General features: G+C 60.9%; 45 protein-coding genes and 2 pseudogenes (2 of these 47 only partly in view). 30 read left to right on the top strand and 17 right to left on the bottom strand.

What is annotated here, in order from left to right:
* The 3 genes from LAQ73_RS17305 to LAQ73_RS17295 all read right to left on the bottom strand — a co-directional run.
* Window positions 1–1738, bottom strand: partial view of an NADP-dependent malic enzyme gene (locus LAQ73_RS17305; protein WP_224270941.1) — the 5' portion only. Its footprint begins 515 nt before the window's first position; 1738 of the gene's 2253 nt are visible here — the first part of the coding sequence; it begins with the start codon at window positions 1736–1738; its stop codon lies beyond the left edge, outside the window.
* 488 nt (window positions 1739–2226) lie between these two features.
* Window positions 2227–2517, bottom strand: a complete 291-nt coding sequence (ddfA, locus tag LAQ73_RS17300; RefSeq protein ID WP_224270940.1) for a DdfA family disk-determining factor — start codon at window positions 2515–2517, stop codon at window positions 2227–2229.
* A gap of 305 nt (window positions 2518–2822) precedes the next feature.
* A complete protein-coding gene (locus LAQ73_RS17295; protein ID WP_224271104.1) occupies window positions 2823–3488 on the bottom strand; it encodes a helix-turn-helix domain-containing protein in 666 nt (221 codons plus the stop codon).
* A gap of 216 nt (window positions 3489–3704) precedes the next feature.
* Between LAQ73_RS17295 and rdfA (LAQ73_RS17290) the strand changes: the two genes are divergently transcribed.
* Entirely contained in the window at window positions 3705–4301 is a 597-nt protein-coding gene (rdfA, locus tag LAQ73_RS17290) for a rod-determining factor RdfA (RefSeq protein ID WP_224270939.1), read from the top strand.
* A 113-nt stretch (window positions 4302–4414) separates the two neighbouring features.
* Window positions 4415–6352 carry an archaea-specific SMC-related protein gene (locus LAQ73_RS17285; RefSeq protein WP_224270938.1) on the top strand — a complete coding sequence of 646 codons (1938 nt, stop codon included), beginning with the start codon at window positions 4415–4417 and terminating at the stop codon, window positions 6350–6352.
* Between the two features lie 59 nt (window positions 6353–6411).
* Here the strand turns inward: LAQ73_RS17285 and folP are convergent, their stop codons facing one another.
* The gene (gene folP, locus LAQ73_RS17280; RefSeq protein WP_224270937.1) at window positions 6412–8829 is read right to left on the bottom strand and encodes a dihydropteroate synthase; all 2418 of its coding nucleotides are present in this window, start codon (window positions 8827–8829) and stop codon (window positions 6412–6414) included.
* A gap of 327 nt (window positions 8830–9156) precedes the next feature.
* Here folP and LAQ73_RS17275 point away from each other — a divergent pair, with 327 nt between their 5' ends.
* On the top strand, window positions 9157–10134 hold the full coding sequence (locus tag LAQ73_RS17275; protein ID WP_224271103.1) for a formyltetrahydrofolate deformylase: 978 nt from the start codon (window positions 9157–9159) through the stop codon (window positions 10132–10134).
* A 205-nt stretch (window positions 10135–10339) separates the two neighbouring features.
* Here the strand turns inward: LAQ73_RS17275 and LAQ73_RS17270 are convergent, their stop codons facing one another.
* Window positions 10340–10717, bottom strand: coding sequence for a Rid family detoxifying hydrolase (locus tag LAQ73_RS17270; RefSeq protein ID WP_224270936.1), 378 nt, complete (start codon window positions 10715–10717; stop codon window positions 10340–10342).
* A gap of 137 nt (window positions 10718–10854) precedes the next feature.
* Between LAQ73_RS17270 and LAQ73_RS17265 the strand changes: the two genes are divergently transcribed.
* Window positions 10855–12105 carry a serine hydroxymethyltransferase gene (locus tag LAQ73_RS17265; protein ID WP_224270935.1) on the top strand — a complete coding sequence of 417 codons (1251 nt, stop codon included), beginning with the start codon at window positions 10855–10857 and terminating at the stop codon, window positions 12103–12105.
* 196 nt (window positions 12106–12301) lie between these two features.
* Here LAQ73_RS17265 and LAQ73_RS17260 read toward each other — a convergent pair whose 3' ends face one another.
* From LAQ73_RS17260 to LAQ73_RS17240, 5 genes are all read right to left on the bottom strand, one after another.
* Window positions 12302–13936 (bottom strand): BCCT family transporter, encoded by a 1635-nt coding sequence (locus LAQ73_RS17260; RefSeq protein WP_224270934.1) that lies wholly within the window; start codon window positions 13934–13936, stop codon window positions 12302–12304.
* Window positions 13937–14200: 264 nt separating this feature from the next.
* Complete coding sequence (gene ilvA / locus LAQ73_RS17255) at window positions 14201–15457, bottom strand: threonine ammonia-lyase (RefSeq protein ID WP_224271102.1); 1257 nt, start codon at window positions 15455–15457, stop codon at window positions 14201–14203.
* Window positions 15458–15491: 34 nt separating this feature from the next.
* Window positions 15492–18041, bottom strand: a complete 2550-nt coding sequence (locus tag LAQ73_RS17250; protein ID WP_224270933.1) for a GcvT family protein — start codon at window positions 18039–18041, stop codon at window positions 15492–15494.
* Between the two features lie 175 nt (window positions 18042–18216).
* The gene (locus tag LAQ73_RS17245; RefSeq protein ID WP_224270932.1) at window positions 18217–19113 is read right to left on the bottom strand and encodes a tetrahydrofolate dehydrogenase/cyclohydrolase catalytic domain-containing protein; all 897 of its coding nucleotides are present in this window, start codon (window positions 19111–19113) and stop codon (window positions 18217–18219) included.
* A gap of 212 nt (window positions 19114–19325) precedes the next feature.
* Window positions 19326–21923 (bottom strand): GcvT family protein, encoded by a 2598-nt coding sequence (locus LAQ73_RS17240; protein ID WP_224270931.1) that lies wholly within the window; start codon window positions 21921–21923, stop codon window positions 19326–19328.
* Window positions 21924–22308: 385 nt separating this feature from the next.
* Between LAQ73_RS17240 and LAQ73_RS17235 the strand changes: the two genes are divergently transcribed.
* From LAQ73_RS17235 to LAQ73_RS17195, 9 genes and pseudogenes are all read left to right on the top strand, one after another.
* Entirely contained in the window at window positions 22309–23406 is a 1098-nt protein-coding gene (locus LAQ73_RS17235; protein ID WP_224270930.1) for a DUF8073 domain-containing protein, read from the top strand.
* Between the two features lie 156 nt (window positions 23407–23562).
* A complete protein-coding gene (locus LAQ73_RS17230) occupies window positions 23563–24696 on the top strand; it encodes an aromatic ring-hydroxylating oxygenase subunit alpha (protein ID WP_224270929.1) in 1134 nt (377 codons plus the stop codon).
* A gap of 103 nt (window positions 24697–24799) precedes the next feature.
* On the top strand, window positions 24800–25159 hold the full coding sequence (locus tag LAQ73_RS17225) for a hypothetical protein (RefSeq protein ID WP_224270928.1): 360 nt from the start codon (window positions 24800–24802) through the stop codon (window positions 25157–25159).
* 204 nt (window positions 25160–25363) lie between these two features.
* Entirely contained in the window at window positions 25364–26374 is a 1011-nt protein-coding gene (locus tag LAQ73_RS17220; RefSeq protein WP_224270927.1) for an aromatic ring-hydroxylating oxygenase subunit alpha, read from the top strand.
* 492 nt (window positions 26375–26866) lie between these two features.
* On the top strand, window positions 26867–27979 hold the full coding sequence (locus LAQ73_RS17215; RefSeq protein ID WP_224270926.1) for a BMP family lipoprotein: 1113 nt from the start codon (window positions 26867–26869) through the stop codon (window positions 27977–27979).
* A gap of 41 nt (window positions 27980–28020) precedes the next feature.
* Window positions 28021–29616, top strand: a complete 1596-nt coding sequence (locus LAQ73_RS17210; protein WP_224270925.1) for an ABC transporter ATP-binding protein — start codon at window positions 28021–28023, stop codon at window positions 29614–29616.
* A gap of 50 nt (window positions 29617–29666) precedes the next feature.
* Window positions 29667–30742: pseudogene (locus LAQ73_RS17205) on the top strand (ABC transporter permease).
* A complete protein-coding gene (locus LAQ73_RS17200; RefSeq protein ID WP_224270924.1) occupies window positions 30739–31794 on the top strand; it encodes an ABC transporter permease in 1056 nt (351 codons plus the stop codon). The pseudogene LAQ73_RS17205 and the gene LAQ73_RS17200 overlap by 4 nt, the downstream one beginning before the upstream one ends.
* Window positions 31795–31809: 15 nt before the next feature.
* Window positions 31810–32019: pseudogene (locus tag LAQ73_RS17195) on the top strand (mannonate dehydratase); the annotation flags it as partial.
* Window positions 32020–32352: 333 nt separating this feature from the next.
* On the opposite strand, the gene LAQ73_RS17190 reads toward LAQ73_RS17195, so the two are convergent.
* The gene (locus LAQ73_RS17190) at window positions 32353–32961 is read right to left on the bottom strand and encodes a DJ-1/PfpI family protein (RefSeq protein WP_224270923.1); all 609 of its coding nucleotides are present in this window, start codon (window positions 32959–32961) and stop codon (window positions 32353–32355) included.
* Between the two features lie 446 nt (window positions 32962–33407).
* On the opposite strand from LAQ73_RS17190, the gene LAQ73_RS17185 reads away from it, so the two are divergent.
* Window positions 33408–34139, top strand: a complete 732-nt coding sequence (locus LAQ73_RS17185; RefSeq protein ID WP_224270922.1) for a sugar phosphate isomerase/epimerase family protein — start codon at window positions 33408–33410, stop codon at window positions 34137–34139.
* 123 nt (window positions 34140–34262) lie between these two features.
* Window positions 34263–35015: a ThuA domain-containing protein gene (locus LAQ73_RS17180; protein ID WP_224270921.1), complete on the top strand. Its 753-nt coding sequence runs from the start codon at window positions 34263–34265 to the stop codon at window positions 35013–35015.
* Window positions 35016–35033: 18 nt separating this feature from the next.
* On the opposite strand, the gene LAQ73_RS17175 is transcribed toward LAQ73_RS17180, so the two are convergent.
* Window positions 35034–36014: a C-terminal binding protein gene (locus tag LAQ73_RS17175; protein ID WP_224270920.1), complete on the bottom strand. Its 981-nt coding sequence runs from the start codon at window positions 36012–36014 to the stop codon at window positions 35034–35036.
* A 164-nt stretch (window positions 36015–36178) separates the two neighbouring features.
* Here LAQ73_RS17175 and LAQ73_RS17170 point away from each other — a divergent pair, with 164 nt between their 5' ends.
* Window positions 36179–38119 carry an archaea-specific SMC-related protein gene (locus LAQ73_RS17170; protein WP_224270919.1) on the top strand — a complete coding sequence of 647 codons (1941 nt, stop codon included), beginning with the start codon at window positions 36179–36181 and terminating at the stop codon, window positions 38117–38119.
* Window positions 38120–38178: 59 nt separating this feature from the next.
* Here the strand turns inward: LAQ73_RS17170 and rdfA (LAQ73_RS17165) are convergent, their stop codons facing one another.
* From rdfA (LAQ73_RS17165) to dgoD, 4 genes are all read right to left on the bottom strand, one after another.
* Window positions 38179–38841, bottom strand: coding sequence for a rod-determining factor RdfA (gene rdfA, locus LAQ73_RS17165; protein WP_224270918.1), 663 nt, complete (start codon window positions 38839–38841; stop codon window positions 38179–38181).
* A 344-nt stretch (window positions 38842–39185) separates the two neighbouring features.
* Window positions 39186–39950, bottom strand: coding sequence for an IclR family transcriptional regulator (locus LAQ73_RS17160; protein WP_224270917.1), 765 nt, complete (start codon window positions 39948–39950; stop codon window positions 39186–39188).
* A gap of 205 nt (window positions 39951–40155) precedes the next feature.
* Complete coding sequence (locus LAQ73_RS17155) at window positions 40156–40998, bottom strand: SDR family NAD(P)-dependent oxidoreductase (RefSeq protein WP_224270916.1); 843 nt, start codon at window positions 40996–40998, stop codon at window positions 40156–40158.
* Window positions 40992–42146 carry a galactonate dehydratase gene (gene dgoD / locus LAQ73_RS17150; protein ID WP_224270915.1) on the bottom strand — a complete coding sequence of 385 codons (1155 nt, stop codon included), beginning with the start codon at window positions 42144–42146 and terminating at the stop codon, window positions 40992–40994. Before dgoD ends, LAQ73_RS17155 begins: the two co-directional genes overlap by 7 nt.
* A gap of 377 nt (window positions 42147–42523) precedes the next feature.
* Between dgoD and LAQ73_RS17145 the strand changes: the two genes are divergently transcribed.
* From LAQ73_RS17145 to gfo6, 9 genes are all read left to right on the top strand, one after another.
* Window positions 42524–43627, top strand: a complete 1104-nt coding sequence (locus LAQ73_RS17145; RefSeq protein WP_224270914.1) for a Gfo/Idh/MocA family protein — start codon at window positions 42524–42526, stop codon at window positions 43625–43627.
* On the top strand, window positions 43627–44379 hold the full coding sequence (locus LAQ73_RS17140; protein WP_224270913.1) for a hydroxypyruvate isomerase family protein: 753 nt from the start codon (window positions 43627–43629) through the stop codon (window positions 44377–44379). Before LAQ73_RS17145 ends, LAQ73_RS17140 begins: the two co-directional genes overlap by 1 nt.
* 239 nt (window positions 44380–44618) lie before the next feature.
* A complete protein-coding gene (locus LAQ73_RS17135) occupies window positions 44619–45926 on the top strand; it encodes an extracellular solute-binding protein (RefSeq protein WP_224270912.1) in 1308 nt (435 codons plus the stop codon).
* A 251-nt stretch (window positions 45927–46177) separates the two neighbouring features.
* Window positions 46178–47197 carry a carbohydrate ABC transporter permease gene (locus LAQ73_RS17130; protein WP_224270911.1) on the top strand — a complete coding sequence of 340 codons (1020 nt, stop codon included), beginning with the start codon at window positions 46178–46180 and terminating at the stop codon, window positions 47195–47197.
* A complete protein-coding gene (locus LAQ73_RS17125) occupies window positions 47197–48033 on the top strand; it encodes a carbohydrate ABC transporter permease (protein ID WP_224270910.1) in 837 nt (278 codons plus the stop codon). Before LAQ73_RS17130 ends, LAQ73_RS17125 begins: the two co-directional genes overlap by 1 nt.
* A gap of 10 nt (window positions 48034–48043) precedes the next feature.
* Window positions 48044–49174 (top strand): ABC transporter ATP-binding protein, encoded by a 1131-nt coding sequence (locus LAQ73_RS17120; RefSeq protein WP_224270909.1) that lies wholly within the window; start codon window positions 48044–48046, stop codon window positions 49172–49174.
* A 56-nt stretch (window positions 49175–49230) separates the two neighbouring features.
* A complete protein-coding gene (locus LAQ73_RS17115; RefSeq protein WP_224270908.1) occupies window positions 49231–51276 on the top strand; it encodes a beta-galactosidase in 2046 nt (681 codons plus the stop codon).
* Between the two features lie 5 nt (window positions 51277–51281).
* Window positions 51282–51950, top strand: coding sequence for a bifunctional 4-hydroxy-2-oxoglutarate aldolase/2-dehydro-3-deoxy-phosphogluconate aldolase (locus tag LAQ73_RS17110; RefSeq protein WP_224270907.1), 669 nt, complete (start codon window positions 51282–51284; stop codon window positions 51948–51950).
* Window positions 51951–52015: 65 nt separating this feature from the next.
* Entirely contained in the window at window positions 52016–53095 is a 1080-nt protein-coding gene (gene gfo6 / locus LAQ73_RS17105) for a D-xylose 1-dehydrogenase Gfo6 (RefSeq protein ID WP_224270906.1), read from the top strand.
* Window positions 53096–53195: 100 nt separating this feature from the next.
* Here the strand turns inward: gfo6 and LAQ73_RS17100 are convergent, their stop codons facing one another.
* Window positions 53196–53612 carry a helix-turn-helix domain-containing protein gene (locus tag LAQ73_RS17100; RefSeq protein ID WP_224270905.1) on the bottom strand — a complete coding sequence of 139 codons (417 nt, stop codon included), beginning with the start codon at window positions 53610–53612 and terminating at the stop codon, window positions 53196–53198.
* A gap of 310 nt (window positions 53613–53922) precedes the next feature.
* Here LAQ73_RS17100 and LAQ73_RS17095 point away from each other — a divergent pair, with 310 nt between their 5' ends.
* The 5 genes from LAQ73_RS17095 to LAQ73_RS17075 form a co-directional block, all read left to right on the top strand.
* The gene (locus LAQ73_RS17095) at window positions 53923–54504 is read left to right on the top strand and encodes a PAS domain-containing protein (RefSeq protein ID WP_224270904.1); all 582 of its coding nucleotides are present in this window, start codon (window positions 53923–53925) and stop codon (window positions 54502–54504) included.
* Window positions 54497–54949, top strand: a complete 453-nt coding sequence (locus tag LAQ73_RS17090) for a response regulator (RefSeq protein ID WP_224270903.1) — start codon at window positions 54497–54499, stop codon at window positions 54947–54949. The genes LAQ73_RS17095 and LAQ73_RS17090 overlap by 8 nt, the downstream gene beginning before the upstream one ends.
* Before the next feature lie 2 nt (window positions 54950–54951).
* Window positions 54952–57111 carry a bacterio-opsin activator domain-containing protein gene (locus LAQ73_RS17085; protein WP_224270902.1) on the top strand — a complete coding sequence of 720 codons (2160 nt, stop codon included), beginning with the start codon at window positions 54952–54954 and terminating at the stop codon, window positions 57109–57111.
* A 69-nt stretch (window positions 57112–57180) separates the two neighbouring features.
* Window positions 57181–57489, top strand: a complete 309-nt coding sequence (gene ddfA, locus LAQ73_RS17080; RefSeq protein ID WP_224270901.1) for a DdfA family disk-determining factor — start codon at window positions 57181–57183, stop codon at window positions 57487–57489.
* 1 nt (window position 57490) lies between these two features.
* Window positions 57491–57671, top strand: partial view of a DUF7576 family protein gene (locus LAQ73_RS17075; RefSeq protein ID WP_224270900.1) — the 5' portion only. It continues 107 nt past the right edge of the window; the window shows 181 of its 288 coding nt (coding positions 1–181); it begins with the start codon at window positions 57491–57493; its stop codon lies beyond the right edge, outside the window.

The following is a 57671-nucleotide window of genomic DNA, read 5'->3' as shown; positions in this document are numbered from 1 at the left end:
GCATGTAGACGCCGGCCGCGTAGTTCGTGTCCTCGGCCGTGCCGATGACCTGCAGCAGCGGGCGGAGCGCCGACGGGTAGTGGTTCGTCAGTCCAGTGAGCATCGCGTCGGCGTCGTCCATCTCCACCATCACGCTGGCGAAGTAGTTCGAGTCCTGCCGGATGAGTTCGCTCGCCTCCGTCCGTGTGAGCCCTTTGCGCTGTCGGCGGTCGTACAGGCAGTCGACGTAGTGGGTCCACTCCCCCTCGCGCGGATTCACAATACTCGGATCGAAGTCCAACCCAAGCTCTTCGGTCTTCTGCAGGATGCGGTCAGGCCGGCCAACGAGGACGGGTTCGGCGATGTCCTCTTCGACGAGTTGGTTCGCCGCGCGAATTATCTTCTCGTTTTCCCCCTCGGCGAGCGCGACGCGCTTCGAACTCGACTTCGCCTTGTTCATGACAACGCGCATCATCTCGCGGGACTTGCCGAGGCGCGCTTCGAGTTCTTCCCGATACTCGTTGAGGTCGAGTTTACTTCTGGCTGCGCCGCTCTTCATCGCCGCCTGCGCGACGGCGGGTGTCACTTCGTAGAGGACGCGTTGATCCAGCGGTTTCGGGATGAGATAATCGGGACCGAACTGGAGCGGTTCGTCGCCGTAGGCCTTGACGACGGCGTCGGGAACGTCCTTGCGGGCGAGTTCGGCGAGCGCGTCGGCGGCGGCGACTTTCATCTCTTCGTTGATCTCGGTCGCGCGCACGTCGAGCGCACCGCGGAAGATGAACGGGAAGCCGAGGACGTTGTTTACCTGGTTCGGGTAGTCAGAGCGCCCCGTCGCCATGATGACAGTATCCTCGCGGGCGTTCTTGGCGTCCTCGTAGGTAATTTCGGGATCGGGGTTCGCCATCGCGAAGATGATGGGGCTGTCGGCCATCGACCGAACCATCTCCTGACTGACGATGCCGCCGACAGAGAGGCCGACGAACACGTCTGCGCCTTCCATCGCGTCTTCGAGTTCGCCGCCGTCCTTCCCGCGGGCGAACGGTTCCGTGAACTCGTTGAGATCACCGGCTTCGGCGCGAGCCTCCGAGAGAATCCCGTTGATATCACACATCGTGATGTTCTCCCGAGGAATACCGAGCGAGACGTAGAACCGTGCGGTTGCCGTTGCCGCCGCGCCCGCGCCCGCGAAGGTGACGTGGAGGTCTGAGAGTTCCTTGCCCACGATGTCGACGGCGTTCTGCAGTGCAGCCCCGGAGATGATGGCAGTACCGTGCTGGTCGTCGTGGAACACGGGGATATCCATCTGTTCCGACAGTTCCGACTCGATCGCGAAACACTCCGGTGCTTTGATGTCTTCGAGGTTGATGCCACCGAATGTCGGTTCCATCGCCGCGAGGGCCTGCGTGAACGCGTCGGGGTCATCAAGGTCGAGTTCGACGTCGAACACGTCGATGTCGGCGAAGCGCTTGAACAAGACGCCTTTCCCCTCCATCACTGGTTTTGAGGCTTGTGCACCGATGTTACCGAGGCCGAGAACGGCCGAGCCGTTCGAGACGACACCGACGAGGTTGCCCTTCACGGTGTAGTCGTACGCCTGCTCGGGATTCTCGGCGATGTCGCGACACGGTGCTGCGACCCCCGGTGAGTACGCAAGCGAGAGGTCGCGCTGGGTGTTCGTCGACTTCGTCGTCGATATCTCTACCTTGCCCGGCGGGGAACGCCGGTGATACTCTCGTGCATCGTCTTCCAGTGTCATGATTTTCGATTTGTTGTTGCGGTTATTCATCTCTTCGTTAGGTAGCCAGGCTCGCACTGGCTGTCTCGCTACGTTGGTTCGTTTCCGGAACTGGCGTCGTAATAACGCGGATGATGAAGCCCACCGAGAGAAGCGTTAGTCCCGCAAGTAGCGCCAACTCTCTCGAAATATGACTGCTTCATAATGTGCACCAAGTATGATCCGTTTGTCCGACCACAGGGCCACTGTACTACCAGAGGAGATGTGACGAGACGAAATGGAACAATCCCAAGATTAGAACTGGAGGTACTGTACTACGCTGTGGACCTATTTGTTGTCTAAACCAGGGAAAAGAGCATGATAATTCGTTTGTTCTGTAGCTTAGAGGCGACTTTGTCGGTGCGAACAGAGACACGGATCGATAAACAAATCCATCAATTTGGTGGATTTCGGGTTTTCAAGAGGAGACGAAGTATGGTCAATGTGTCAGGACACGATTGATGGTTCCGTTAGTTCTTCTTGATGAGAATATGGCCGGTGCTCTGGACGAGGACGGTGTATCCGTAGTACGAGAACGTGATGCAACCTGCTGTGCAACCGCTGCTTTCTTCGGTTTCGAAGGCAGTGTTGAGCGCTTCAGGGTTAATGCGCGTCTCCAGACCTGGAAGGTCCTCTGGTCGGTTGTCTTCGTACTCCGCGATAGCTCGGATGATTCTATCGCTAATTTGCCCGTCTACGCCCCATTCGTGGCGTAGATGATGGGTTCGGCGTTCAGACGGTGAATTAACCGTGCTACTCATAATCTATCATGGTAAAACATCACCATGACGATTTGGGGGGAATATGCCAGATGTATAAATAATCGAGTCGAAACAACATCCTCGATTCTGATAATTTCGGAGAATCAGACCTAACCATACGATAACGCGAAACCGCGCACGAAACAGTACTACCGTTGTAGTTATTCTGACCAAAAACCATCGCGGCGCTAAATAACCCATTTTAACGCTGTAGTGAATATCAAAATAGAAATAGAAATTCTGAAATTGTTTATAATATCGAGGCGGAGAGGTTAGGATGAGTTTCGACCCGTCGGCACCGCCCGCTATCGGGATTCGATCTCATCGTCGTCCATGAGCGCAGCAGATATTAGGTTCCGCATCCCTCGCCGCAGCCGGCCGCTCATCGCAGTCGAGGAGACCCCGACTTCGTCGGCGACTTCACTGAGCGTCATTTCACGCGGTTCACTGAAGTAGCCGCACTTGAACGCGACCTTCAGCGCCTCTGTCTGTTCGTCCGTCAGTCCGTACGAGACGTTCGACTCACCACCGCTGTTACTGTATACTTCAGTGATGTCGAAGTAGATATTGTTCTCCTCGGTGTACTTCCAGACCGTGTTGAGCGCTTCTCGATCCGGGAGCTGGAGTTTGACGAGCCAACCGTCGGATTTCGTCTCCGCGTGTAGCATGAACCCGTTGGCGGTCATCACGATTGGACTTAGGAGCTCTGTATCCGGTGTGTGCTTGATGTAATAGGTGTGTATGCCGTCACCTTCGTCGACAAGTTCGTAATCCTCGACGGTAGGGTCCGACTCGAGACATGATTCAAGCTCGTGGCGGTCGTCGTGTCTGATGAGAAAGGGAAAAACGTTGGAGTCCGGGTCGGTGTTCGCCTGCATTAGCACTTCGATGGACACGTCTTCGGACTGTCGAAGCGTCGGAACGAGTGCGAGATCGTCGTGTCTGATGTAGGCTTTGACCGTTATGGTCATTTGCTCGGTGAAATCTGCAGCGGTTTCTCGGTCGGCTGTCTCGAAGCTGTTGACCGGTCCGCCCCCGAAGCCGCCCATTTCTGCAACTGATTGAACATATCTCTATACCAGCTACGGGTACCGCCATAAATATATGGTTTCGATGCCATAAACTAGTAGCTAGCGATGGTCCAATACGGGAGGAATTGGGAGTGAGCACAGCTCGTGGCGGAGTCAATGTCGGACAAGACTGAATCGACCTGCAAGGTCGGCACGGGAATTCAGAAGTGGGGCCTCGATTCGCTCGACGATGCGCTTCTTGAGCAGCGAAAAGCAGGGACGAGTCTCCGCAATCTCGAGTCGTACTACAATCAACAGGTGCTCGAGGCAGCGATGCGGGAAGCCGGAATCGATCCACTCGACGGAGAGGTTGAAAACATCTACCGGCTCTACACCGATGATGATGTGAGCGCCGGGACAAAAGTCGATGTCCGTTCACGCCTCGAACGGAACGGGGTCGACCCCAAGTCAGTCGAGGATGATTTCGTGAGCTATCAGACGATCCGGACGCACCTTAACCAGTGTCTGGGCGTCAAGACGGCCCGCAAGACTCGTATCGAGCGCTCCGAAGCGAAGAACACGGTGTTCAAACTCCTCTCCCGAACGGAAGCGATAACTGGACGAACTATCGAACGACTCTCTAACGCCGGAGAACTGACGATCGGTGACCCTGACGTGACGCTGAGTCTGCGGGTCGGTTGCTCAGAGTGCGGAGAGGAGTACACGTTTGCTCGGCTGGTAGACCGTGGCCGCTGCTCGTGCCAAGAACGGTGAGTCTGCCGCACCGTCGGTACCGTCGAGAGCCGACAACCGAGTGGAAGTGATACAAGTTAAATACTGTCGAGACAAACCCACGATGAATCGCCCGCGAAGGCGTCCTCGATACCATGTCACTGAATAACGCTAATTCCGACATCGAGCGCTCGCTCGGGGAGTTATACGTCACCATTCAGAACCTCGGCGGAATCTCTCAAGGAGAGCTGTCTCTCTCACCGGGTGTGACGCTGCTCTCTGGGTCGAACGCATCGAATAAATCGTCGTTCCTCCGCGGAGTCGTCGGCGTACTCGGTGGTCCGACACCCCCTGTCAAGAGTGACGCCGAGCGCGGGACCGTCACTCTCCGCAGCGGCGATGAAGAGTACTATCTGGAGGTCGAAAACCGAGATGGAAGAAACGTGGTTACGGACGCGAAGCGCCTGTCAGAGCGCTCGAATCTCTGCGAATTATTTGTTGCGTTGGGTGAAACGAACCCGATTCGGCGAAGTATCCTTGCAGACGGTGACCTCTACGAACTGCTGATGCGTCCGGTCGACACCGCAGAAATCGAGGCGAATATCGAACGTCTCAGCGAGCGAAAACGCGAACTTGACGGACAGCTCACCGAGTTCGACAAGATGGAGGATCGGCTTCCGGGGATCCGGGCGCGCGCGGAGAACGTACGAGCCGAACTAGAGGACGTCGAGGCGTCGCTACGGCAAGTACGGTCGGAGATCGAATCACAGGAGCCGGCGTCCGGCGAAGACGACGTGTTCGATGAACTCAACGAAACCCGCGCGAAGCGGGAGAAAGTACGAGACCAGATACGAACACAACGGGAAGCAATTCGATCGCTCGAGACCGAACTGGAGGAGGTGATCGACCAGCGAGCGCACCTCGACCCGGCCAACTCGGAAGCAGACGTCGACTCGCTCGGCACCGAAATAGAGCAGTTACACCACCAGAAACAGCAGCTGACGACCACCATCAACGCGTTGAGTCCAATCGTCGAGATGAACGCGCAATTGTTGGATGACGGGGAGGAAATCCCCAGAGAGATGAAGTCTGACGAGATCGTCGCTGAACTCGACCCAACCTCACGGACTGTGACCTGCTGGACGTGCGGTACCGCCGTCGAACGGGGGGAAATCGCCAAACAGGTTAGTACTGTCCGTGACATACTGCAAGAGAAGCGCGATCAGCGGGAGGTAATCTCCGAGCAAATTCGGGCCCTCGAAGAGCAGAAACAGGAGGTCGAGGAGCGACAGGCGGAGCGAGATCAGCTCGCGGCCGACGAACAGTCCCTCGAAGTTGAGATCGAACGTCGAGAGGGACGGCTGTCGGAGCTTCGCCAGCGGAAGGCGGCCCTCGACGACGAAGTTGACCGCCTCACGGAGGAGGCGAAGACGGTCGACGGGCGTGACGATGCACTGCTCGACCGATACGACGACGTCGCCGACCTCGAGTACGAGCGAGGACAGCGAGAGAACGAACTCGCAGACATCGAGGCGGAGATCGAACGCCTCCGGTCGAATCTCGAACGGCGGGACGACGTCGAAACCGAGCGAGACTCCGTTGCGTCCCGACTTCGGGAGCAGCGAGAGCGAATAGAGTCACTCGAACGCGAGCTGGTCACGACGTTCAACGAAGCGATGCAACGAGTACTCGACAGGCTGGAGTACGAGAACGTCGAACGCGTCTGGATTGAGCGACTCACAGGGAGCGACGAGACACCATCGGAGACAGAGTTCGAACTCCACGTCGTCCGGACTAGCGGGGACGGCACTGCCTATGAGGACACACTCGAGAGTCTGAGCAAAAGTGAACGGGAGGTCATCGGTCTCGTCGTCGCCTTCGCGGGCTATCTCGCCCACGACGTCGCGAGCGAACTCCCAATCGTCGTCGTCGACGCCGTCGAGATGCTTGATGCCGAGCGAATTCAGGGGCTGGTGGACTACTTCGAGATGCACGCCACGTACGTCGTCGCCGCCGTCCTCCCCGAGGAGGCAACGGAACTCGCTGAGACCTATCCGACAATTTCGACGGCGACGTTTACCGCCGAATCGTAGCAGTTGACTACCGACGTGTAGTGTGCGACCCGTTCTCTCGTTCTCGAAACCGATGTAGATTACGTCGATGTCCCCCGGCCGAGCGTCGCGCGGACCGTCCGAAGCGCAGCAGCGTTCTCGGCGACGTCGTGGACTCTGACCACGTCCACACCGCGTTCGGCCGCCATCGTGGTCACCGCCAACGTCGGCGGCAGGCGGTCGCCGGGGGCAGAACCGACACGTTCGAACATCGATTTCCGCGAGTGACCGACCAGTATCGGGCAGTCAAGCGCCCGGAACTCATCCACTCTGTCCAGTAGTTCGAAACACTCGTCAGGACGCTTTCCAAACCCGAGTCCGGGGTCAACGATGAGCTGGCTGCGGTCGAGACCCGCTCGTTCGGCGAGCAGCAGCGTCTCCTGGAGCTCCGAACGCACATCCTCGACGACGTCGTCGTACTCGACGCGGCGGTCGGGTGCGACAGGTGCGTCAAGGCTGTGCGTAATGACGAGCGACGCGTCGTGGTCGGCCGCGACGAACCGCATCTCGGGGTCGTCGAGTCCGGAAACGTCGTTGACGATATTCGCACCTGCCTCGAGGGCCGCGTCAGCGACCGCCGCCTTCCTCGTATCGACCGAGATGGGGACGTTAAGGTCTGTGAGGCGTTCGACGACCGGCACGACGCGGTCGATCTCCTCCGCGGCCGTAATTGGCTCGGCCCCGGGGCGCGTGCTCTCGCCGCCGACGTCGACGATATCTGCGCCCGCGGCGACCATCTCGTTGGCTCGTTCGACGGCCGCCGAAACTTGGTCGTAGACGCCCCCATCGTAGAAACTGTCCGGAGTGACGTTCAGAACGCCCATCACCGCTGTCCCATCGCTCCACCGCTGTCGGTTCCGACTGCCGCCGTCGACGGCGCGAGCGAGCTGAGTCGAGACGGTCGCTAACCCGAGCTTGCCGTCCGGCAATGCGTCGGCGAGAGCGCGAAACTGAGAGACTGTCCCGGAGAGGACGGCCGTAACGCGTCGACCGGACCGTCCCTGTGTCGAGAGCAGACACGAGCCGCCGATCGATTCGAATATGTGCTTGACGTGCTCGGCCTGCGGTTCGCGCAGCGGTACTTTCATCGTCCGACTATCCGCCGATTCGGCGATGACCGCTGCGGTACTGTCACTGACGTCGCTACCTATCTGTCTCGAATCGAGATATCTATATGGGCGAGTTCCCATCGGAATCGGACGGCTAATCCACCGGTCGCGCGCTTCGGCCACGACGTACAGCGACCCGGTGACGAGCACGCAGTCGTCGGGGTCGGCCCTCGACAGTGCTCGATGAACCGCCTCGTGGACGGAGTCGATGCGGTCGACGCGCCGAGCGCGGCCGTCGAACACCGTCGCGAGTGCATCGACGTCCTCGGCTCGGTCGACGGCTGGCTCGCAGAGGAGCACCGTCTCAGCGGGCGTCAGCGCCTCCGCCATGGTCTCGTGGTCCTTCTCTCGCATCGCGCCAAAGACGAGGTGAAGGTCGTCGAACTCGTAGCGGTCGACGAGCGTCGCAATCGTCTCGCAGGCACCTGGGTTGTGCGCGCCGTCAAGGACGACGAGCGGCTCCGTCGACATGATCTCGAAGCGGCCGGGCCAGTGCGCACTCCGGAGGCCGCGCGCGAGCGTCTCCGGTTCGACGCTCGCCACCTGCTCGGCCAACGCTGCCGCGATACCGGCGTTCGTCGCCTGGTGCTGGCCGGGGAGTGGTACCCTTGTCTCGACCGACCACCTTGGCGTCGAGATGGAGACGGCGCTCTCGATTTCGGAGACAAGACCCTCCTCGCGGGCGACGACGTCCGTGCCGTCGGCACCAACGGTGACGACGTCCGTCTCCGCTCGAATGGTCTCGAGCGCTGTCCCGTTCGCACCAGTAACTAGCGGTGCCTCCGATGGTGCGACCTGCGCTTTATCGCGAGCGATCGCTTCAACGGTGTCGCCGAGGATATCCGTATGTTCGAGCGTGACGTTCGTGACGGCGCCGGCTACGGGGTCGATGACGCTCGTTGCGTCGTACCGCCCCCCGATTCCGACCTCGAGGACGGCGACGTCGACGGCCTCCGAATTGAAGTGAGAGAACGCGAGGGCGGTGAGCACTTCGAAGTAGGTCGGCGCATCGTTCTCAGCACGGAGCTGCTCGATAGAGCCAGTCACCTCTTTGACAAATTCGCTGACACGCGCTCTCGGAATCGTACGACCGTTCACCCGAATACGCTCGCGCAGATCGTTCAAGTCCGGCGATGTGTAGAGGCCAACGTCGAGTCCTGCCTCGCGGAGAACCCGTTCGAGCATGCATGCGGTGCTTCCCTTGCCGTTCGACCCCGCAATCTGGACGCAGTCGATGTCGCGGTGAGGGGACCCGAGCTCCGAGAGAAGCCTTCTAGTCGTCTCCGTTCCGAGCTTGGGTCGAGACCGCTGTAACGATTCTAGGTACTCGACTGACTCGTGGTACTCCATATCACCCGTCCCTCTTGGCGGCGACATTAAATTGTCGACGGCGGCGCTCAGTCGACTCAACGGCGCCGGAGACGGCGTCTGGCGATGTCGGTAGATCGCTTTTCATAGTGACAGAGAGAATACACAATGTGCGGCGGAAACACATCGTGTCCGCTTGGTTCTACGAGAACGAACGTTCATTACCGGTGGACTGGAACGTATCGATTGGATGCTACCTCAAGAGAGTGGGCCGCCACTACGGCGGCAGCGACAGGAACGCGTATGTCGAACTGCCACCCGGCGACGGGCGACGAACGGTTCCGTAAACGAATCGACGCGGTGGGGACGATGACCCGCGAGTCGACCGAGATAACGGTCGTCGGCGACGACGATTCGGGACTCATCGCCGACATCACCGCACTCCTGTTCGACCACAGCGTCAACATCACCGACCTCGACCAGGCGGTTCGAGATGGGACCTTCCGGATGACGATGCGTGTCGATATTTCCGAGATGACGGTCGACCGGGAGACGTTCCGGGGAAAACTGCACGACCTGGGTGACGAGTTCGACGTCGACGTGCGGGTCCGGTTCCCGTCGAACTGCGAGAACCAGTCTATCGCCGTCCTCGTGACGAAAGAGAGCCACTGCCTCGAAGCGCTTCTCGAACGGTGGCACGACGGCGAACTCGGTGCCGACATCGATGTCGTTATCGGGAACCACGACGCGCTGGAGCCGCTGGCGGCCGAATACGACGTCCCGTTCCACGACGTCGGCGACGAGAACGGAGCGCCAGACGAAGAGGAGCTACTCGACCACCTCGCCGAGTACGACGTTGACCTCATTGCGCTGGCCCGCTACATCCGGATTCTCTCCCCCGAAGTCGTCTTCCGGTACGAACAGCGCATCATCAACGTTCACCCGAGTCTGCTCCCGTCGTTCCCCGGTGCGGCCGCCTACCGGCAGGCACTGGAGGAGGGCGTTCGCGTCGCCGGCGTTACTGCCCACTACGTGACGACGGACCTCGATCAGGGACCGATTATCTCTCAACGAGCGTTCAACGTCCCCGCTGACGCAACGGAGGCAGAGCTCAAGGCTCGTGGACAGCCGCTCGAGGCCGAGGCGCTGATCGAGGCGGTACAGCTCCACCTCGATGACCAGCTCACGGTTCAGCAGGGTCGAACGGAAGTCGAAGAGCCCGACCGTGTCGACGTACAGCTCGGGGCTCCCGAGGAACTGGACCTTGCAAACCCCGACGCTCCCAGGGATAGACACGAGGAAAGCGCCGTCAGTGACGGTGAGACGACGGCCGTAGCTGACGACTGACGGCGTTCCCGCTGTTCGACGGTCCTTAATCGAAGACTGATACGAGCACTCTCCGAGGCATCTTTCTCCCTGCGAATAACAATGATATCATTGTGAATTTCGGTCCCTTCAATTCTCATCGGCATGTCGATACATCTCGAATCTGCGCCGGATAAACGTCACCCGCGACCGGATGTCGGCCACAGGCGAACGCAGCAGAACCGCGTCAGTCGGCGACGGCGACCGCTTCGATCTCGATCGCTGCACCCTTTGGGACGTTTGCGACTTCGACGGCGCTACGAGCGGGCGGTTCGACACCGAAGAACTCGCTGTAGGCCTCATTGAACGCATCGAAATCGTCGATATCGTTGAGGAAGACTGTTGTCTTGAGTACGTCGTCTATCGACCGCCCCTCGGCTTCGAGAATCGCCTCGACGTTCTTTAGACACTGTCTCGTCTGCTCGCCGACGGTGGCGTCGTCCAGCAGTTCCCCGTCAGCCGTCATCGGGAGCTGTCCTGCGGTGAAGAGGATGTCGCCGTTTGTCGTCGCCTGACTGTATGCCCCGACAGCTGTCGGCGCGTCATCGGTACTAATAGTTCGCATCGGACGAGAGTACCCTCTCACTCGCCATAAATCCCTGCTCCTGACACACGCGGTCCACAGCCTTCCTCTCTCGTTACAGGTTGTGTTCAACCCAGAGGTCTCGCAAGATACTTACACACATCCGTTCGAGGTTGACTATGGCGTTCGAACAGTCACTCAGCCAGATAGCTCCGAGCGTGTCCGAGGCCGTTACTCGCGAACGCGACCGGCAGGAGTCGACACTCGGAATGATTGCTTCGGAGAACCACGTCTCGAAAGCCGTTCTTGAAGCGCAGGGAAGCGTCCTGACGAACAAGTATGCCGAGGGCTACCCCGGAAACCGCTACTACGGAGGATGCCAGCACGTCGACACCGTCGAGCAACTCGCCATCGACCGTGCAACGGAACTTTTCGACGCAGAGCACGTCAACGTCCAGCCACATAGCGGAACGCAGGCTAACATGGGCGTCTACTTCGCCGCCCTAGAGCCCGGCGACACTATCCTCTCGCTGGCACTCTCGCACGGCGGACACCTCTCGCACGGACACACAGTCAACTTCTCAGGACAACTCTACGACGTCGAACAGTACGAGGTCGACCCTGAGACGGGATACATCGATTACGACGAACTGGCGGCGCACGCACGCGACGTCGACCCCGACATCATCGTCAGCGGCTCGTCGGCATACCCCCGTGAGTTCGACTACGAACGCATGGGGGAGATCGCCCACGAAGTCGACGCCTACCATCTCGCCGACATTGCTCATGTCACTGGACTCATCGCGGCCGGCATCCACGCATCACCGGTCGACCACGCGGAGTTCGTCACCGGAAGTACGCACAAGACAATTCGCGCGGGCCGGGGCGGGCTCATAATCTGTGATGAGGAATTTGCAGACGACGTCGACTCGGCCATCTTCCCCGGCGCGCAGGGAGGACCGCTGATGCACAACGTCGCCGGTAAGGCGGCTGGATTCGCGGAGGCGCAGACGGACGAGTTCGAGGCGTACGCAGAACAGGTTGTCTCGAACGCGAAGCGACTTGCGTCACGATTGAAAGCAGAGGGGCTCTCGCTAGTCAGTGGTGGCACCGACAAACATCTCATGCTCGTCGACCTCCGTGACTCACACCCCGAACTGACGGGGAAAGCGGCCGAATCGGCGTTGAGCGACGTCGGTATCATCGTCAACAAGAACACCGTACCTGGGGAAACACGATCACCGATGGTAACGAGTGGTATCCGCATCGGCACACCCGCGCTTACGACCCGCGGATTTGGAGGTACGGAGATGGAGACCGTCGCCGACCTCATCGTTGACGTGCTCGAGTCCCCCGACGACGACCGCGTCCGCAACCGCGTCACGAGCACTGTCGACGAGCTCTGCGAGGAGTTCCCGGTTTACGAGTAATAAGGGGATTCACTCCCCGAACACGACGTCGGAATCGATTTTGAACGTACTTCTGAAGTGGGTGCTCGATTATCGATGCTTCCCAGCGTAGGCCGACTGGAACGCGGGCAAAGCTGACTCCAATGACGGTCCGGTGAGAACGGATAGCAGTCGCACGGCACCCGAAGGAGGAGGCGAGGAGCAGGCGAATCGCAGCTCAGTCGTCGGAGGGGTCGGCCGCCTCCGGTTCGGACGATTCACTTCTGACCGACGGGAACGAGACTTCGTCCTCCTCGCGGAGGAATAGTGGCCTGTGATCGCCGAAGGAGACGACCATCGCCACGACCGCGAGGACAGTGATGATAGAGAACGGTCCCCCGGTGATGATGGCAGCCTGCTGCAGAGCGTCAACGCCGCCGGTTACCATCAGCAACGACGCGAGAGAGCCGATTAGGAAACCCCAGACAACACGGTTGATAGTCGACGGTCTCTCGGTGCCGCCAGTAGTGAGCATTCCCAGCGCGAGCGTTGAAGAGTCAGCGGAGGTGACGAGGAATGTCGTCACGAGAACCAGGAAGAGGACAGTCAGTAGGCCGCCAAGCGGCAGAGCTTCGAAGAGTGGGTAGCCCGACCCGGCCTCGCCGAGTTCGCCGACGACAGCGAGGATGTCGGCCCGACCAGTCTCTTGAAGCAAGATGGCAGTACCACCCATAGTGGCGAACCAGGGGATCGTGATGCCGGTCGAGGCGATGACGCCCGTGACGGCGACCTGTCTGACCGTTCGACCGCGTGAAATACGCGCGATAAATAAGCCGACGAAGGGCGTCCAAGAGAACCACCACGCCCAGTAGAAGATGGTCCAGCCGCCGACCCACGCGCTGACACCGCCGCCGATGCTCTCCGTGGCACCGGTGTAGAAACTCATCGTGATGAAATCATTGATGTAGGCGCCAAGCGCCTCAGTCCCGACGGAGACGATGTACGTCGTCGGTCCGAAAACGAACGTCGCGACGGTCACGATAGCGAACAGCACCATGTTGAAGTACGAGATTCGCCTGATTCCCCTCTCGACGCCGAGCGCGACTGAGAGTGTGAACGCGACGGTCAGCCCGGTAATCACAAGGACGGTCCCGGTATCGCCGACGCTTACGCCGGAGATCCACTCGACACCGACCAAGAACTGACGGCCGACAAGACCGAGCGTCGTCGCAACACCGCCAATCGTCGCGAAGACGGCGAGGATGTCGATGAGTTTCGCTATCGGTCTGTCGAGGTTCTCGATTCCGATCCACGGTGCAATGACCGTCGAGATGCGTAACGGCGCGTCGTGCCGATAGGCGAAATAGGCGATGGGGAGAGCCATCACCACGTACGCCGTCCACGCCGAAAGACCCCAATGGAAGAACGTGTACTGGATAGCGCCGACGGCCGCCCCTGCCGATTGTGCCTCCGCGCCGACGAACGGCGAGACGGAGTCGTAGTGGAAAATCGCTTCCGCCGGCCCCCAAAAGACGATGCCGGCGGCGATGCCGGCCGAATACAGCATCGCGAAGTACGCGAGGAAGGAGAACTCAGGTTCGTCTTCCTTCGCTCCGAGCTTGATATTCCCCCATGGGGAAAATATCAGGAATGCGACGAAGGCGACGAGGAAGAACATGGCGATCAAGTACCACCAGCCGACGTCCGTCCATAGGAAGTTGTTCACGCCGGTCATGTACTCTGACATCGCCTCTGGTCTGAAGACGAACGCGATCACCGCGGCCGCGGCCACGACGAATCCGACTGTGAACACTACTACGTCGAGTTCCTCGGTGAACCGACCGACAGGACCGTTTGATTTCGACTTAGCCATATTTACTCCCTCCGTTGAAACCTCCGACGGCAAACGGTGTGTAACCGCCGCCTGACGGACTGATTCGACGTGCTGTCTCTCGTTCGAGCGATGCACTGCGTCTCTGTCTGCTCGTTAGTTCGCCTGGACATCGGTAGTCACTATCTCTCATGGTCAGACTCATTTCTCGCATATAAATATACCTGCTCCTGGGACTGTTTCACCGAACGATGGCGCAAAAACCGAAAGGCTCCGTCGGGGTCGACCGCAAACAGTCATCGGGTATCAATTATTTGTCGTTTTTTGGTTGACGTCCTCGACAGCATAGCCCTCCGACTCGAGTGCCTCGATTATTGAGGCTGCGTGTTCGGCCCCACTCGTCTCTATCTGGAAGACGAGATACGCTTCACCGACCTCGAGTTCCTCGACGGCGCGGTCGTGTCTGACGGTTTGGATGTTGGCGCCGTGCTCAGCGATGATGCCGGAGATGACGTTCATCTTCCCCGGAATGTCATTAATCTTCACACGCAGGCGGAGAATCTGTCCCCGCTCCGTAAGCGCGTGAATTAGAACTGTTTGAAGCATTGTCATGTCGAGGTTCCCACCACAGAGTAGCGGCATGACTGTCTCACCGTGAACGTCGAGTTCTTCGCTTAGGAGCGCCGCGACCGACGCCGCAGCCGCGCCTTCGACGACCTGCTTCGCCCGTTCGAGCAGCAACAGAATGGCGTTGGCTATCTGGGTGTCGGTAACGGTGACAACTTCGTCGACGTGTGTCTCGATGAGGTTCAGCGTCAGTTCCGATATGCCGCCGGTCGCGATGCCGTCGGCGATTGTATCCACCTCGTCAAGTGTAACCGGAAGTCCCTTGTCAAGGCTCTCGTGGACGGTCGCTGCACCCTCGGCCTGTACGCCTACGACCCGCGTCTCCGGAGAGAGGTGGTTGAGTGCAGTGGCGATACCGCTTATCAGTCCGCCCCCGCCGATAGGGACGATGACTGTGTCCACATCGGGACAATCTTCGTACATCTCGATTCCGAGTGTCCCCTGTCCGGCGACGATGTGTGGGTCATCGTACGCATGGACGAATTCGACATCCTGCTCGGCGGCGTACGACTGGGCGTACTCCATCGCCTCCTGAAAGTCCTGTCCGACGAGTTCAACCGTCGCTCCGTACCCACGTGTCGCGTCGATCTTCGCCTGCGGAGCGTGTTTCGGCATGACGATAGTCGAATCCGCACCACACCGAGTCGCCGCCAGCGCCACCCCCTGAGCGTGGTTTCCCGCACTCGCGGCGACGAACTCGTCAGCTCCGGCGTCAACGGCACGGCTAATCTTGTTATAAGCGCCACGCGTCTTGAACGAGCCCGTCCACTGGAGATGCTCCATCTTGAGATACACCTCCGCGTCGACCAACTCCCCGAGCGACGTGCTTCGCTCGACTGGCGTCCGTTTGACCACCGTCTCGTCGGTCAACTGTTCGGCTGCCTCTTCAACGTCTGCGTACCGTATCAACGGTTCGTCGTCCCGTAATTCGCTCATGAGTTTGGATAGTGTGTTCGCTCGTCGCCGCTGTTCATCGGATAATTTTCTCGCGGCCGGGATCGAAGAGCGGTTCATCGCGAACGGTCGCATCGTACGTCTCGCCCTCGCACGTTATCTGAACGGCGGTCCCTGGTTCGGCGTGTTCGCTCGGTAAGTAGGTGTACGCTATCGACTCTCCGACGCTGTAGCCGTAGTCGGCGGCCTGTACGTATCCGCCGACCTCCTCGTTTACGCGGACTGGGCGACCGCTCGAAAGGACGTCCGTCGATTCGTCGAGTGTCAGGGGAACGATGCGGTTGTCGACGCCATTCTCCTTGATCTCGACGAGCGCCTCTTTGCCGACGAACTCTGTGTCGAAGTCGACCGCAAACGGAAGTCCAGCGCTGAGGGGGTCGACGTCCGTGTCGATGTCCGTCCCCCAGAGTCGGAACCCCTTCTCCAAGCGCATCGACTCGAGCGCGCCCGCGCCCATGGGCCTGACGTCGAGGTCGCGGCCAGCCTCCCAGAGTGTGCGCCAGAGCTTCTGGCCGTACTCCGACGGAGCCCACAGTTCCCAGCCGAGTTCACCGACGTACGAGACCCGAAGCGCGACAACCGGTACGTCTCCGACGTAGATTCGCTTGCAGCTGAAGTACGGGAACCCGGCGTTGGAGACGTCCGCGTCGGTGACGCGCTGGAGCAGGAGCCGCGAGTTCGGGCCCCAGAGGCCGACGGTACACTTCGCGGACTCTTCGACTGTCACAGAGACGGTCTCTGGGGCGTGTTTTTTGAGCCACGACCCGTGGATCCCCGGCGAGTTACCACCGCCGGTCGTCACCATGTACTCGTCCTCGTCGAGACGGGCGACGGTGAGGTCGGCGAGAATCGCCCCGCCGTGGTTCAGCATCGTCGTGTACCGCACCTGACCGACGTCAAGTTCCATGTCGTTGGTACAGTACTGCTGGAGGAACTCGCCGGCGTTCGCGCCCGCAACCCGTATCGAGCTGAACGTGGTCATATCGAACATGGAGACGTTATCCCGGGTATGTAGGTGTTCGGCGCCCGTTATCGGCGAGCGGTTGACGGCCTGCCAACCCTCTTGTTCTGGAATCTGTTCACCGTACTTTGAGAGGAGATCCGTGTTGTGTTCGTACCACTGCGGTACCTCCCAACCGCCGCTTTGGAAGAACTCAGCTCCGAGTTCCCGCTGGTGGTGGTAGAACGGACTCACCCGTAGGCCGCGGTGGTCGTCGGGTTGCCACCGCGGTTCGACGATACTGTACACTTGCTGGTACCGCAGGCCGCCGCGGTCTGTGAAGTAGTCCTTGCCCCCCGCGTGCGGTTCGAACCGATTGACGTGGATTCCGCTCGTGTCGACCGGTCCCGAGGGGAGTCGCGGAACACCGTTCTCCATCCACTCAGCCAGAATCCGGCCGTAACCACCGGAGTGAGTCCACCAGATGGCCAGACCGGTCCAGAGACCGTCGACCGCGGCCGTCTCGCCGAGCACTGGCATCCCGTCCGGCGTGTAGACGAAGATGCCGTTTTCGGTCACGCGGAACTCCTTTCCCTGAGTCACCGGGAGGAGCTCGTCGAACGCTTGCTGGGCCGATTTCTCTCGGTTCGGATGCGTCGGCTCCGTCCAGTGCTTCTCTGTGAAGCTGTGGACCGACGCCTGACTCTCCTCGTCGTTCTTCCCCATCTCCTCTGGGTCGACGACCAGCGGTTCGTGGTTGTACGACCCGAGTCCGTAGCCGTCACCGTGGGTGCGGAAGTACAGCGAGTTATCTTGGTCGCGCCCGACCGGCCGGTCCGGGGGCTGAGCCATGAGCTCGGTGAGACGGCGGTCGCCGGGCACCTCAAGATCATTAGTGGCGGAGCCGACGGCTCCCCCGTCTCGGAGTACGTCGAGTGGTTCGGTAACGACGTACTGGTGCTCGACGGGCGTTATCGGTAACTCGAGGCCGGCCAACTGACCGGTTTGGTACGCCCAGTTGTTCGTTGCGAGGACGCACCGGTTACACTCGATGCGGCCCCGGTCGGTGACAACGGCTTGAACTTCGCCACCGTCGACCTCGATGTCCGTCAGTTCCGTGTGGCCGAAGAACCGGGCTGGCGAAGACTCAATGTACCACTGGAGCGCGTCGGTACCCGCGACCTGTCCATCGGTCGGTGAGTAGTAACCACCCAGAATCCGGTCTTCGTCGACCAAGGGAAGCCTCTCGGCGACTTCCGCCGGTTCGAGGAGTTGTGGTTCCGGCAAGCCGTATGACGTCGCCCACTCGACGCGTCGCTGGAGGAAGTCCATCCGGGCTTCCGACCGCGCGAGTTCGATGCCGCCGACCTCCGTGTAGACGCCCGCGTCGTCGAGCAGTCGACTCGTGTAGTGAGCGGTCTTGGTCTGAATCTTCGAAGGAGACGTCTGAAACATAATTCCCGGCGCGTGCGTCGACGAACCGCCCGTGACCGGGAGCGGTCCTTGGTCAACGACGATCACGTCGTCGGCGCCGAGTTCGGTCAGGTGGTACGCGACGCTGCACCCGACGGCCCCGGCGCCGACGATCACCGTGTCGGCTCGCGACGGGAGAGTCTCTGTGCTCATGTGACACATACCTGTGACACAGTCTGTCGCATAAGTCCACCGGTCATTTAAGTCGACGTACGGGGTGAACGTCTGTCGACACGAGATGGACGGCGTTGAATCCACAACGTGATAGGATGCCGAGTGTTTCTGTGAGTGGGTGATATGCTACCCGAGTATACCGTCGGCGCGTCGACTACTCAGGGAGCGAGACCGGGACGTTCTCCTGGAGGCTCGCCGCTTTGACCGTATTGTAGAGGAGCATCGTAATCGTGAGAGGTCCGACACCTCCCGGAACTGGGGTTATCGCGTCGGCTCTCGATTTGGCGGATTCAAACTCGACATCGCCGACGAGTTCGTACCCTTTCTCGGTGTCCGCCTCAACGCGGTTCACGCCGACATCGATGACCGTCGTTCCATCGGTGAGCATCGAACCGTCTATCAGTTCGGGAACGCCGGCCGCCGCGACGACGACATCGGCGCCGCGCGTCTTTTCAGCGAGATCGTTCGTCCGCGAGTGGCAGACCGTCACCGTCGCGTTCCCTAACTTCGAACGCTGGAGGAGCAGGTTCGCCATCGGTTTGCCGACGATGTTCGACCGGCCGACCACGACGACGTCCTTGCCTTCGGTGTCGACGTCTGCGGCGGCGAGCAGGCGCTGAACGCCGTGCGGCGTACAAGGCTTGAATCGGGGAGTGCCGGTGACCAGTCGTCCGACGTTTTCTGGGTGAAACCCGTCGACGTCCTTCAGCGGGTCGAGGCGTTCGAGTACGCGCTGTTCCTCAACGTGGTCCGGAAGTGGTAACTGGACGAGAACGCCATTGATGGCAGAATCAGAGTTCAGTTCGTCGAGCCGTTCGAGAAGTACGTCGGCTGGGGCGCCTGGGTCAACGTCGTAGTGGAAGCTCTCAATGCCGAGCTCGTCACAGGCTCGGCGCTTCATCGATACGTACGTCTCGCTTGCCCCGTCATCGCTCATCAGGACCGTCGCTAGCCCCGGAACGACGCCGTTGCGTTCGAGTGTGTCGAGACACGTCTCCAGTTCAGACCTGATGCGACCTGCGACCTCGTTACCGTCGATTATCTGTATCATGGTATGCTCGTCCTCTCCGTCGTCAGACCCCAATTCGTGCGTTGAAGTGATCACGGGCCGACAGGGACGGTTCAGACGGCGGTTTGAGCCGTCACTGTAGAACTTTCCAACTTTGATAATGAAACCTCGGGCTAAGCTCAATTCGACAATTCGCTATGACGACGAGCGAGAACACGGTTTGCGAACTTGGGAGCAAAAAGAGGTTTGGCAGGTTACGAGCGTACGCGTTCGCGTTCAGGGTCGAAGAGCGGCTCCTCGCGAACCGTCGCGCTGTAGCGCTCGCCCTCATGGAGAATTTCCACGTCGGTTCCCGGTTCGGCGTACTCGGGCGGGAGATACGCATAGGCGATACAAGCACCGACCGTGTAGCCGTACTCTGCGCTGTGGACGTAGCCGAGCGTCTCATCTCCGTCGAGAACGGGACGGTCGGAGAAGACAACTGCCTCCTCGTCGTCGAGCGTCAAGCAGGTGACCTCGTGGCGGATTCGGTCGCCGTCGGCGGCCTCGACGACGGCCTCCTTGCCGATGAACTCGGTCTCTAGGTCGACGGCGAAGCCGAGTCCGGCCTCGTACGGGTTGTGCTCGGTGTGGAGGTCCTCACCCCACAGGCGGAACCCTTTCTCGATACGCAGAGAGTCGAGAGCTCCGTTACCATACGGCCTAAGGTCGTACTCCTGTCCAGCCTCCCAGAGAATCTCCCAGAGCTGTTCGCCGTATTCGGCGGGGGTGTACAACTCCCAGCCGAGTTCACCGGCGTAGGAGACGCGCAATGCGGTGACCGGGACGTTTTCGACGAACAGCTGCTGCGACGAGAAGTAGGGGAACGCGTCGTTCGTGAGGTCTGCTCGGGTAACCTTCCGGAGTACCTTTCGAGCGTTCGGACCCGTGAGGACGAACGACGAGAGCGTTGATGTCACATCGCGGACGACGACGCCGTCGGGTGCGTGCTGGCGAATCCACGCCAGGTGGTTCTGCCCGACTTCACGTCCGGTTGTGAGCACTAGGTACCGGTCGTCGTCAACGCGCGTGACGGTGATATCCGCACGTACGCCGCCCTCTTCGTTACACATGAGCGTGTATCGGACCTGTCCGACGTCGATGTCCATGTCGTTCGTACAGAGGTACTGGACGAACTCGCCGGCCCCCGTCCCGCTAATCTCCATCTTGTTGAAGGAGGTCATGTCGTGGAGCCCGACCGCATTGCGCACGTGCAGGGCCTCTGCGCCCTCGATGGGCGACCAGTACTTCGCCTCCCAGTTGTCCCGGTCAGGGACTTGGTCGCCATACTGCGCTAGCAGGTCGGCGTTAGAGTCGAACCAGTGAGCCTCCTCCCAGCCCGCCTCCGCCCAGAGTTCGGCGTCGAGTTCCTGGAGCTTGTGGTAGACCGAGCTACGGCGGATGTCACGCTGGTGGTCGGTCCAGGTCCACTTCGGGTGGACGATATTGTAGACGATACGGTACTCCTCGCCACCGATGTCCCGGGCGAAGTCCCAGCTCCCCTCATGGGGCTGGAAGCGGTTGACATCGCAGTGACGCAGGTCGATTGGCCCTTCGGGAAGGCGCGGGACACCGTTCTCCATCCACTCGGCGAGCGCTTTCCCCGCACCGCCGGCGTGAGTTACCCAGATCGCAGCCGCAGACCAGAGCCCGTCGTACTCCTCTACCGGCCCCATCACGGGGAGTCCGTTCGGCGACTCCGCGAACATTCCGTTGTACTTGTGTTCGAGCGCCTTCCCCTCTGTCGCGGGCAGCAGTTCGTCACTCGCCTGCCGGGGAGCTTTGTCCGGGCGGTCAGGGTGAGTCGGGTTATTCATGTGGTACTCGGAGAACTCGTGGATCGACCCCTGCTCGCCGCCTTCGTCGTTGCCGCCGAGTTCCTGTGGGTCCGGGACGAGGGGCTCGTGGTTGTACGACCCAAGTCCGTAGGCGTCCCCGTGCGTCCGGAAGTACATCGCGTTGTCCTGGTCGCGGAGAATGGGTCGGTCGGGACCGACGAGAAGTCTGTCGGCTTTCTCCCCGGAGACGTCTCGGTAGTTTTCGTAGACCGGGTGGTCGCTGACGTCTTCCCGACTCTCCGCGAGCTCTTCGAGCGACTCGGTTATCGTGTATTGGTGTTCGACCGGCGTCACCGGCAGGTGAACGCCTAGTTTCTCTCCGAGCTGACGTGCCCAGATGTTCGTCGCGATGACGACTTCGTTGCACTCGATCTCGCCGTTCTCGGTGACGACCGAGCGTACCTCGCCGCCCTCGACGGACACATTCTTGGTCCTCGTATGAGGAACGAACGTCGCTCCCTGTTCCATCGCTGCTTCTGCGAGCGCAGCACACGCCTTTACTCCTGAGACCTGCCCGTCGGTGGGCGAGTAGTACCCTCCTTTTATCACGTCGCTGTCGACGAGCGGGAGTTTCTCCTCCACCTCTTCGGGCGAGAGGAGCTGAGGGTTCGGGAGCCCCCACGATTTCCCCCACTCCACGCGGCGCTGCAGGAAGTCCATCCGTTCGTCCGAACGCGCAACCTCGATTCCGCCAACTTCGTTGTACAGCGGCTTCCCGTCATCATCCTCGAACTGTGAGTAGAGTTCACGACTGTACATTGCGAACTTGGTAAGGACCTTCTCCTCGGTCGTCTGAAACATGATACCGGGGGCGTGGCTGGACGAGCCGCCGGTCGTCGGGAGAGGACCCTGGTCAACGACGACCACGTCGTCGCGACCCAGCTCGGTAAGGTGATACGCCGTACTACACCCGACGATACCAGCACCGACGACAACGGTATCCGCTTCGGTCGGCAAGCTGTCGTGCGTGTTCATAACTGACATTGTCCTATCCCCAGGACGGACAGATATAGTTATCGTTCAGCGAGAAATCGCCAACAACTATCCAATATGCTGATGAGTAGAGTTTCGGGAGAATAACAGTGATATCATTGTTATTCGAACGTGGAACGGAACCTTCCTCGGCGATGCGGCGCATTGCTTCGTCAGTCGCCCCCTCGAAGGAGACGATCCCCCGATCCGTATACATGCTGGTCTGCTCCGAAGAGATACTCTCGTGACAGCTGGTGATAAGTACCTTTGTGGTCAAATTTAATGGAGCGTGAGAGTTCCCGCCCGAATCGGGGTTGTGGTAGCTTCCTTATGAATAGGTGAACTATTCCTCACGTATTCTTATGCCGTCTGGTGGCCGGGTAGTGATATGGGAGTAAGTGACACGATTGATAACCTCTCGCAAATCATCGAACGGTACGAGGCGGCAGGGGGGTCGGTCCACCGCGTCGACGTGGAAGTCAGAGACTCCCTGAATGACCAGGCGGTTGCCTCCGTCGAGGTAGATGTCGAGTTACCATTGGCCGGCTCTTCGACCAATCGGAGGAACGACGATACCGCACCGGAGGCGGCGACGCTTCGTGATGACGGCGGCGTTCAGGTCGAGTTTTCGCCGGCAGTAGTTCCGGCGCTGGAGGAGCACACGCCGGAAAACGTGTTAGTGGACCGAACAGAGGCTGTCGTGACGGCGAACGGTACCGTACTTATCGGATTCACTCTCGGCTTCAACGTCGAGGCATCCCCCAGTTCATCGTCCGAAGACAAGAGTAAGGTCGGCGGAGACGACTCGAATGCGACGAGTCCGGGGTCGAACACCGAATCAGAGTCTGCTCCGGCGACCGATATCGAACATATACTCGCGGACACGCGGAACGAAGACGTTCCTCCGTATGAGGACACCGAGTACTTACAGTGTCTTTACGACTCGTTCGACACATTCACCGCGATGGCGGACGCCCTCGAGATGGACGTCGCGTCCGAAACTGTCCGTCGGTACATGATAGACGCCGGTGTCCATCAGCCGACCACGTACGACACCAGCGACAAATTCGAGAGTCGGTCTGAAGACGACCGATCGTCGACCGAGAGCAGCGAGACGTCCACAACGAGGGGCGAGCATCAGTACGTTGAAGCACCGACTGTCGAGAAAGAACCCTCACTTGAGTCGATAGGACCCGACGAGACAGACGAAGGAGAACTTCAAAAGCCACTCATCGCCGACGGGATTGGACTGCCGAATGATGTTGAACTCGAGGAGTTAATAGACGCGGTTCAGTCATCGATGACACTCTACGACGTGCAACGACAACTGGGACTCGACCAGGGTCAAACCCGCGAGCTTCTGGAGAAATTGAACCTCCTCGACCTAGTCGTGAAGCGAGTCTACGGAGCCGAAAAGCCTGAACATCCCCCCAGCCGCGACGAAATTGCCAATCGGGTTCGAGGGAGCGTTGCGCCGATGCACTGATGATTAGCTCCGGTCGGTTTGTTCTTGATCGAGAGCCACCCCCTCGGTTGACGGACTGTGAATTCTCGCGAATTGACACAAATGACGGGGTGTATATATCTATGTGGAATATCACTGGTGAACGGCTTTGAGGGACGGTTGTATTGATGTTATCGTATGACACAGTGGAACGACTCACAAACTCAGGAAGTGAGTGCTGACATCACGGATAGATCGAACGCACTACCTGCGAAATACTTCACCGACCCCGAAGTTTTCGAGATGGAGAAGGAGAAGGTGTTCAGCCAGTACTGGATCTACGCAGGTCACGCAAATAGCATCTCCGAGCCAGGACAGTTCTTCACTAGGAATGTCGGCAACCGCCAACTGATTATCGTCCGAGGCCACGACGGTGAGATCAAAGCATTCGACAACGTCTGCGCTCACCGGGGGTCGAAGATGGTGGAAGATACGCCAATGACCAAGCCGGAGGAGGCGAATCGAATCCGGTGTCCGTACCACCTTTGGACCTACGACCTGGAGGGCAAACTCCAGAGTACCCCTAAGAGCTTCGAGGAGGCGAGCCTGAATCCAGACCTTGACGATGAAGACGTACAAGAGTTCGATTGTACGGAGAACGGATTGAACGACGTCCACGTGGACAGCATCGGACCGCTCGTCTTCGTGAATCTGGCCGACGACCCGATGCCGTTGTCCGAACAGGCCGGCGTGATGAAAGACCGACTGGAGGCGCTTCCGCTCGGCGAGTACGAACACGCTTGTCGCATCGTCTCGGAGGTCGAGTGTAATTGGAAGGTGTTTGCAAGCAACTACTCCGAGTGCGACCACTGCCAAGCGAACCATCAAGACTGGATCAAAGGCATCTCGTTGGACGAGTCGGAACTTGAAGTCAACGACTACCATTGGGTACTTCACTACACTCACGAAGAGGACGTCGAAGACGAGATGCGTATCCACGACGAGCACGAGGCACAGTTCCACTACCTCTGGCCGAATTTCACAGTGAACATGTACGGCACCGCTGACGGCTACGGTACTTACATCATCGACCCCATCGATACTGACCGCTTCCAGCTTATCGCTGATTACTACTTCCGCGACAGCGACCTCTCCGAAGAGGAACGTGAGTTCATCCGGACGAGTCGCCAACTCCAAGAAGAGGACTTCGAACTGGTCGAGCGGCAGTGGGATGGGTTGAAGACGGGTGCGCTCGCGCAAGCGCAGCTCGGCCCTAACGAACATACCGTCCACAAATTCCATCGCCTCGCACAGGACGCTTACGACTCGTAATGCCCTCGAGTGATGCAACGCCTCCGACCTGCGGTTGGCCGGCCTTGGGCCCGAGACCCTCGAAGAACTGACCGAACCCCGACCAAGACACAGAAACCGAACCATGAGTACACAAGAACAGGCGTCGTACGTCGCGGTCTGCTCCGAATGCGACGTCGACCTGCAGACAGACGAACCGAACGAAATTGCCGCGTTCCAACGGCGACACTACCGCGTCACCGGTCACGACGTGAAACTGGAACGTGCAGAGCTAAATCTGGAGGAAGAGGTCACCGGCAGTGATCTCAAAGGTGTCGTTCGCCAACTTGAAGAGCAGTATGAGAACGGCGTCCCCATCGGCGTCGTCGCGGCCGTGATGAACGAACGCGGTCTCACAATCGGCGAAACCTTAGACAAGATTCACGAGGTTCGGATGACCGGCGGCCTCTACGAACCACGGGACGACTACCTCGGCGCATTCTGAACCGTCGGTGCGCTCGACGTCGCGGTACGTCAGCCGCCATCCTCCTTCAGCGGCAACCAGAGTATTCGGACTTGTAAGCATCATCTGCCGGATTGACAGTGCGTTAGCCGGCAGGCTCACTCCAACCCGAGTGATAAACCCTTATAATAGTCTTCTATATCACTGGCTAATTCTTTTTACGATACGTCGCAACTATGCTACTGTATGACGCAGTGGGAACGCGCTCAAACGAAGCCGGTGAGCCCCAACATCACGGATAGATCGAACGCACTGCCAGCGAAGTACTTTACCGAGCCGGAAATCTTCGAGATGGAGAAAGAGAAGGTGTTCGGCCAGTACTGGACCTACGCGGGTCACGCAAACAGTATCCCCGAACCGGGGCAGTTCTTCACCCGGACCGTCGGCAACCATACTCTCATCCTGGTTCGGACCGACGACGGCGACATCCGCGGCGTCGAGAACTTCTCGGCTCGCGATGGCGAACCGATCGTCGACGAGACACCGATGTCCGATCCGGGATACGTCGACCCGGACGAACTCGCGGACCTAGAGTGCGTCCGCGTGGACAGCATCGGACCGCTCGTCTTCGTGAATCTGGCCGACGACCCGATGCCGTTGTCCGAACAGGCCGGCGTGATGAAAGACCGACTGGAGGCGCTTCCGCTCGGCGAGTACGAACACGCTTGTCGTATCGTCTCGGAGGTTGAGTGCAACTGGAAGGTGTTCGCAAGCAACTACTCCGAGTGCGACCACTGCCAAGCGAACCATCAAGACTGGATCAAAGGCATCTCGTTGGACGAGTCGGAACTTGAAGTCAACGACTACCATTGGGTACTCCACTACACTCACGAAGAGGATGTCGAAGACGAGATGCGCATCCACGACGAGCACGAGGCGCAGTTCCACTACCTCTGGCCGAATTTCACGGTGAACATGTACGGCACCGCTGACGGCTACGGTACTTACATCATCGACCCCATCGATACTGACCGCTTCCAACTCATCGCTGATTACTACTTCCGCGACAGTGACCTCTCCGAGGAGGAACGTGAGTTCATCCGGACGAGTCGCCAACTCCAAGAAGAGGACTTCGAACTGGTCGAGCGGCAGTGGGATGGGTTGAAGACGGGTGCGCTCGCGCAAGCGCAGCTCGGCCCTAACGAACATACCGTCCACAAATTCCATCGCCTCGCACAGGACGCTTACGACTCGTAGCGGACCGTCGTTCGACTCAGTCCGCGCAAACCGAAACACGACGTACAGGCAGGGAAAGAAAGCGGCGAATTCGGTTCGACCGCCGCTCATGCCGGCGAATACGTCTTTTTGTTCTCCAGGTTCGTCTCCGCACAGTGTCGTCTGCTCACATTCGAGTTAAATACCAAAAGCTCACTGACAGATAGGTTCCTGTCGTCAAGGGTAAGTGTTTCGGCGAAACCATGCACCTCGTGAGCCGGCAACAGCAAGTGCCATCGCCAAGCGGGGCGACTGTGACCCGGAAACTGTTCGGAAGTACCTGGCGACGAGGGGACAGCATGATGCGGCAGATGCTCACTGTCCGCGCCTTCTGCGATGCAGTGCCCGGTTCTGTCGCCGGTGAAGCCACGAGACGATGATACGTGGGTTATACCTCGAGGAGCGTTGCTACGTTTCGGAGACTCGGAACCGATATACGTACATTTATTATACTCATAGGCAATTAGCGCCCATATGACACGACGAGAGAAGACTGACGCCGCTCGAACAGAATCGAAAACCCTCACTCGGCGGTCTGTTCTCGCGTCGGGGGCTGTACTCGGCGCGACCGCAGTTGCGGGCTGTCTCGGCGGCGGTGGCGGCGGTGGCGGTGGCGGCGAAAACGGGTACAACGCGGCGATCATTTCCAGTCCCGCCGGCTTCGACGACAACGCCTTCAACGACAACGCGCTCGAGGGACTCGAGCAGGCCGCAGAGGAATTCGACCTCGAAGTGAACTCGATAGAGGAGACACAGGAAGCGCAGTACGAGTCCGTGCAAGCCGACACGGCTGAGGCCGGATACGACCTCATCGTCATGGTCGGCGACCACCATACCGGGCCGCTCGAGACGAACGCGAGCGAGTATCCCGACCAGAACTGGATGCTCATCAACAACGTCATCGACGGCGCGGACAACGTCTCCGGCTGGATCGAGATGAACAACGAGATGTCGTTTTTGGCCGGCGTCGCAGCCGGGACGATGACTCAGGAAGACTACTCGGAGGGCGGCGGCGCGACCAACCCCGACGAATCCGTCGTCGGCTTCGTCGGCGGAGAAGACATCCCGCTCATCAACGCGTTCGAGCAGTCGTACATCGAGGGCGCCGAATGGGTCAACGAAAACGTCGAGGTACTCACCGGGTACAGCGGGACGTTCAGCGACACGGCACCGGCGAACAACCTCGCGGAGTCCCAGATCGACCAGGGCGCGGACATCGTCTGGCACGCTGCATCCGCCGCGGGTGCGGGCGTCTTCTCGGCCGCACAGGACAACGAACGGTACGCGCTCGGTGTCGACGTCGACCAGTCGGTGACCGAAGAGCAGTACCAGGACGTCATTATCGGCTCCGCGGTGAAGGCGCTCAACGAGGCGACCTACACGGTTGTTGAGGCCGTTATCAACGACAACTTCTCGGAGTTCGTCGGCGAAAACAACCTCAGCATCGAACAGGAGAGCATCGACTTCATCACCGGCCAGGCGCTCGGCGACTCCCTCCCCGAGGTCCTTTCGACGAACATCGAGGACGCGAAGCAGGCAATCGTCGACGGCGACGTCGAACTGTCCTGCGGACCGACTCGGTGCTGACCGGACTATCCTAACCACACCACTACCCCCCATGAACGACTATGGATTCGACTGAGAGGCCACCCGCGGTTAGACTCGAAGCTATCACCAAACGGTTCGGCGACGTGACCGCCAACGACGGGGTCGATTTCACGCTGGAGAAAGGCACCGTTCACGCCCTCCTCGGCGAGAACGGGTCCGGGAAGACGACTCTGATGAGCATCCTCTACGGTTTGTACGAACTGGACAAGGGAACCATCTATGTCGACGGCGAACGCCGGGCGTTCGACTCGCCGCGCGACGCGATGGAGGCGGGGATCGGGATGATCCACCAGCACTTTCAACTTGTCGACACGATGACCGTTCTCCAGAACGTCATCCTAGGCAACGAACCCACCGAAAACGGGATGGTGAACCAGGCGACCGCGAGAGAGCGCATCCAGGAGATCTGTTCGCGGTACAGGTTCGACGTCGACGAACACTTGGAAGCGCCGGTCTCGAAGCTCGACCTGGGAACACAACAGCGCGTCGAGATCGTCAAGAGCCTCTACCGGGGGGCGGATATCATCATCCTCGACGAGCCGACGGCGGTTCTGACCCCACAGGAGGTCGACAGTCTCATCGGCGTGATGAACGACCTCAGAGACGACGGCCGCTCGCTCATCTTCATCACCCACAAACTCGACGAGGCGCTCGAAGTCGCGGACCACATCACCGTTCTCCGAGACGGAGAAGCGATAGACACCGTCCAGGCCGAGGAGACGACGGAACAGGAGCTGGCCCGCATGATGGTCGGCCGCGAAGTGATGTTCGACCGCCTCGAGCGGACCGAGACGACCGGCGGCCCGGCGCTCGAAGTGGACGACCTGTGGATGAGGGGCGACCGCGGACGCGAGCAAGTTCGGGGCGTCGACTTCACCGTCCGCGAGGGCGAGATTCTCGGCATCGCGGGCGTACAGGGGAACGGACAGAGCGAACTCGTCGAAGCGATCACCGGCCTGCGCCCCGTCGACGCGGGAACGGTTCGGTTCGACGGTCGCGACATCACTTCGATGAGCCGCCGCCAACGAATCGAAAGCGGCATCGCCTACGTTCCGGAGGACCGACAGACGGAGGGGTTGGTACAGGAGTACAGCCTCGTTCGGAACGCGCTTCTCGGGAATCAGACGAAAGAACCGTACGCGAAAAACGGGTTCGTCGACTGGGCGGCCGTCCGAGAGCACGCCGAAGATATCATCCGGGAGTTCGACGTCCACCCGCCGAACGCCGACGCCGACGCGTCGTCGCTGTCGGGAGGTAACCAGCAGAAGTTCATCGTCGGACGCGAAATCGAGCACGAACCGGACGTCATGGTCGCCTCGCACCCGACCCGCGGAGTCGACATCGGCTCCATCGAGTTCATCCACAACCGGCTGATAGAGCTCCGCGACGAGGGGCTCGCGATACTCGTCGTCTCCTCGAAGTTAGAAGAGATACAGAAACTCTCCGACCGAATCGCGGTCATGTACGAGGGCGAGTTCATCGACGTAGTCGACCCTGAGTCGGTGACCGAATCGGAACTCGGCCTCCTCATGGCTGGTCACAGCCTCGACGGGGACGAATCCGAGGGGACCGCCGGCGCGAGTGATGCCGTAGAAGACGACGAGGTAGAGGCGTGAGTCGCTTGAACCCGGCACCCGGCGGACTGATGGAGCGCGCCGCCGACCGAATGCTGAACGCGACTGCGTTCGAACGAATCGGAATCGCGCTCGCCTCGACAGCGCTGGCGCTCGCGATCGGACTGGTCGTCGTCGGCGCGTCGGGGTACGACCCCGTCCAGTTCGCCAGTCAGTTGCTCATCGGCGCGTTCGGAAGCGGCGGCGCGATCGGACGGACACTCCGATTCTCGACGCTGTTCATTCTCACCGGCGTCTCGGTGGCGATTGCCTTCCGCGCGGGCGTGTTCAACATCGGCGTGCAGGGGCAGTTCGTCGTCGGCGGAATCACGACCGTGATGTCCATCGTCTGGGCCGCGCCGTACGTTCCGCAGAACGCGGTCGGCGGAGTGCTGTTGATGCTTCTCGGCACCGCAGCGGCGATGGTCGCCGGCGGCCTGTACGCGGCACTGCCCGGCGTGTTGAAAGCCTACGGCGACGCCAACGAGATCATCACGACCATCATGCTCAACTTCATCGCCACCGGTACGGTCGGCTGGCTCGTCGCCGGGTGGTTCGGCGACCCCGCAGCGACGGCGACCCGCACCAAGCGGCTCCCCGAGTACGTCTCGCTGCCCCGGATAGTCTTCGACGACCCCGACCTCTCTATCGTCGGACTGGGAGTGATGGTCGCGGTCGTCCTGCTCGTCGCAGTAGTCATGGCACGGACCCGCTTCGGCTACGACATGGTGACCAGCGGATACCAGGAGGCGGCGGCGACGTACTCGGGCGTCGACGCCAAGCGAATGATCGTCGCCTCCATGACATTCTCCGGCGTGGTCGCCGGCCTCACAGGTGCGGTATTTGCATCATGATACAAGGGTACTACACTGATCCGTCCGGCATCGGCAATTACGGCTTTGACGCGATCGCCGTCAGCCTGCTCGCCGCGAACAACCCGCTCGGTGTCGTCCCCGCGGGCATCCTGTTCGGCGGGCTCGAATCCGCCGGCTCTCACGTCCAGATACACAGCGACGTTCCCGTCCAGCTCATCGACGGCACCATCGGCCTCGTCGTGCTGTTCGTCGCCGTTCCGGAGCTGTTCCGGATGGCGGCCAAGCGGCTGCGGCTCGGAGGTGACGGACGATGAGCGTCGACCGGTCCGTCGGTCGAAAGCGTCTCCGGCTGGCTGTCGTCCTGTTGGCTACGCTCGCTGTCGCTGCGGGGTTGCTCACGACGCTCGGCGGCATCTCGCTCCGAAACGTCGTCACTGTCGGGTACGTGAACCGCTCGATAGAGATGGCTACCCCGATCGCGCTCGCGGCGATCGGTGGACTGTACGCCGAGAAGAGCGGTGTGTTCAACATCGGCCTCGAAGGGCTGATGATCATCGGCGCGTTCACCGCGGCGGCCTCGCTGTTCTTCTTCGGCGGCACCTCGCCGACGCAGGGTCACGTCTGGCTCGCCATCCTCGTTTCGGTCGTCGCCACGACGCTTCTGACCGTCCTCTTCGCGGTGCTGTTGATACGGTACAAAGCCGACCAGATCGTGGCCGGACTCGGCGTGTGGTTCGTCGCGCTCGGCTTCGCACCGTTCGGTGCGGCGCTCGTCTGGGGGAGTCGGAGCAGTCCCGGACTCACGAGTATCCACAACGTCACCGTTCCGTATCTCTCCGACATCCCGGTCGTCGGACGAATCGTCTTCAGCCAGTCGCCGCTCGTGCTCCTCACGGCCCTCGTGGTCGTGGTTTCGTGGGTGGTTCTCTATCGAACCCGGTACGGGTACTGGATTCAGGCTGCAGGCGAGAGCCCCGAGGCGCTGGATACCGCCGGAATCAACGTCAACCGCGTCCGCTACGCGTCGGTGATCTTCTCCGGGGCGATGGCGGGGTTGGGCGGGGCAGTGCTTCTCGCCCACGCCGGCAACTTCGTAGGAACCGGGTCGACGATGGTGAACGGTCGCGGGTGGATCGGCATCGTCGCCTACCTGTTCGGCAACTATAACCCGATCGGCGCCGCCGCGGCGGCGCTGCTCTTCGGCGGGTTGGACATGCTGAACATCCAGTTCCAGACGCTCGGTATCCAGCTCCCGGCGCGGCTCATCAACCTGCTCCCGTACGTCATCGTCATCGTCGTGCTGACGCTGTGGGGCAAGACGCGCTCTCCGTCGGCGCTCGGCGACCCGTACGAGAGCGAACACTGAGCGTCTACCCGTTTTTGGGTCGAGACCTGGCACGACGAGGGGCCGACAGATATGCTGGCGGCGATGCAGACGCACCGCGACGTCGGCTTCGAGGGACCGATGCGGCCGGCCCACGCCCCCACGATGGCCGGCGAGAACAACTCAAACCCGAGCTATCATACGAAAGGGCGATTCTTCGCGCTCGGCTACGTGCGCGGGCTCCTCGAACAGACGACGACGAACTGAACTAGGAGAGCGCTTCCTCGTCATCTCTTCCGCTATGGTAGCCTTCGTCGCTGTTTCTCCCGTCGTCAGGAGCGTCGAAGCCCCACTCATCACACGTGGTTGACGGGACAGTCAAACCGCCGATATTGGCGAGAAACACTCCTCTAACTATGCAAATAATTCACAAAGAAGACTCTCCAAAAACATATTTTACACGGTTCTACATAACAATTCGGCCTGTGAGTCGCCCGGCTCATCCGAGCGGCCGGCGAAGTGGCCATCTACCCGCCGCCGCGTCGCGGTCCGGTCACACCCGGCGACGAGGCGAACCGACGCGCCGTCACTGACTCGCCCTCAGGCCTGGTCGACCCGGTGGACGGGTCCCCGCGGCTCGTACTCCATGCGCTCGGCGACGGCGTCGGCCACGTCGTCACCGAACTCGCGACGCACGATGTGAAACGCCAGGTCCAGTCCGGAGGTGACGCCCCCGGCGGTCACTAGGTCGCCGTCGTCGACGACGCGAGCGTCCACCACGTCGGCACCGGACTCCCGGAGGTCCGACTTGGCGCTGGCGTGAGTCGTCGCGGGTCGTCCATCGGTGACACCGGCGCGCGCGAGCAGCATCCCGCCGGTACAGACGCCCGCGACGGCGACGCCGTCGTCGTAGAGCGCGGCGACCGCGTCGGGGACGTCACCGCGCTCGGCCTCCGCCCACGCGCCCGTCTCGCCGCGACTGGTCCACTGTCCGCCCGGCACGAGAACCAGGTCCAGGGAGAGTTCGTCAAGCCGGTAGTCGACGCCGATGCGAACGCCGTGGCTAGCGGTCACTTCGTCGACGTCGTCTATCGTACACAGCGTCACTGTCACGTCCGCCCCGACGTCTCGGGCGTTGTCGAAGACCTCGAACGGTGCGATAGCGTCGAGTTCGTCAACGCCCTCGAAGAGAACGATTGCGATGTCCATACGTGCTACTGGCGCGGCACGGACAAAACAGTTCACCCGGGAGGACGGAGAGTCGAGCGACCGTCCGTCGAGTCCGAAGTTCGTCGGCTACGCTCGTTTCGCCCCGCCGACCGGCGGCCGCCCGTCGCCAGGGGGGCCTAGCGTGCTTCGGAGGACCCTGATGGGGCTCGGTCGTTTGGCGGACGTTTGGACGATGCACATCCCGATTGTGTACGTCCACACTCTCTTGGGACGATTATACCGTTTTCGACCGCCCGCCCGTGCTCGGCAGACGCTCAGAATCCGGCATCGTCAAATCCGACTCTCGGCCTGACGACCCGATTTACGATTAGCAAATGAGGCCTCTCTCCCCGACTCCCGTCTCGCATCTACGAGGTCCAAGCGAGCGAGTTGGTTAAATCGCCTCGGAAGTAACGACTTTACGACTACTGTGTTCACGTGTAGCTATGGCACGCTCAGCCATCCAACTGTACACGCTCCGAAACGTCGACGACCCACTCGAATCGATACTCCGAGAAATCGAAGATTCGGGGTACGAGGGCGTTGAATTCGCCCAACGCGTCCACGACGCCGACCTTGATGCGGTGACCGCCGCGCTCGACGAAACCGGTCTGGAGACCGTCTCGGCGCACGTCGGCCTCGACGCTATCGAAGACGACCTCGACGAGACGGTCGAGTTCTACCGCGCGCTCGACTGCGACCGATTCGTCGTTCCGTGGCTCGACGCAGAACACTTCGAGAGCGAGGCCGCCGTCCGGGAGACGGCGGCTCGGTTGACCGAAGCGGCGGAGTCGCTCGCCGATTACGGTGTCGACCTCTGCTACCACAACCACGACCACGAGTACGAACTGGTCGATGGCACTCCCGCTTTCGAGTTGCTTGCGGAGTATTCGACCGACCCGCTCGGGTTCGAGGTCGACCTTGGGTGGGTCACAGTCGGCGGCGGCGACCCCGTCTCCTTCCTGGAGCGCTGGGGTGACCGAGTACCGCTCGTTCACGTCTCGGACGCCGAGGCCGACAGAACCCCGACGGACGTCGGCGACGGTGTACTCGACGTCGAGCGGTGTGCGAAGGCTGTCCGTGAGAGCGACATCCAATGGGCCATCTACGAACACGACGAACCGGACGACCCGATGGCGTCGATGCGCGGCGGCGTAGCCGCCCTCGAACAGTTCTGAAGTCGTCTAACCCTGATCGGGTCACCCGCCCACGGTGATGTGGTCGTTCGACCGTTGCTCGACTACCCGCGTCGGCCTCGCCGCATCGACACATCCTTACCGAGCGCACGAGACCGATGAGACATGACACGCCCAACGGTCACGGTCTGGAACGAGTTCGTACACGAGCGCGAGAGCGATGTCGTCGCGGACATCTACCCCGACGGCATCCACGCGGTCATCGCCGACGCGCTGGAAGCGCGCGGCTTCGAGACGCGGACGGCGACGCTCGACGAACCCGAACACGGACTGACCGAGGAGGCTCTCGACGACACCGACGTGTTGACGTGGTGGGGCCACGCCGCACACGACGAGGTCGACGACGAGGTCGTCAAGCGGGTCAAGGAGCGCGTCCTCGACGGGATGGGCCTGCTCGTGCTGCACTCGGCGCACTATTCGAAGATTTTCAAGTCGCTGATGGGAACCACCTGCTCGCTGAAGTGGCGCGAGGCCGCGGAGCGAGAGCGGTTGTGGGTCGTCGAGCCGAGCCACCCAATCGTCGCCGGTCTCGGCGACGACTTCATCGAACTGGAGGAGGCGGAGATGTACGGCGAGCGCTTCGACGTGCCCGCGCCCGAGACGCTCGTCTTCAACAGCTGGTTCGAGGGCGGTGAGGTGTTCCGGTCGGGCTGTTGTTACCGCCGCGGCGCGGGGAAGGTGTTCTACTTCCGTCCAGGTCACGAGACCTACCCCGTCTACCACGACGAGAACATCCAGCAGGTGCTCGCGAACGCCTGCGAGTGGGCCGCGCCAGGTGAGGACCAGCCCACGTCCGTCTACGGTAACGCCGAACCGATGGAAGCGATCGACACGAGCGACGACCGTACCGTCCACTGAACCGGTCGTAGTCGGGGCTCAGTTCCCGTCTTCGCCGATATCGGCTTCGTTGACGAAACCGTGAGGCGTGTCGCCGTTCAGGTACCGAACCAAATTCTCCGCGGCCTTCCGCCGAAGTTCGTCGCTCGACGACTCCGAGTACCACGCGACGTGCGGCGTGACGACGACGTCGTCGCGCTCAAAGAGCGGGGAGTCGTGCGTCGGTTCCTCTTCCATGACGTCGAGTCCCGCTCCAGCGATTTCGCCCGCTTCGAGGGCGTCGTACAGCGCCGCTTCGTCGACGAGTGGGCCGCGAGCGGTGTTGAGGAGAAACGCCGAGGATTTCATCCGCTTGAAGGCGTCGGCACCGAACAGGTGGTACGTCTCGTCGACCAGCGGTGCGTGTATCGAGACGACGTCCGACTCCGCCAGCATCGTCTCGAAGTCGACGCTCTCGACCGGGTGCTCGGCGAGGGTGTCTTCGTCGAGGTAGGGGTCGTACGCGAGGTACTCGAAGTCGAAGCCGGAGGTAAGTTCGACGAACGTCCGCGGAATCTTTCCGAAGGCGACGAACCCGACCGTCTTGCCGGGGAGCGCTTCGATCGGGCGGCCGACTTTCCAGTCCCACGTGCCGGATTTGACCGACCGGTCGTACTGCGCCGTCTTCCGCGCGAGCGTGAACAGAAGCGAGAGCGCGTGCGTGGCCACCTCCGCCTCGCAGTAGGACGGGACGTTCGTGATGGCGACGTTCCGCCCCGAAGCCGCCTCGATGTCGACGTTGTCGACGCCGATGCCGTACCGTGAGACGACCGAGAGCTCGGAGAGCATATCGAGAACGGACTCGGTCACCTCGGCGTACTGGACGAGCAGGCCGTCGGCACCCGCTGCTAGTTCGACCAGTTCGTCTTCCGACGTGGCCGACCCGACGACCACGTCGTTGATACCGGCCTCGGTGAACACTCGTTCCTCTACGTTCGCGTCCGGAAAGTCCGCCTGCGAGACCGCGATTCGGTGTGACATACCAGATTCTCCGGACGGAGGGGGATAAATACTGTCCGAGGTTCTCGACACGACTCTTGACGACTTCGGCCGTCGCCTCGGTTCCGGAGTTTCGATGTACGACTGTGGAAGCCAAGCCGGGATAGCTGACAATTTTTATATAGCGTCCGCACGGAACCATATCTATGTCATCGACTGTTGCTAAGGAAAACCCCGCCCGATTTGTGGTGAGAAACGTCGGCGGAATCGACGAAACGGCCGTCGAACTTCCGCCCGGGGTCACGGTTCTCGCAGGACGAAACGCGACGAACCGAACCTCGTTTCTGCAGGCGATTATGGCCACGATGGGAAGCGAGCGAGTTTCGCTCAAAGGCGATGCTGACGAGGGCCACGTCGAACTCGAACTCGGCGACAACCGGTACACTCGAACGCTGACGCGAACCGGCGGCGGAGTAAGTACGAGCGGCGACCCGTTCCTCGACGAGGCGGAAGTCGCCGACCTCTTCGCGTTTCTCCTCGGAAACAACGAGGCGCGACGGGCAGTCACTCAGAACGTCGACCTTCGGGAGATCATCATGCGGCCGGTCGACACCGACGCGATTCACCGTGAAATCTCGGAACTCGAAGCCGAGAAGTCGCAACTCGACGACCGAATCGACGACCTACAGGAACTGAAACACGACCTTCCGGAACTGGAAACCGAACGCACGCGTCTGCGCGAGGAACTCGAAGCCAAACGCGAGGAACTGGCCGAGAAGGAAGCCGAAATCGACGACCACGGCTCCGATGTCGACGAGTCGCGCGAGGAGAAACGCGAACTGGAGCAGAAACTCGACGAACTTCGCGACCGACGCGCTTCTCTCGAGTCGGTCCGGTCCGACATCGACCTCGAACAGGAGAGCATCGAATCCTTGACGCGCGAACGGCGCGAGCTCGAAACCGAACTCGAAGAACTCGCCGACGAGGCCGACGACCCCGAAGATGAGGTCGACCGACGAATCGGGCAACTGCGCGAGCGCAAACAGCGCCTCAGCAGCGAAGTCAGCGAACTCCAGAACGTACTGAAGTTCAACGAGGAGATGCTCGAAGACGGTGCCGTCACCGCGACGCTGTCGACGGAAGACGACTCGAAAGCGGTCACCGACAAGCTCGTCGACGACGACGCTGTCACCTGTTGGACGTGCGGGTCGACCGTCGACAGAGAGAACATCGAGGGGACGCTCGAACAGCTGCGCACGCTTCGGAAGGAGAAACTCACCGCGGTCCGTGACATCGACGACGATCTCAGTGAGCTCCGAACCCAGAAGAAAGAGCGCGAGAAACGACGACAACGGGTGGAGTCGCTTCGAGGGAAGCTCCGGCGGGTCGAAGACGAACTCGACCGCCGGGAGGAGACGCTCTCGGACAAGCGAGGCGAACGCGACCGGCTGGGCGAGGAGGTGGCGGCGCTCGAAGAGACGGTCGACGATCTGGAATCGGAGGACTTCAGCGACGTCCTCGAACTCCACAAGCAGGCAAACGAACTCGAATTCGAACTCGGTCGACTGGAATCCTCGCTGGAGTCGGTTGAGTCGGAGATCACGGAGATCGAAGACGAACTCGCGGAGGAGAGTCGACTGTCCGACGAACGCGAACGCGTCGCCGAGGAACTCACCGACCTCCGGACCCGGATCGAGCAGATCGAGACACAGGCGATCTCGGAGTTCAACGAGCACATGGACGCCGTGCTCGGGATTTTGGAGTACGCAAACATCGAGCGGATCTGGATTGAGCGAGTCGAGCGTCGCGTCCGCGAGGGCCGACGCAAAGTCGACAAGGCGACGTTCGAGCTACACATCGTCCGCAGCACCGAGTCGGGGACGACCTACGAGGACACCGTCGACCACCTCAGCGAGTCCGAACAGGAGGTCACGGGACTCGTCTTCGCGCTCGCGGGCTACCTCGTCCACGACCTCTACGAGACGGTGCCGTTCATGCTCCTCGACTCGCTGGAGGCTATCGACTCCGACAGAATCGCTCGCCTCGTCGATTATCTCTCCGACTACGCCGAGTTCCTCGTCGTCGCGCTCCTTCCCGAAGACGCGCAGGCAATCGAGAACGAGGACGCTCGCGTCTCCGAGATATAACCGACACTATCACCGTTCGTTCTCACTTCTCGTCTACGGTTGCTCGGGACGAACTCACCTCAACTCGAACCGTCGGTGCTCTGTACGTCCGTGTCCCGTTGGCAGTCGCAGCCGCCACGTTCGAGCAGTTCGTCGACACTGTACTGTGCGCCGCACTCCTCGCAGAGGACGTTCATCTCGACGAACAGGCGGAACTCTCCGAGCGTGATGTGGTCGTTCGTCCGCAACTGGTCGAGATTCCCTTCGGTCACCGTCGCGGTGCGCGATCGGAGGCGCTGGATGCTCTCCGTCGTGTTTTTCATCCTATCGGCCTCGCTCGCTCGTTCGTACTCAGCACCACGGTACTTCTTGAGATACGAGCGTATCGCTTGGTGCGTGACGAAATCGCGTTCGAGTCTGGCGACGTCGACACCATCGCGTTCGAGTCTCACTCGCGCCTCCGTTCGCATCCCGCTGCTCACCTCATCGTCGGTCAGTAGCCGATACACGTTTTCGACTTCCCCGTCGAGCATGGACGTGCCGGTGTCTGATACGGCCGATTCAAGCACGTGACGGTTGAAGTAGTCCGCCAAGTCCCGGAGACTGCGCCGTTCTTCGGCCTCGCCCGTCCAGAGTCGTTCGAGCCGGTCGCCGAACTCGGGTCCGAGGTCGTACGCCTCGATAACGCGGGCGACCTTACTGTTCGGCCGCTTGGGGTTGTCGCCCGTCTTTTCGGAGTCCATCTCTACTCGTCATTAGGTGGTGGAGGGTTTAACCATAGGGGTTCTCTCAACCCAGAATAACAAACCTATGTTTGTTATTTTGTTCCTCGTTTCTTCGAGTTGGCGCTCTCTGCTGTCCCCAGTTCCTCCTTTCAGTTTCCATATGGGAAACAATACAGTCGATTACTCCCTTTCGCCTGGGGATGCCGGGTCTTACGCCCGACTTTGATGGACGGGTAAGAATTGGGAAAAAAGTCTGTCCATCTCGATCTCACGTGTATCTCGCCCTATCGATTCGATGGGTCACTCGAATCGACGATTCATCGAACCTAATCGGTGCCTATACTGTTCTCTATCAGGAAACGCTACTGTTGTAGGAGCGTGACCTCGATAGCGTTGCCCGTGCTCACGACCAGTCCTGCGAGGTCCTCTTCGAGTTTCTTGCCGCTCATCTGGTCGATACTCCCCGAGACGCTGATCGCCCCGACGGGCCGGCCGGATGCAGTCACGGGGGCAGAGACACACTGAACTGACGGGAGATGTTCGCCCCGCTCGAAGGCGAGTCCCCGATCGCGGACCGACCGAAGCTCTCGGCGAAGCGCCTGCTCGTCGGTGATGGTCTTCTCCGTCAGCGAAGGGAGTCCGCGTCGGTCGAGGACCGCCTGGACCTCCTGGTCTGAGAGCTGTGAGAGAATCGCTTTCCCGCCGGCAGTCGCATGGAGATAGACCCGGCCACCGACGGGTGGCAGATAGCTGGATGTCTCGAACTGTTCTCCCGCCCGGTGCGTGTAAACGCCGTAGCCGTGTTCTGCGACCATTAGGTTCGCCACTGAACCGGCGGTCTGCGACAGATTCTCTATCGCCGGTTTAGCTATTGAGACAAGTTCCGAGCGGTTTTTAACGCGGTTTCCTATTCCGAGGAATCGGAAGCCGAGGCGGTACGTTCCCTCGTCTTTGACGATGTAGTCGAGCGATTCGAGTGTCGTCAGATGCTTGTGGACCGAACTTTTTGAGAGCCCGATCTCGTCTGCGAGTTCGGTGACGCCCGCGCTACTCCGTTCTTCGAGCGCTTCGATGATTCTGAACGTCGTCCGAACCGATCCGACCGGATAGCGTTCGTCTCTGCTCATACGGGGTCCAGACGGGGAGGTGACATAGCGTTTCCCCTTGGGAAACAACCCGTACGGGTTGGCGGCTGATGTCGGAGTCAGCCGTCTCGCTAGAGAGCTGAATTCTCCACGTGTAGAGCGTTATCTCAGAACGGCGTTTCCCAATAGCGAACAACGGATACAGGCTCACCGACGAACGTCACGACTGATAGTATGCTGCCTCCTTCTACAGACGCTGTTTGTAGGACCTAAACGCGTCGTCGTCCATCACAACAGACCGGCCTCCGTCGACGAGGAGACTCTCGCCCGTGACGAACGCCGCGTCGTCGCTGGCCAGAAACGTCGCCACGCCCGCGACGTCGCCAGGTTGCCCGATTCGGTCGAGCGGATGCAGTTCCTCGACCGCCTCGTACCGACCGCCTTCGAGTTCCTCTCTCGTCCGTTCGACCTCTATCCAGCCCGGGTTGATCGTATTCGCGCGGATACCGAGCGGTCCGAGTTCCAGCGCCATCGCCCGCGTCATGCCGTTGATTCCGGCCTTCACGGCATTGTACGGGAAGTGTTCTGGCATCGTGACGAACGCGTGATTCGACGAGATGTTGACGATACTCCCGCCCGCAGGCATGTGGTCGATGGCGTGCTTGGCAGCTAACCAGTACGCGCGGAAGTCGGTCTCGAGAACGAACGACCAGTCGTCGAGTGTCGCCTCCTCGACGCTCGTCTCGGTTTGAACGCCCGCGTTGTTGACGAGGACATCGACACACCCGAACTCGTCGACGGTGCCCTCGACGAGTGATTCGATGGCTTCTGGGTCGCGCATGTCGCACTGGATAAACGTCGCGTCGCCCGTTGTCGGTGCGTTGTGTATCTCTCGGGCGACAGCCTCGCCCGCCGCTTCACTGCGACCAGAGACTACGACCGCTGCGCCCTCGGCCGCAAAACGGCGACAGATTCCTGCGCCGATCCCGCGCGTCGACCCGGTGACAATCGCGACCCGGTCGCTGAGGCGGCCGTCTCTCGACGCCAGCCCGACGCTGCCGTTATCGCCGCCGTCCGGGAGATTCACCATTCGGCGACGCTCCCGTCGTCATTACGCCACACAGGGTTGTGCCAATCGACGGTTTGTTCGGCCTGCTGTTCGACGTACTCCTCGTTGATTTCGATACCGAGCCCCGGTGAGTCAGGGATGTCGACGTAGCCATCGTCGTAGTGGAACACGTCCGGGTTCTGGAGGTAGTCGAGTACATCGCTCGTCTCGTTGTAGTGGATGTTGAGACTCTGTTCTTGGATAAGCGCGTTCGGCGAGCAGGCGTCAACGTGGATGCAGGACGCGAGCGCGATGGGTCCGAGGGGACAGTGCGGTGCGACGGCGACGTCGTAGGCTTCGGCCATCGCGGCGATTTTCTTCACTTCAGTGATACCGCCGGCGTGCGAGAGGTCCGGTTGGATGACGTCGACCGCTTGCGATTCGAATATCTCCTTGAAATCCCACCGTGAGAACATCCGTTCACCCGTGGCAATGGGAATAGTGGTGTGTGCCGCGATTTCGGGAAGTGCATCGTTGTGTTCGGGCAGCACTGGTTCCTCGATGAACATCGGCTCGAACGGTTCCAACGCGGCGGCGAGGCGTTTCGCCATCGGCTTCGAAACGCGCCCGTGGAAGTCGACGCCGATGTCGGTCTCCGGTCCGACGCGTTCGCGGACCTCTCGAAGTCTGTCGACCGCGGAGTCGACCGACGCAGGGTTGTCAACTCGACGCATCTCGGAGGTGGCGTTCATCTTCAGTGCCGTGAACCCTTCTGAGACTTTCTCCGCGGCGGCGTCGCCGACTTCCGAGGGTCTGTCGCCGCCGATCCACTGATACACGCGTACACGATTTCGCGCTCGGCCGCCGAGCAGTTCGTAGATAGGGGCGCCGAAGTGTTTGCCCTTGATGTCCCACAGCGCTTGGTCGATACCCGCGATAGCGCTCATCAGAATCGGGCCGCCGCGGTAGAAGCCGCCGCGGTACATCCGCTGCCAGTGATCCTCGATAGAGTGAGGGTCCTCGCCGAGGAGGTAGTTGTCCATCAGTTCTTCGACGGCCCTCTCGACCGTCTTCGCGCGACCTTCGACGACTGGTTCGCCCCAGCCGACCGTTCCGTCGCTCGTCTCGATACGCAGGAAGAGCCATCGTGGCGGTACTTCGTACAGGTCGTAGTCGATTATCTTCGTCATAGTTCTGTGTCGTTGTCGTAGTTTTTCACGGCAGCGGGTACCGCGGTCTACCGTGGTCGCCGCACACTGCCGGGTCGGTTCAGCCGAGTGTAATCCCCGACGTTGACCCAGTCCCGAACGTGAGGATATCGCCGATACGGGTTCGAGCGAAGACCGCACTCCTCGCTCGAACGAGTGCTATCCGCGACATTCGCTTCCATATGTCCCGGTGGTTAGCATAAAAGTATCGTATCCTGCACTTTCGGCTCCCATGTCGGCCGAACCCGAGCACGTGAGCCGCTTCGTCGCTGAGAGCTGGTCTCTCCACCCGTCTGGGCAGCGACCGCTTGTTGCCGTTTTGCGAAGCTCTTTACGTTGGAATCTGAGTGTTTTACAGGATGCCGTACACCGTAGCGGTAATTGGAACTGGCGCAGAGCCTGAGAACCCGGGGAGAGATGGGTACGCGATGGCGTATCACCACGCGGCCGGATACGAGAAACAGGACGATTGCACCTTGGCCGCCTGCGCGGATATCGTTCGGGAGAATGCCGAAGCTTTCGCGGCGGAGTTCGACCTCGACGACGACGCAATATTTGGGTCGTACGAGACGATGCTTCAGGAAGTCGAACCGGATATCGTCTCCATCTGCGTGCCGCCGGCGATTCACGAGCGCATCGCCATCGACTGTATCCGAAGCGGTGTCGTCGACGCGATTCACTGCGAGAAACCGATGGCCGACACCTACGGGGGCGCCAAACTCATGACACAGGAGGCGTCGCGCCACGGGGTCCAACTCACCATCAACCACCAGCGACGGTTCAGCGATGCAGTCAGAACCGCGAAGCAGTTGCTCGACGACGGTGAAATCGGCGAACTTCAGCGCGTGGAGTTTTCCGCTCCGGTCGGTATCTTCGACTACGGAAGCCACTCCTTCGACCTCTGTAACTACTTCAACGACGAGACGCCGGGTGAGTGGGTCCTCGGACAGATTCACTATGACGAAGAGAACATCCTCTTCGGCACGCACAACGAGAACCAGGCCATCGTCCACTGGGAGTACGAAAACGGCGTCCACGGCGTCGCCGCTTCCGACAGTACCGGAACCGGCGGGCCCACCGACGCGTTCCGCTGTCACAACCGACTCATCGGAACTGAGGGGACCATCGAAGTCGGACCCGAGAGAGAAAACGGCGAGGAACTGCCGGCATTGCGTATTCGCCGCGGCGGCGGTGACTGGGAGACTGTCGAAACCGAAGACGGACTCCACGGCTGGGAGTTCATCGACCGTGCCATCGCCGAGAACGTCCACTGTCTGGAGACGGGAGAAACGCCGGAACTCGGCGCGGAGAACGCGCTGAACGCCACCGAACTCATCTTCTCAGTATGGGAGTCGGCCCGTCGGCGGGGACGAGTCGACCTCCCACTGGATATCGACGACAATCCGCTCGCCGCGATGATCGAGTCGGGCGAACTCACGCCAAAGCCGGCGGGAGAGGACTGATGGTCGATTTCTCGGTCTGCATCGAGATGGTGTACGACGACGATCCGTTTCACGACCGCATCGGACGCGCCGCCGACGCCGGTGCCGGCGCGATAGAGTTCTGGGACTGGCGGGAGAAAGACCTCGGGGCGCTACGGGCAGCGGCCGACGACGCCGACATTCTTATCGCCGGTTGTACCGCGGGCGGCGTACTGACTGACCTCGGCGCGACCGACGAGACGGTCGAAACCATCCGCGAGTCGATCGCGACGGCGTCGGAACTCGACTGCCCGACGCTCATCGTCACGACGGGGCCCGATCAAGACGGCGCGAGTCGGGAGACCCAACACGAGAATATCGTCGAGATACTCGGTCGGGTCGCGAAAGAGGCCGAGGACGCGGATGTGACGCTCGTCGTCGAACCGCTGAACACAGCCGTCGACCACCCTGGCTACTATCTGACCGACACCGCCGAGGGGGTTGACATCGTCCGCGAAGTCGACTCTCCGAGCGTGAAGCTCCTCTATGACGTGTACCACCAGCAGGTGACCGAAGGCAACGTCATCGAGACCATCACCGAGAACATCGACCACATCGGGCACATCCATATCGCCGACGTTCCCGGCCGACACGAACCGGGGACGGGCGAGATTAACTACGAAAACCTCCTCGCGGCCATCGACGACGCCGGCTACGACGGGTACGTCGGATGTGAGTTCACCCCGACTGTCGACCCCGATAAAGCGCTAGCAGCTACGTTCGAACTCGACTAACTCTGAATCGCACACTGTTTGCCACGGTCTGGTGTACCGCAAGTCCTCGTACTGTCTCATCTACTATTTTCGCGCGTTCTCACGTCAGCCGGCCTGAATCGACACTCGTCTCGGATGTCGATAACCACTAATGATTATACACACCGGTATATTGATATAGCCCCTAGAGAAATGGTGTCACTGGAGAACCTATGCCAAAGTCTTCAGAGCCTAGTGCGCGTCGCCGCCAGCTACTTCAGATGCTCGGCGTTGCCGGCGCGGCCAGTTTAGCGGGATGTAGCGTCAGCACTGACGGCAACCAGAACGAGAACGGAGGAAACAGTTCACAGGACGGTGGCGGGTCGAGTTCGGAGATGGCCCAGTCGTCGACGGGATGGGGTTGGGACATCGCCGCCCGATCGCTGCAGGACGCCGCCGAAACGTATAACCAAGAGAACGATGCGGACGTCACCGTCGAGGAACTCGGCAGCGATTCCTGGGAGCAGCGGTTCCAGACCGCAATCACCAGCGGGAGTGGCGCGCCCGACTTCTCGGTCGTACAGAACTTCGACGTGACGAATTACGCGAGTGTCAACGGTCTCACCGACCTGACCAGCCGTATCGACGAGGCAGGTATTCGAGAAGACATCGTGAAGACGAAGTGGGGGACTGTCAGCCACAACGACGCGGTGTATGCAATTCCGTGGGACATCGGCCCGACAGGCGTATTCTACAAGCGTGATATATACGAGGAAGCCGGTATCGACGTAGAGAGTATCGAAACGTGGGACGACTTCATCCAGGCGGGACAGCAGCTTCCTGACGACGTTGCGATGGTGAACCTCCCACAAGGTGATATGGGTCAGACGTGGCGAATGTACGTGCGACAGCTCGGTGGACAGGCGTTCACCGACGACGGTGCCGTCGCTCTCGGCAGCGAAGAGAGCATACGTGTGGCTCAGTTGATGAAAGATATGAGTGACGCCGGAATTACGACTCGGATCGAACTGTGGTCCGGCAGTTGGTTTACTTCGTTCGCAGAAGGGACACTCGCATCGCTGCCAAGTGCAGCGTGGATGGACGGAACGCTCCGCGCCGAGCTGCCGGACTCCGCGGGGAACTGGGGCGTCTACAAACTCCCGGCGTTCGAGCCGGGCGGCAACCGTGCGTCGAACCGTGGCGGTTCGAACATGGCTATCCCCTCGCAAATCAGCGACCAGAGCGTCGTTAATCGCGCGTTCGACTTCTGTCTCTGGGCGATGACGACCCCAGAAGTCCAGAACACCATGCTGGAAAATTACGGCCTGTTCCCGTCGCTGAGTACGGCCTACGACGCCGATATCTACGACCGAGAACAGGATTTCTACGATGGACAGCCTATCTTCCGTCTGTTCGCGGAAGTGGCGACCGAGATTCAACCGTACAACTACACGACGGATTCACCCGAAGCGCAGGACGCGCTCGAAACCGAACTCGGCCGGATGCTTGACGGCGCGAAAAGTCCCGAGCAGGCGATGAAAGACGCCGCACAAACCGTCGCCGACCGGACCGACCGGGAACTCGCGTGACGACGGCGCCGACACCCGGACCGAGATAGACACGAACACATAGCTATAAGACCGACCGAAATGTCGATGCCATTACCACGGTGAGCCAACCCATGCCAGCAGTAACGAGCGACGAGTCCGAACGAACCACAGTCGGCCGACTTTGTCTCGCGGAGAACCGTCTCCCGATGAGCCTACGGTCGAAAACTACCGCACGCCCGGAGAACGACGCCCGTCTCACGTCGGACGACGGGGGGGTGTAGTCGCCGCGTATGGTACTCACCGCTATTCAGTCGACGCTTCGCTCGTCGACTACGTACCAACGGCTCTCCGACCGCGTGCGGTACGCGCGCCAAGATCTCTCCGGCGCAGTACCGACGGTGCCGGGACTGCCGTACCTCTACATATCGCCGTTTTTCATCCTTTTCGGAATCTTCCTCATGTTTCCGGCGGCGTACACGTTCTACCTGTCGTTTTTCAACTATATCGGTGTCTCCAACGACATCTTGTTGAGTATTCAGATGGGGCCGGTCATCGTTTCGATACCGGAGATTGCGAGACTCGAGTTCGTGGGGCTGAGCCACTACGAACGCCTCGTATTCAGGGACTCGCTGTTCCATCGGTCGCTGTTCAACACGGCGTTCATCTTCTTCGTGCAAGTGCCGACAATGGTCATCCTCGGACTGGCCACAGCGCTCGTGCTGGACGCGAAGTTCATCCGCGCGAAGGGACTGTTTCGGACGCTCATCGCGCTGCCGGTAGCGACGGGGCTGGTCGCGTACTCGACGATCTTCCTCCTCTTGTTCAACGGGCAGGTCGGACTCGTCAACTACGTGCTGGAGACCATCGGCGTCAGCGCGATTCCGTGGTTAGGAGACGGCTTCTGGGCGCGGATAACGCTCGTTATCGCGGTCACGTGGCGTTGGCTCGGTTACAACATGATCATCCTCCTCGCAGGTTTGCAGACGGTTCCGCAGCCACTCTACGAGGCCGCGGAAATCGACGGCGCGAGCCGCTGGCAGAAGTTCCGGTATGTCACGCTGCCGCAACTCCGGCCGGTGCTGCTATTCGTCATTGTCTCTTCGACAATCGGGACGTTCCAGATATTCGCCGAACCGTACGTCATCACCGGCGGCGGCCCGTCGAACGCGACCATCACCATCGTACAGTACATCTACAACCAGGCGTTCCTCCAGTTGAACCTGGGATACGCTAGCGCGGTGTCGGTCATACTCGTCGTCCTCGTGAGCATCATGTCGATAATCCAAATCAGATACGGGAGTGAATCGTAATGCACATCCGAGACCAAAGAGAAGCGCTCTGGAAGTTCGGAAGCTACATCTTCCTGCTCGTCATCACGGCGTTGGTACTGATACCCCTGTACTGGATGCTCGTCGCCGCGACGATTCCGCAGTCGGAGTTCTTCTCGTGGCCGCCGCGGCTGCTTCCGGGGGCGTACTTCCTCGAGAACTTCCGGGCGCTTCAACAGAACGTCGACTTCGTCAGGAGTATCGGCAACAGTATCATCATCGCAGTGACGTACACGATACTGTCGCTGATCCTCTGTTCGATGGCAGGTTTCGCCTTCGCGAAGTACGAATTCCGTTTCAAAGAGCCGCTGTTCTACTTCATCTTGGCGACGCTCGTATTGCCTATACAGCTGCTCATCATTCCGCTGTTCCTCCTGATGGTGCAGATCGGCTGGACGAACTCGTATCTCGCAGTGATTCTGCCGTGGGCGGCGAACCCGCTCGGCATCTTCCTGATGCGACAGAACATGAAGGCGATTCCGGACTCGCTTCTGGAGTCTGCACGCATGGACGGTGCCACCGAGTTCCAACTGTACTACAAGATTGCACTCCCGACGATGCTCCCGTCGTTGGCGGCGCTGGCAATTATTCTCTTCTTAAACCAGTGGCAGGCGTTCCTCTACCCGCTTGTCATTCTGCAGGATCCGCAGATGTTCACGATTCCGCTCGCGCTGGCGGACCTCGTCGGCCAACAGCGAGTGGCGTTCGACCAGATCATGGTGGGAACCTCGCTGGCCGTAACGCCCATTTTCGTCGTGTTCTTGACGCTCCAGCAGTACTTCATCAAGGGGATCCTCTCCGGTTCGGTCAAACAATAGGTGATCACATATGGCAAAAATCGACATCACGAACTTACGCAAGACGTTTGGTGAGAACGGCGAACAGATCGTTGCAGTCGACGACTTCAACCTGAAAATCGAAGACGGGGAGTTCCTCGTCTTCGTCGGTCCGTCAGGCTGCGGAAAGACGACAACGCTCCGGTGTATCGCCGGATTAGAAGACGTGACCAGCGGGACTATCGAGTTCGACGGGACAGACGTAACTGACAAACGCGCGCGCGAGCGCGACGTTGCGATGGTGTTTCAGAACTACGCGCTGTACCCGCACATGACCGTCCGAAAGAACATCGGATTCCCGCTTCGGCTCTCGACGAAGCAGACGACCGAGGAGATCGATTCCCGCGTTGAGAACGTTGCGGAGCTGCTCGGCATTGAGGACCTCCTGGAGAAGAAACCTAAGGAGCTCTCGGGGGGGCAACAGCAGCGCGTCGCCCTCGGCCGTGCCATTATCCGGGACCCGGAGGTCTTCCTGATGGACGAACCACTGTCGAATCTCGACGCGAAGCTCCGGTCGACGATGCGGACCGAACTTCAGGAACTCCAGCAGGAGCTGGGAGTCACCACCGCGTACGTGACCCACGACCAGACGGAAGCGATGGCCATGGGCGACAGGATCGTCGTGCTCAACGGCGGCGTGCTCCAGCAGGTCGGCACCGCGAGCGAAGTGTATCGCAGCCCCACCAACGAGTTCGTCGCCGGTTTCATCGGCAGTCCGAGCATCAACCTTTTCACAGCGGCGGTGGAGGGCAACACGCTCACCGGTCCCGGCGGCTTCTCCTACACGCTCGAAGACGAGTCGCTGGTCGAGGGACGAAGTCAGGTTCGCGTGGGCATTCGCCCGGAAGACTTGACGCTCGCGTCCGACGGTAGTCTCCCGAGCGAGGTGACCGTCGTCGAGCAGATGGGTAACGAGAACTTTCTCTACGCGAAGATGGACCACGTCGACATCACTGCTCGAATCCAGAGCGAAATCCGGCCTACCGAGGGTTCGGTCGTCGAGTTCGGCTTCGAAGAGGAAGACCTCTATCTGTTCGACGCAGAGACGACGGAGGCGATTAAGACGAAGACCGGCGAGACGGATATCGACTACGAACAGTACACGCGGACACAGAGCGTATAACACCGCTCTCCGACGAAAACACACGCTTTTATCATGACACAGAGAGACGCTCAGCCATGAAGACCGGAGTTTGCTATTTTCCGGAACACTGGCCCGAGGAGCGATTAGCGCGAGATATCGAGCAGATGGCCGACGCCGGCTTAGAGTACGTCCGCATGGGCGAGTTCAGTTGGTCACGACTGGAACCGGAGCCCGGTGACCTCGACTTCGAGTGGTTGAAAGACGCCGTCTCGCTCATCGGCGACCACGGAATGCAGGCGGTGCTCTGCACGCCGACGGCGACGCCCCCCAAGTGGCTGGTCGACGAGTATCCGGAAATTCGACAAGCGGAGGCAGACGGTACGCCTCGACATTACGGGAGCAGACGCCACTACTGCTACAACTCCGAAATCTACCGACGTGAGACGCGACGCATCACCGAGGCGCTGGCGGAGGCGTTCGCGGACGACCCCACCGTCGCCGGGTGGCAGACGGACAACGAGTACGGCTGTCACGGCACCATCCGGTGCTACTGCGACGACTGCGCGACGGCGTTCCGGCAGTGGCTCAAGGAGAAGTACGGCGACGTTGAGACGCTGAACGAGTCGTGGGGCAACGCGTTCTGGAGCCAAGAACTCAACTCGTTCGCGCAGGTCGACCCGCCGCGACACACCGCCGCGGACCACCATCCCGCCCGATTGCTCGACTACTACCGATTCAGCAGCGACAGCGTCGTCGAGTACAATCGTCTCCAAACCGAACTGCTCCGGGAGGCGAACGACGTCTGGTTCGTCACGCACAACTTCATGGGTCACTTCGGCGCGCTCGACGCCTACGACGTCTCCGAAGAGTTGGATTTCGCGTCGTGGGACTCGTACCCCACAGGCCACGTCCAGGAACGGTCGACGCCGGCGTCGACAGAACAGCTGCGCGTCGGCGACCCCGACCAAATCGCGTTCAACCACGACCTGTATCGCAGCGCCACCGGGTCGCCGTTCTGGGTGATGGAACAGCAACCGGGCGACATCAACTGGCCGCCGTACTCCCCACAACCCGGCGAGGGGGCGATGCGTCTGTGGGCGCAGTTTGCGGTCGCCCACGGCGCGGACGTCGTCTCGTACTTCCGCTGGCGGCAGTGTCTGATGGGACAAGAACAGTACCACAGCGGCCTCCTCGCGCCGGACGGCTCTCCCGACCGCGGCTATCGCGACGCAGCGCGGGCGGCGACGGAGTTCGCCGAACTGCTCGACGGCCGCGAGACTGAACCCGACGAGCAGACGACCGCGGGCTCGGAGGCGAACGTAGCCGTTCTCCACGATTACGACAACCTCTGGGCGCTGGAAATCGAACCCAACACGCCCGACTTCGACTACTGGGAGCACGCGGAGACGTACTACGCGGCGCTCCAAGCGCGCTCCGTGACCGTCGACGTCGTCCCTCCGTCGGCGGAGCTATCCGGCTACGACGCCGTCGTCGCCCCGACGCTCTACCTCGCAGACGACCACTTGGCGGACACGCTCGAATCGTACGTCCGCTCGGGCGGCGAACTCCTCGTAACGATGCGCTCGGGGGTGAAAGACCCGTACAACAAGCTCCACGAGACGCAGCAGCCGGGGCCGTTGACGGACGTGCTCGGCGCGGAGGTCACCCAGTTCGAGAGCATTCCCGAACGTATCGAGAGCCGCGTCAGCTACGGCGGCGAGCGGTTCGACTGCCACGTCTGGAACGACTGGCTCTCGCCGGTAGCCGATAGCGCCGACGTCGTCGGCCGTTACGATGGCGAACTCGCCGACGGCGAGGCGGCAATCATCCACAACACCGTCGGGGAGGGCTCGGTAGTCTACGTCGGCACGTGGCCGGAGGCTGCTCTCGCCGACGAACTGGTCGGCGATCTGTTGATCCGGGCGGATGTGGAGACGACACCGCGACTCCCTGACCAAGTTCGACTGGCCAGGCGGAACGGGTTGACGTGGGTGGCGAACTTCAGTTCGGACCCGGTGACGGTCGACGCCGACACAGACGCTCGATGGCTCGTCGGCGGCGAATCGGTCGACAGCTACGACGTCGCCGTTACCGACGCCGCTCCCGCGACGCTCTCCGTTCAGAAGGAGGAGCGAGAGTGAGCCCAATGACGACAGAGCCATCTACACAGTCCCAGTCGGCGTACGCCCGAATCGCCGAGAACGGGGTCATCGGAATCGTCCGCGGCGTCGACCCCGACCGAACCATCGACGTCGTCGACGCGCTGGTCGAAGGCGGTATCGACACCGTCGAGATAACAGCCGACACGGCCGGCGTCCTCGGCACGCTCGAAGCCGTCACCTCGACGTTCGACCATTCGGAGGTACTCATCGGGGCTGGAACCGTACTGGATAGCGAGACGGCGAGAGCGGTGCTACTGGCGGGCGCGTCGTTCGTCGTCACCCCGAGTTTCGACCCCGGCGTCGTCGAGACGTGTAACCGGTACGGTGCGGTCGTCGCACCTGGGGTACAGACGCCGACGGAAGCCGTCCATGCGTACGAGGCGGGCGCGGACTTGCTGAAGATTTTCCCCGCATCGTCGCTTGGGCCCGAATACGTTCGGAGCCTCGGCGGCCCGCTCCCGCAGTTGCCGCTCGTCCCGACCGGCGGCGTTTCACTCGACAACGTCGAAGCGTACGTCGACGCAGGGGCGACGGCCGTCGGCGTGGGTAGCAGTCTCGTCGATTCGGAGGCGATTGCTGCGGGAGAGTATGGGGTACTAACCGAGCGCGCAGAACAGTTCCGAGCGGCTATCGACCGCGCACGGTCGGACTAAGCGTTCGGCGACGTCGACGTTGTGACGGCCGGTAGCTTTTCGCGTTCGCCGCCCGCCGATATCGTATGGCTTTCACCGACTGGATGACCGACTACGCCGGCCGCGACTGGCAGCAGTCAGCGAGCGGGACGGTTCGCTACGCGCTCGTCGGACTCGGGTGGTGGACAACCGACGTTGCCTTACCGGCGATAGCGGCGGCGGAGCTCTGCGAGACGACCGTCGTCGTCAGCAGCTCCGCGGAAAAAGCGAGCCGAATCGCCGGGGAGCACGGTGTCGACTACGGCATCACCTACGACGACTACCACGAGGGTGTCGCCGCGGACGCGTACGATGCGGTGTACATCGCCACGCCGAACGCCTTTCACCTCGAATACGCCGAGACGGCCGCACAGCTCGACAAAGGCGTTCTCTGCGAGAAACCGATGGAAGCTAGCGTCGAACGCGCCGAGCGCATAGTCAACGTCTGCGACGACGCCGACGTTCCGCTGATGGTCGCCTACCGAATGCAGACCGACCCGGCGGTTCGGCGGGCGCGCGAACTCGTCGAAGATGGCTTCCTCGGCGAACCGGTACAGGTGTACGGCAACAACTCACAGCCGCTGTTAGAGATGATTCCCGACCGCAACCAGTGGCGACTGAATCCCGAGCTAACTGGCTACGGCGCGTCAGTGATGGATCTCGGCATCTATTCGATAAACACCGCCCGCTATCTACTTCGGCGCGATCCGGTAACGGTCGAAGCCCGGATGTCGTCGCCCCACGAGGCGTTCGATGCGGTCCCCGACGAACGGTCGTCGTTTCTTGCCGTCCTCGAAGGTGATGTACAGATGGTCTCCACCGCGAGCCAGCGCGCTCACGCGGATACCCAGCTGAAGATTACCGGTACCGACGGACAACTCGAACTCCGACCGGCATTTCACGGTCAATGCACGCTGTACGCCTCGAAAGGTGACGTAACAGCCGAGGTGTCTCACAGGTCGTTCGATGCGGTCGAAGAGATGACCGAAGAGTTCGACTACTTCGCCGACCGGCTGCTATCGGAGGCGATTATCTATCCGGACGGCGAACACGGCCTGACCGATCTACGAATTATCGAAGCTATCCACCAAGCGGCTGATACGGAAACGGCAGTCGGCCTCGACTGACGTCGTTCGACCCTCTTTCGCGAGCATTTCCGGTCAAAAATAATTGTACAACAGGTGACGGGCATAACCGCTCTACTTCGCCGTTTGAGTTCGAGTCTGCTTACGCGTATTGTCGGAGCAACCGTCGGACGTGGCCCCCAGAGTAGGTGACGCCGTAGCGTTTCTCGATGTGCTCTCGAAACATCGCAGTCGTCCACTCGTCGGCGTCGTAACCCAGTTCCGAAGGAGACGTTGCCGCGTCCGCTCGGAGTCCCGCGAGCGCTTCTTCTGAGGCCTTCGACGGGCGTCCCGGTCGACTCTCGTCGGTGATCGCGGCCTCGACGGAGTCGTTCTCGAACCGTCCTAACCACGAGTACAGCGTCGAACGGGGGATTCCGTACCGCCGGCTCAACTCGTCTACCGGCTGTCCGTCTTTGTAGTCGAGTGCGATGACGAGCCGTTTCGCCTCCTTCGCGTCCGTGGCGTTCGAGAGCGCATCTCGAAGACGGTCCGCCGAGACCTCGTCGAGTTTTCCCATGGGTTCGATACCCGCTCGATATCTAAATACTTATGCACGCTACCGCGGCTGACTGGGCTTGACGATTGGGTACTCGAATCAGCTCGGGTGAAGTCGAGTGCGTACGGTTCGTCGTGTTCGCGGCGTGGTCGTTTTGCCGGTCGAAGAACTTGTGTGGCGAACGCCTGAGACGGCCGTACTGTGCGCCATGCCGTCGTGAGCCGGTTTGCTGATGAGAGGATTGAAGACGGTAGGGCCGTAACTTGTCGTTGAATGGAGGTAGAACGCCGACACCGAGTATACTTCCGCGCTTTCCGGAATCTCACACCCCGTGTCGGCGGGTACGTCGACGCGCGACACCGTCGAAGGGGTCGTCGACGACTGTTTCGACGATTCGGATCTCTACAGGACTGTGAGGCTCTGGAACGCCGACGACGCCGGCGTCACACCTCGAACACCGGTCGACGACACCGTCTACGGCGCACTCGAACTCACCACCGACCGTTCGACAGCCTTCGACGCCGACCCGGAGCGAGCTACCGCGGTCGTCCCGCTGGATGTGTGCACTTCGAGCATCCACGGGGACGACCGTCACCGCGTAGAAGACTCGATAACTGCGGCCGTGGAATCGGGCTCGGAGTGGAAACTGGAGTATCGTGTCAAAACCAACGCCGACGAGCTTCACTGGGTCGACGCCCGCCGAAAACTCAAGTACGACGAGACGGGGACGCCGCTGGACTTCCCGCGCGTCGTCATCGGCAGTACGGAGCGAAAACGAGCCGAGGAAAAACTTCGGCGCGCACGCGACAAACTAGAAACCCGGCGCGGCGGCCGTATCTGGGCCGAGTCCGACGACGGCGGTCCGACGTTCCGCTTCCCGATACCGACAACTCGAAGGGATATATATGAGTAACAAATCTACCGAACCGGTCGAAGTGCTATTGGTCGAGGACAACCCCGATGATATCCGACTCACACAAGAGGCGTTCGAGGAGTCCGGCATCCGAGACGAGCTCCACGTTGTCCACGATGGCGAGCAGGCACTCGACTTTCTCTACCAGCGCGGCCAGTACGAGAACGCTCCCGTTCCCCGACTCATCCTCCTCGACTTGAACCTCCCGAGCCTCGACGGGGAAGCCGTCCTTCGGGAGATAAAGGACACGCCCTCCCTGAGACAGATTCCGACCATCGTGCTGACGAGCTCCGAGGCCGAGGAGGATATCGCCCGGAGCTACGACCTCCACGCCAACGCCTACCTCGTGAAGCCGGTCGACCCCGACGATTTCATCGGCCTCGCTCGGGCGTTCGAGGAGTTTTGGCTCCAGCTCGCCAGGCTCCCGTCGCCGAACTACAACTGAACATGTCGGACGACGACACGCTCGAGGTGCTGTTGATCGAGGACAACCCCGGCGACGTCCGGCTCATCGAGGAGCTGCTCGCCGAGGCGACAGAGCGGACGGTAACGCTCTCAGAGTCCGACCCCGTCGGCACGCCGCGACTGCAGCGAACCGACCGTCTGGACGACGGGCTGCAGCGGCTCGAAGCGTCGCAGATCGACGTGCTCCTTCTCGACCTCGGCCTCCCCGACAGTTCTGGAATCGACACGCTCGAAGCGGTCCGAAACCGGACGAACGAGGTTCCGGTCGTGGTCCTGACCGGCGTTCAAGACGAGACCGTCGGCGTGCAGGCGGTCCAGCAGGGCGCACAGGAGTATCTGGTCAAAGACGAACTGACGCCCCCGTTGCTGTACCGGTCGATTCGACACGCCATCGAGCGAAAGAAGTTCGAGCGGACACAGGCGGCGCTGCACGGCGCGAGCCGCGATCTGGTGCAAGCGGAGTCGAAAGCCGAGGTGAGTCAGCTCGCGGTCGACACCGCCGTCGACCTGCTCGGGCGCCGCTACGTCGGTATCTACCTCTTGGACGTGGAGACGAACGTGCTCGAGCCGGCGGCGTATCCGGACTACCTCGAAACGTCTCTCGGTGACATCCCGTCCCTGCACCCGAACGAGTCGACTATCACGTGGCAGGCGTTCGTCGACGACGAGACCGTCGTGCGCGAGGATCTCCAGGAGGTCGACTGCTTCCGCCGGTTCGACGTCCCGCTGCGGAGCGGGCTCTGGATTCCGCTCGACGGACACGGTGTGCTCGTCATCCTCTCGGAGGAGGCCGACGGCATCGACCAGCAGACCCAGCAGTTGGCCGACCATCTGGCGGCGACGACCGAAGTCGCGCTCGACCGCGTCGAACGCGAGGAGTCGCTCCGGCGACAGGAGCGCGAACTTGCGACGCAGAACCAGCAGTTGGAGGAACTCAACCGGATAAACGATCTCATCCGCGAGATCGACCAAGTGCTCGTACAGGCCGCGACGCGCGACGCGATAGAACAGGCCGTCTGCGAGCTTCTGACCCAGACCGAACGCTTCGCGTTCGCCTGGATCGGCGAAGTAGTAGACGACGAGATAACCCCGCGTAGTTGGGCCGGCGCGGGCGCAGACTATCTCGACGTCGTCTCGCTGTCGGTCGACGACAGCGCCTCGCCGGCGGCGACGATGGTGTCGACCGAGACCACGACCGTCGTCCCCAACGTCGCCTCGGGGATCCGCGACGAACCGTGGCGGAAAGCCGCCATTGCGCGAGGGCTCCAATCGGCTATCAGCATCCCACTTCGGTACAATGAGTTACTCTACGGCGTTCTGACGGTATTTGCGACCGAACCAGATGTCTTCACCGACCGCTCGAAGCGCGTCTTCGAGGAACTCGGTGAGACCATCGCCTACGCGATGAACTCCGTGGAGACGCGCCGGACGCTGTTGACCGACACGGTCGTCGAGCTCGAACTGGAGATTCGCGAGACGGGCGGACAGCTGGAACAGCTCGCGCGTGAGGCGGGGTGTCAACTCAGTTACGGCGGTCTGGTCCCGCAGACGGACGGGACGACGCGAATATTCTTCAACGCGACCGGAGCGTCGCCGAACGCTGTCGTCGACGCCGCGACTACCGTCCCCGGAATCCGCGACATCGACTACATCGGCGAGGGGACCGACGCCGACCAACTCCGGTTCGAGGTGACCGTCTCCGGGCCGACGGTTCCGTCGGTGCTCGTCGAGTGCGGCGGCATCGCTCGCTCGATTCAAATCGAGGAGACGGTCACGCGAGTCATCGTCGAACTTCCAGACACGACGGATGTCCGTGCGTTCATCTCCCGGGTCGAAGAGAAGTACTCCGAGACGGAGCTTCGCGCGCGTCGGGACAAAGAACGGACCGATCGGTCCCAGGAGGCGTTTGACACGACGCTCGAAGCCGAACTCACGCATCGGCAGTTGGAGGTGCTCCAGACGGCGTACCACAGCGGCTACTTCGAGTGGCCGCGAGACCGGACGGGCGAGGAGGTCGCAACGTCGCTCGACATCACGCAGCCGACGTTCAACGCCCACCTCCGAACCGCGGAGCGAAAGCTCTGTGCGATGCTGTTCGACGACGGCCCCGTCCCCTCGGAGAGGCGGGACCAACATACGTAGTGTCTCGTCAGACGCGACACTACGAGTGTAGGAGCAGTCGATTTCCCCAAACGTCCCATCCTTTGGAGTATGGATACGATCTCGACTCAAGCCGCGGGCGTTAGGGAAATTCGCGAACACGAAAATGCCAGCGATGCAGTTGTCATGGCGGTTGCGGACGCGCGGAACGCCGATCCCTTGGAACTCGACCCGCTCTACGACACCATCGACCCCGACGCCCTGGACGCGATTTTCTCCTCGTCCGACTCGGCGCACCCCTCGGTGGAACTCGAGTTCGACATCGGTGGCTGTCACGTCACCGTCCGCGGGACCGGCGAGATACTCGTTTCGCCGCCACCGGCCGATACTACGACCGTCGCCGACCCGATCGAGAACTGAGATGGGTGGGTCCGAATCAACCAACTCGACCCGCTCCGACCGTTTGATTCGGGCGGCGTACGATGCGGAGACGACCCTCGATGCGAACGACGAGCGCGGTAACGACTCCCCTCGTGGGAGGCGCGACGCGTCGTTCAGGAACAAGCAGTGCGAGCACTGTGGGGCCACTATCGACACGAGCG

The sequence above is a fragment of the Haloprofundus salinisoli genome, assembly GCF_020097815.1.
Taxonomy (GTDB): domain Archaea; phylum Halobacteriota; class Halobacteria; order Halobacteriales; family Haloferacaceae; genus Haloprofundus; species Haloprofundus salinisoli.
Note: the sequence above shows the minus strand (reverse complement) of the source record. Positions and strands in the feature narration are given on the sequence as shown.

Excerpts from the sequence above, each read along its gene's own strand:
- ddfA (WP_224270940.1), bottom strand. The coding sequence starts at position 2,517 with ATGAGTAGCACGGTTAATTCACCGTCTGAACGCCGAACCCATCATCTA.
- LAQ73_RS17295 (WP_224271104.1), bottom strand. The coding sequence starts at position 3,488 with ATGACCATAACGGTCAAAGCCTACATCAGACACGACGATCTCGCACTC.
- rdfA (WP_224270939.1), top strand. The coding sequence starts at position 3,705 with ATGTCGGACAAGACTGAATCGACCTGCAAGGTCGGCACGGGAATTCAG.
- LAQ73_RS17285 (WP_224270938.1), top strand. The coding sequence starts at position 4,415 with ATGTCACTGAATAACGCTAATTCCGACATCGAGCGCTCGCTCGGGGAG.
- folP (WP_224270937.1), bottom strand. The coding sequence starts at position 8,829 with ATGGAGTACCACGAGTCAGTCGAGTACCTAGAATCGTTACAGCGGTCT.
- LAQ73_RS17275 (WP_224271103.1), top strand. The coding sequence starts at position 9,157 with ATGACCCGCGAGTCGACCGAGATAACGGTCGTCGGCGACGACGATTCG.
- LAQ73_RS17270 (WP_224270936.1), bottom strand. The coding sequence starts at position 10,717 with ATGCGAACTATTAGTACCGATGACGCGCCGACAGCTGTCGGGGCATAC.
- LAQ73_RS17265 (WP_224270935.1), top strand. The coding sequence starts at position 10,855 with ATGGCGTTCGAACAGTCACTCAGCCAGATAGCTCCGAGCGTGTCCGAG.
- LAQ73_RS17260 (WP_224270934.1), bottom strand. The coding sequence starts at position 13,936 with ATGGCTAAGTCGAAATCAAACGGTCCTGTCGGTCGGTTCACCGAGGAA.
- ilvA (WP_224271102.1), bottom strand. The coding sequence starts at position 15,457 with ATGAGCGAATTACGGGACGACGAACCGTTGATACGGTACGCAGACGTT.
- LAQ73_RS17250 (WP_224270933.1), bottom strand. The coding sequence starts at position 18,041 with ATGAGCACAGAGACTCTCCCGTCGCGAGCCGACACGGTGATCGTCGGC.
- LAQ73_RS17245 (WP_224270932.1), bottom strand. The coding sequence starts at position 19,113 with ATGATACAGATAATCGACGGTAACGAGGTCGCAGGTCGCATCAGGTCT.
- LAQ73_RS17240 (WP_224270931.1), bottom strand. The coding sequence starts at position 21,923 with ATGAACACGCACGACAGCTTGCCGACCGAAGCGGATACCGTTGTCGTC.
- LAQ73_RS17235 (WP_224270930.1), top strand. The coding sequence starts at position 22,309 with ATGGGAGTAAGTGACACGATTGATAACCTCTCGCAAATCATCGAACGG.
- LAQ73_RS17230 (WP_224270929.1), top strand. The coding sequence starts at position 23,563 with ATGACACAGTGGAACGACTCACAAACTCAGGAAGTGAGTGCTGACATC.
- LAQ73_RS17225 (WP_224270928.1), top strand. The coding sequence starts at position 24,800 with ATGAGTACACAAGAACAGGCGTCGTACGTCGCGGTCTGCTCCGAATGC.
- LAQ73_RS17220 (WP_224270927.1), top strand. The coding sequence starts at position 25,364 with ATGACGCAGTGGGAACGCGCTCAAACGAAGCCGGTGAGCCCCAACATC.
- LAQ73_RS17215 (WP_224270926.1), top strand. The coding sequence starts at position 26,867 with ATGACACGACGAGAGAAGACTGACGCCGCTCGAACAGAATCGAAAACC.
- LAQ73_RS17210 (WP_224270925.1), top strand. The coding sequence starts at position 28,021 with ATGGATTCGACTGAGAGGCCACCCGCGGTTAGACTCGAAGCTATCACC.
- LAQ73_RS17200 (WP_224270924.1), top strand. The coding sequence starts at position 30,739 with ATGAGCGTCGACCGGTCCGTCGGTCGAAAGCGTCTCCGGCTGGCTGTC.
- LAQ73_RS17190 (WP_224270923.1), bottom strand. The coding sequence starts at position 32,961 with ATGGACATCGCAATCGTTCTCTTCGAGGGCGTTGACGAACTCGACGCT.
- LAQ73_RS17185 (WP_224270922.1), top strand. The coding sequence starts at position 33,408 with ATGGCACGCTCAGCCATCCAACTGTACACGCTCCGAAACGTCGACGAC.
- LAQ73_RS17180 (WP_224270921.1), top strand. The coding sequence starts at position 34,263 with ATGACACGCCCAACGGTCACGGTCTGGAACGAGTTCGTACACGAGCGC.
- LAQ73_RS17175 (WP_224270920.1), bottom strand. The coding sequence starts at position 36,014 with ATGTCACACCGAATCGCGGTCTCGCAGGCGGACTTTCCGGACGCGAAC.
- LAQ73_RS17170 (WP_224270919.1), top strand. The coding sequence starts at position 36,179 with ATGTCATCGACTGTTGCTAAGGAAAACCCCGCCCGATTTGTGGTGAGA.
- rdfA (WP_224270918.1), bottom strand. The coding sequence starts at position 38,841 with ATGGACTCCGAAAAGACGGGCGACAACCCCAAGCGGCCGAACAGTAAG.
- LAQ73_RS17160 (WP_224270917.1), bottom strand. The coding sequence starts at position 39,950 with ATGAGCAGAGACGAACGCTATCCGGTCGGATCGGTTCGGACGACGTTC.
- LAQ73_RS17155 (WP_224270916.1), bottom strand. The coding sequence starts at position 40,998 with ATGGTGAATCTCCCGGACGGCGGCGATAACGGCAGCGTCGGGCTGGCG.
- dgoD (WP_224270915.1), bottom strand. The coding sequence starts at position 42,146 with ATGACGAAGATAATCGACTACGACCTGTACGAAGTACCGCCACGATGG.
- LAQ73_RS17145 (WP_224270914.1), top strand. The coding sequence starts at position 42,524 with ATGCCGTACACCGTAGCGGTAATTGGAACTGGCGCAGAGCCTGAGAAC.
- LAQ73_RS17140 (WP_224270913.1), top strand. The coding sequence starts at position 43,627 with ATGGTCGATTTCTCGGTCTGCATCGAGATGGTGTACGACGACGATCCG.
- LAQ73_RS17135 (WP_224270912.1), top strand. The coding sequence starts at position 44,619 with ATGCTCGGCGTTGCCGGCGCGGCCAGTTTAGCGGGATGTAGCGTCAGC.
- LAQ73_RS17130 (WP_224270911.1), top strand. The coding sequence starts at position 46,178 with ATGGTACTCACCGCTATTCAGTCGACGCTTCGCTCGTCGACTACGTAC.
- LAQ73_RS17125 (WP_224270910.1), top strand. The coding sequence starts at position 47,197 with ATGCACATCCGAGACCAAAGAGAAGCGCTCTGGAAGTTCGGAAGCTAC.
- LAQ73_RS17120 (WP_224270909.1), top strand. The coding sequence starts at position 48,044 with ATGGCAAAAATCGACATCACGAACTTACGCAAGACGTTTGGTGAGAAC.
- LAQ73_RS17115 (WP_224270908.1), top strand. The coding sequence starts at position 49,231 with ATGAAGACCGGAGTTTGCTATTTTCCGGAACACTGGCCCGAGGAGCGA.
- LAQ73_RS17110 (WP_224270907.1), top strand. The coding sequence starts at position 51,282 with ATGACGACAGAGCCATCTACACAGTCCCAGTCGGCGTACGCCCGAATC.
- gfo6 (WP_224270906.1), top strand. The coding sequence starts at position 52,016 with ATGGCTTTCACCGACTGGATGACCGACTACGCCGGCCGCGACTGGCAG.
- LAQ73_RS17100 (WP_224270905.1), bottom strand. The coding sequence starts at position 53,612 with ATGGGAAAACTCGACGAGGTCTCGGCGGACCGTCTTCGAGATGCGCTC.
- LAQ73_RS17090 (WP_224270903.1), top strand. The coding sequence starts at position 54,497 with ATGAGTAACAAATCTACCGAACCGGTCGAAGTGCTATTGGTCGAGGAC.
- LAQ73_RS17085 (WP_224270902.1), top strand. The coding sequence starts at position 54,952 with ATGTCGGACGACGACACGCTCGAGGTGCTGTTGATCGAGGACAACCCC.
- ddfA (WP_224270901.1), top strand. The coding sequence starts at position 57,181 with ATGGATACGATCTCGACTCAAGCCGCGGGCGTTAGGGAAATTCGCGAA.